At 57.1% G+C, this 55,053-nt stretch carries 59 protein-coding genes (2 of these 59 running past the window's edge); 35 read left to right on the top strand and 24 right to left on the bottom strand.

Translation table 11 applies throughout. The features are described 5' to 3' along the window. From ACR0L9_RS09080 to dapD, 4 genes are all read left to right on the top strand, one after another. A protein-coding gene (locus ACR0L9_RS09080) for a GntR family transcriptional regulator (RefSeq protein ID WP_170425930.1) crosses the window boundary here: on the top strand, positions 1 to 312 show its 3' portion. The gene continues 288 nt to the left of window position 1, outside the view; the window shows 312 of its 600 coding nt (coding positions 289-600); its start codon lies off the left edge, out of view; the stop codon is at positions 310 to 312. A 115-nt stretch (positions 313 to 427) separates the two neighbouring features. Further along, positions 428 to 1,021, top strand: a complete 594-nt coding sequence (locus ACR0L9_RS09075; RefSeq protein WP_480895464.1) for a biotin transporter BioY — start codon at positions 428 to 430, stop codon at positions 1,019 to 1,021. Next, positions 1,014 to 1,979: a biotin synthase BioB gene (gene bioB / locus ACR0L9_RS09070; RefSeq protein ID WP_480895463.1), complete on the top strand. Its 966-nt coding sequence runs from the start codon at positions 1,014 to 1,016 to the stop codon at positions 1,977 to 1,979. The genes ACR0L9_RS09075 and bioB overlap by 8 nt, the downstream gene beginning before the upstream one ends. Positions 1,980 to 2,071: 92 nt before the next feature. Next, entirely contained in the window at positions 2,072 to 2,899 is an 828-nt protein-coding gene (gene dapD, locus ACR0L9_RS09065; protein WP_170399035.1) for a 2,3,4,5-tetrahydropyridine-2,6-dicarboxylate N-succinyltransferase, read from the top strand. A 52-nt stretch (positions 2,900 to 2,951) separates the two neighbouring features. Here dapD and ACR0L9_RS09060 read toward each other — a convergent pair whose 3' ends face one another. Continuing rightward, entirely contained in the window at positions 2,952 to 4,145 is a 1,194-nt protein-coding gene (locus tag ACR0L9_RS09060; protein WP_480895462.1) for an aromatic ring-hydroxylating oxygenase subunit alpha, read from the bottom strand. A gap of 130 nt (positions 4,146 to 4,275) precedes the next feature. On the opposite strand from ACR0L9_RS09060, the gene ACR0L9_RS09055 reads away from it, so the two are divergent. From ACR0L9_RS09055 to ACR0L9_RS09045, 3 genes are read left to right on the top strand one after another with little or no spacing between them, the layout of a single operon-like run. Next, a complete protein-coding gene (locus ACR0L9_RS09055; protein WP_480454429.1) occupies positions 4,276 to 4,518 on the top strand; it encodes a hypothetical protein in 243 nt (80 codons plus the stop codon). Beyond that, positions 4,518 to 5,111 (top strand): TetR/AcrR family transcriptional regulator, encoded by a 594-nt coding sequence (locus ACR0L9_RS09050; protein WP_170514906.1) that lies wholly within the window; start codon positions 4,518 to 4,520, stop codon positions 5,109 to 5,111. The genes ACR0L9_RS09055 and ACR0L9_RS09050 overlap by 1 nt, the downstream gene beginning before the upstream one ends. A 37-nt stretch (positions 5,112 to 5,148) precedes the next feature. Further along, on the top strand, positions 5,149 to 5,493 hold the full coding sequence (locus ACR0L9_RS09045) for a hypothetical protein (RefSeq protein ID WP_170399025.1): 345 nt from the start codon (positions 5,149 to 5,151) through the stop codon (positions 5,491 to 5,493). Here the strand turns inward: ACR0L9_RS09045 and ACR0L9_RS09040 are convergent. Beyond that, entirely contained in the window at positions 5,490 to 6,548 is a 1,059-nt protein-coding gene (locus ACR0L9_RS09040; RefSeq protein WP_480735057.1) for a transporter substrate-binding domain-containing protein, read from the bottom strand. The two genes, ACR0L9_RS09045 and ACR0L9_RS09040, sit on opposite strands and share 4 nt — an antisense overlap. A gap of 207 nt (positions 6,549 to 6,755) precedes the next feature. Here ACR0L9_RS09040 and dapE point away from each other — a divergent pair, with 207 nt between their 5' ends. Genes dapE through rnr form a run of 3 tightly spaced genes read left to right on the top strand, consistent with a single transcriptional unit; the run spans position 6,756 to position 10,790 of the window. Further along, the gene (gene dapE / locus ACR0L9_RS09035) at positions 6,756 to 7,895 is read left to right on the top strand and encodes a succinyl-diaminopimelate desuccinylase (protein ID WP_480895461.1); all 1,140 of its coding nucleotides are present in this window, start codon (positions 6,756 to 6,758) and stop codon (positions 7,893 to 7,895) included. 3 nt (positions 7,896 to 7,898) lie between these two features. After that, complete coding sequence (locus ACR0L9_RS09030) at positions 7,899 to 8,474, top strand: TIGR04282 family arsenosugar biosynthesis glycosyltransferase (protein ID WP_170406802.1); 576 nt, start codon at positions 7,899 to 7,901, stop codon at positions 8,472 to 8,474. 57 nt (positions 8,475 to 8,531) lie between these two features. After that, the gene (rnr, locus tag ACR0L9_RS09025; RefSeq protein ID WP_480895460.1) at positions 8,532 to 10,790 is read left to right on the top strand and encodes a ribonuclease R; all 2,259 of its coding nucleotides are present in this window, start codon (positions 8,532 to 8,534) and stop codon (positions 10,788 to 10,790) included. Here the strand turns inward: rnr and ACR0L9_RS09020 are convergent. Both ACR0L9_RS09020 and ACR0L9_RS09015 read right to left on the bottom strand, forming a co-directional pair. Continuing rightward, positions 10,781 to 11,167 carry a DUF1801 domain-containing protein gene (locus tag ACR0L9_RS09020; RefSeq protein ID WP_170508952.1) on the bottom strand — a complete coding sequence of 129 codons (387 nt, stop codon included), beginning with the start codon at positions 11,165 to 11,167 and terminating at the stop codon, positions 10,781 to 10,783. The two genes, rnr and ACR0L9_RS09020, sit on opposite strands and share 10 nt — an antisense overlap. Continuing rightward, on the bottom strand, positions 11,164 to 11,862 hold the full coding sequence (locus ACR0L9_RS09015) for a glutathione S-transferase family protein (protein ID WP_480562283.1): 699 nt from the start codon (positions 11,860 to 11,862) through the stop codon (positions 11,164 to 11,166). Before ACR0L9_RS09015 ends, ACR0L9_RS09020 begins: the two co-directional genes overlap by 4 nt. A gap of 82 nt (positions 11,863 to 11,944) precedes the next feature. On the opposite strand from ACR0L9_RS09015, the gene ACR0L9_RS09010 reads away from it, so the two are divergent. Continuing rightward, positions 11,945 to 12,652, top strand: a complete 708-nt coding sequence (locus ACR0L9_RS09010; RefSeq protein WP_170818395.1) for a helix-turn-helix transcriptional regulator — start codon at positions 11,945 to 11,947, stop codon at positions 12,650 to 12,652. Positions 12,653 to 12,722: 70 nt separating this feature from the next. Further along, positions 12,723 to 14,039 carry a lytic murein transglycosylase gene (locus ACR0L9_RS09005; RefSeq protein WP_170818396.1) on the top strand — a complete coding sequence of 439 codons (1,317 nt, stop codon included), beginning with the start codon at positions 12,723 to 12,725 and terminating at the stop codon, positions 14,037 to 14,039. A 40-nt stretch (positions 14,040 to 14,079) separates the two neighbouring features. On the opposite strand, the gene ACR0L9_RS09000 is transcribed toward ACR0L9_RS09005, so the two are convergent. After that, positions 14,080 to 15,477 (bottom strand): aspartate aminotransferase family protein, encoded by a 1,398-nt coding sequence (locus tag ACR0L9_RS09000; RefSeq protein WP_480895459.1) that lies wholly within the window; start codon positions 15,475 to 15,477, stop codon positions 14,080 to 14,082. A 75-nt stretch (positions 15,478 to 15,552) separates the two neighbouring features. Next, a complete protein-coding gene (locus tag ACR0L9_RS08995; RefSeq protein ID WP_480895458.1) occupies positions 15,553 to 16,236 on the bottom strand; it encodes a GntR family transcriptional regulator in 684 nt (227 codons plus the stop codon). A 140-nt stretch (positions 16,237 to 16,376) separates the two neighbouring features. Between ACR0L9_RS08995 and ACR0L9_RS08990 the strand changes: the two genes are divergently transcribed. The 5 genes from ACR0L9_RS08990 (at position 16,377) to ACR0L9_RS08970 (ending at position 21,663) form a co-directional block, all read left to right on the top strand. Then, entirely contained in the window at positions 16,377 to 17,462 is a 1,086-nt protein-coding gene (locus tag ACR0L9_RS08990; protein WP_170398992.1) for a polyamine ABC transporter substrate-binding protein, read from the top strand. A gap of 70 nt (positions 17,463 to 17,532) precedes the next feature. Continuing rightward, positions 17,533 to 18,660 carry an ABC transporter ATP-binding protein gene (locus tag ACR0L9_RS08985; protein ID WP_170425908.1) on the top strand — a complete coding sequence of 376 codons (1,128 nt, stop codon included), beginning with the start codon at positions 17,533 to 17,535 and terminating at the stop codon, positions 18,658 to 18,660. Further along, positions 18,660 to 19,550 carry an ABC transporter permease subunit gene (locus ACR0L9_RS08980; protein ID WP_480895457.1) on the top strand — a complete coding sequence of 297 codons (891 nt, stop codon included), beginning with the start codon at positions 18,660 to 18,662 and terminating at the stop codon, positions 19,548 to 19,550. The genes ACR0L9_RS08985 and ACR0L9_RS08980 overlap by 1 nt, the downstream gene beginning before the upstream one ends. Beyond that, a complete protein-coding gene (locus ACR0L9_RS08975; protein ID WP_480895456.1) occupies positions 19,547 to 20,365 on the top strand; it encodes an ABC transporter permease in 819 nt (272 codons plus the stop codon). The genes ACR0L9_RS08980 and ACR0L9_RS08975 overlap by 4 nt, the downstream gene beginning before the upstream one ends. Next, positions 20,362 to 21,663, top strand: a complete 1,302-nt coding sequence (locus tag ACR0L9_RS08970; RefSeq protein ID WP_480895454.1) for an NAD(P)/FAD-dependent oxidoreductase — start codon at positions 20,362 to 20,364, stop codon at positions 21,661 to 21,663. Before ACR0L9_RS08975 ends, ACR0L9_RS08970 begins: the two co-directional genes overlap by 4 nt. On the opposite strand, the gene ACR0L9_RS08965 is transcribed toward ACR0L9_RS08970, so the two are convergent. The 3 genes from ACR0L9_RS08965 to ACR0L9_RS08955 are packed head-to-tail and all read right to left on the bottom strand — an operon-like array spanning position 21,658 to position 24,478. Beyond that, positions 21,658 to 22,587, bottom strand: a complete 930-nt coding sequence (locus ACR0L9_RS08965; protein ID WP_480895453.1) for a phosphotransferase — start codon at positions 22,585 to 22,587, stop codon at positions 21,658 to 21,660. The genes ACR0L9_RS08970 and ACR0L9_RS08965 overlap by 6 nt on opposite strands. Beyond that, positions 22,580 to 23,245, bottom strand: a complete 666-nt coding sequence (locus tag ACR0L9_RS08960; RefSeq protein ID WP_480895452.1) for a flagellar hook capping FlgD N-terminal domain-containing protein — start codon at positions 23,243 to 23,245, stop codon at positions 22,580 to 22,582. Before ACR0L9_RS08960 ends, ACR0L9_RS08965 begins: the two co-directional genes overlap by 8 nt. A 3-nt stretch (positions 23,246 to 23,248) precedes the next feature. After that, positions 23,249 to 24,478 (bottom strand): flagellar hook-length control protein FliK, encoded by a 1,230-nt coding sequence (locus ACR0L9_RS08955; protein WP_480895451.1) that lies wholly within the window; start codon positions 24,476 to 24,478, stop codon positions 23,249 to 23,251. Between the two features lie 115 nt (positions 24,479 to 24,593). Here ACR0L9_RS08955 and ACR0L9_RS08950 point away from each other — a divergent pair, with 115 nt between their 5' ends. The 6 genes from ACR0L9_RS08950 (at position 24,594) to ACR0L9_RS08925 (ending at position 28,281) form a co-directional block, all read left to right on the top strand. Continuing rightward, positions 24,594 to 24,866, top strand: a complete 273-nt coding sequence (locus ACR0L9_RS08950; RefSeq protein ID WP_480895450.1) for a rod-binding protein — start codon at positions 24,594 to 24,596, stop codon at positions 24,864 to 24,866. Continuing rightward, on the top strand, positions 24,859 to 25,206 hold the full coding sequence (locus ACR0L9_RS08945; protein WP_480895449.1) for a flagellar biosynthesis protein FlgN: 348 nt from the start codon (positions 24,859 to 24,861) through the stop codon (positions 25,204 to 25,206). Before ACR0L9_RS08950 ends, ACR0L9_RS08945 begins: the two co-directional genes overlap by 8 nt. A 210-nt stretch (positions 25,207 to 25,416) precedes the next feature. Continuing rightward, positions 25,417 to 26,634 (top strand): flagellin N-terminal helical domain-containing protein, encoded by a 1,218-nt coding sequence (locus ACR0L9_RS08940; protein WP_170406757.1) that lies wholly within the window; start codon positions 25,417 to 25,419, stop codon positions 26,632 to 26,634. 77 nt (positions 26,635 to 26,711) lie between these two features. After that, the gene (flaF, locus tag ACR0L9_RS08935) at positions 26,712 to 27,086 is read left to right on the top strand and encodes a flagellar biosynthesis regulator FlaF (protein WP_480762975.1); all 375 of its coding nucleotides are present in this window, start codon (positions 26,712 to 26,714) and stop codon (positions 27,084 to 27,086) included. Further along, on the top strand, positions 27,086 to 27,487 hold the full coding sequence (gene flbT, locus ACR0L9_RS08930) for a flagellar biosynthesis repressor FlbT (protein ID WP_170398959.1): 402 nt from the start codon (positions 27,086 to 27,088) through the stop codon (positions 27,485 to 27,487). Before flaF ends, flbT begins: the two co-directional genes overlap by 1 nt. Next, positions 27,484 to 28,281 (top strand): DUF1217 domain-containing protein, encoded by a 798-nt coding sequence (locus ACR0L9_RS08925; RefSeq protein WP_480762976.1) that lies wholly within the window; start codon positions 27,484 to 27,486, stop codon positions 28,279 to 28,281. Before flbT ends, ACR0L9_RS08925 begins: the two co-directional genes overlap by 4 nt. 119 nt (positions 28,282 to 28,400) lie before the next feature. Here the strand turns inward: ACR0L9_RS08925 and ACR0L9_RS08920 are convergent, their stop codons facing one another. The 3 genes from ACR0L9_RS08920 to ACR0L9_RS08910 all read right to left on the bottom strand — a co-directional run bounded on the left by ACR0L9_RS08920 (position 28,401) and on the right by ACR0L9_RS08910 (position 31,011). Next, entirely contained in the window at positions 28,401 to 29,960 is a 1,560-nt protein-coding gene (locus ACR0L9_RS08920) for a DUF427 domain-containing protein (protein ID WP_170398954.1), read from the bottom strand. A gap of 90 nt (positions 29,961 to 30,050) precedes the next feature. After that, positions 30,051 to 30,752, bottom strand: a complete 702-nt coding sequence (locus tag ACR0L9_RS08915) for a winged helix-turn-helix domain-containing protein (RefSeq protein ID WP_170398951.1) — start codon at positions 30,750 to 30,752, stop codon at positions 30,051 to 30,053. Further along, on the bottom strand, positions 30,724 to 31,011 hold the full coding sequence (locus ACR0L9_RS08910) for a hypothetical protein (protein ID WP_480895448.1): 288 nt from the start codon (positions 31,009 to 31,011) through the stop codon (positions 30,724 to 30,726). The genes ACR0L9_RS08915 and ACR0L9_RS08910 overlap by 29 nt, the downstream gene beginning before the upstream one ends. Before the next feature lie 175 nt (positions 31,012 to 31,186). Between ACR0L9_RS08910 and ACR0L9_RS08905 the strand changes: the two genes are divergently transcribed. From ACR0L9_RS08905 to ACR0L9_RS08890, 4 genes are all read left to right on the top strand, one after another. Further along, positions 31,187 to 31,675: a hypothetical protein gene (locus ACR0L9_RS08905; protein ID WP_170818403.1), complete on the top strand. Its 489-nt coding sequence runs from the start codon at positions 31,187 to 31,189 to the stop codon at positions 31,673 to 31,675. Between the two features lie 109 nt (positions 31,676 to 31,784). After that, a complete protein-coding gene (locus ACR0L9_RS08900) occupies positions 31,785 to 32,402 on the top strand; it encodes a ribonuclease HII (protein ID WP_170465546.1) in 618 nt (205 codons plus the stop codon). Between the two features lie 105 nt (positions 32,403 to 32,507). Further along, positions 32,508 to 33,611: a site-specific DNA-methyltransferase gene (locus ACR0L9_RS08895; RefSeq protein WP_170398940.1), complete on the top strand. Its 1,104-nt coding sequence runs from the start codon at positions 32,508 to 32,510 to the stop codon at positions 33,609 to 33,611. Between the two features lie 132 nt (positions 33,612 to 33,743). Further along, positions 33,744 to 35,126 carry an adenylate/guanylate cyclase domain-containing protein gene (locus ACR0L9_RS08890; RefSeq protein WP_170398937.1) on the top strand — a complete coding sequence of 461 codons (1,383 nt, stop codon included), beginning with the start codon at positions 33,744 to 33,746 and terminating at the stop codon, positions 35,124 to 35,126. Between the two features lie 74 nt (positions 35,127 to 35,200). Here the strand turns inward: ACR0L9_RS08890 and ACR0L9_RS08885 are convergent, their stop codons facing one another. Both ACR0L9_RS08885 and mutY read right to left on the bottom strand, forming a co-directional pair. Further along, positions 35,201 to 36,337 carry an alkane 1-monooxygenase gene (locus ACR0L9_RS08885; protein WP_480895447.1) on the bottom strand — a complete coding sequence of 379 codons (1,137 nt, stop codon included), beginning with the start codon at positions 36,335 to 36,337 and terminating at the stop codon, positions 35,201 to 35,203. Between the two features lie 59 nt (positions 36,338 to 36,396). Beyond that, a complete protein-coding gene (gene mutY / locus ACR0L9_RS08880) occupies positions 36,397 to 37,452 on the bottom strand; it encodes an A/G-specific adenine glycosylase (protein WP_480895446.1) in 1,056 nt (351 codons plus the stop codon). 81 nt (positions 37,453 to 37,533) lie between these two features. Between mutY and ACR0L9_RS08875 the strand changes: the two genes are divergently transcribed. Further along, a complete protein-coding gene (locus ACR0L9_RS08875) occupies positions 37,534 to 38,040 on the top strand; it encodes a DUF721 domain-containing protein (protein WP_480895445.1) in 507 nt (168 codons plus the stop codon). A 14-nt stretch (positions 38,041 to 38,054) separates the two neighbouring features. Beyond that, complete coding sequence (locus tag ACR0L9_RS08870; RefSeq protein WP_170398926.1) at positions 38,055 to 38,720, top strand: DsbA family protein; 666 nt, start codon at positions 38,055 to 38,057, stop codon at positions 38,718 to 38,720. Between the two features lie 38 nt (positions 38,721 to 38,758). Here the strand turns inward: ACR0L9_RS08870 and lpxK are convergent, their stop codons facing one another. The 5 genes from lpxK to ACR0L9_RS08845 all read right to left on the bottom strand — a co-directional run bounded on the left by lpxK (position 38,759) and on the right by ACR0L9_RS08845 (position 44,758). After that, on the bottom strand, positions 38,759 to 39,757 hold the full coding sequence (gene lpxK / locus ACR0L9_RS08865; protein WP_170818405.1) for a tetraacyldisaccharide 4'-kinase: 999 nt from the start codon (positions 39,755 to 39,757) through the stop codon (positions 38,759 to 38,761). Further along, entirely contained in the window at positions 39,744 to 40,979 is a 1,236-nt protein-coding gene (locus ACR0L9_RS08860) for a glycosyltransferase N-terminal domain-containing protein (RefSeq protein WP_170425876.1), read from the bottom strand. Before ACR0L9_RS08860 ends, lpxK begins: the two co-directional genes overlap by 14 nt. After that, positions 40,976 to 41,776, bottom strand: coding sequence for a 3'(2'),5'-bisphosphate nucleotidase CysQ (locus ACR0L9_RS08855; protein ID WP_480895444.1), 801 nt, complete (start codon positions 41,774 to 41,776; stop codon positions 40,976 to 40,978). Before ACR0L9_RS08855 ends, ACR0L9_RS08860 begins: the two co-directional genes overlap by 4 nt. After that, positions 41,763 to 43,109 (bottom strand): TldD/PmbA family protein, encoded by a 1,347-nt coding sequence (locus ACR0L9_RS08850; RefSeq protein ID WP_170508915.1) that lies wholly within the window; start codon positions 43,107 to 43,109, stop codon positions 41,763 to 41,765. The genes ACR0L9_RS08855 and ACR0L9_RS08850 overlap by 14 nt, the downstream gene beginning before the upstream one ends. Before the next feature lie 125 nt (positions 43,110 to 43,234). Then, a complete protein-coding gene (locus ACR0L9_RS08845; RefSeq protein WP_480562299.1) occupies positions 43,235 to 44,758 on the bottom strand; it encodes a DUF2125 domain-containing protein in 1,524 nt (507 codons plus the stop codon). Between the two features lie 132 nt (positions 44,759 to 44,890). Between ACR0L9_RS08845 and ACR0L9_RS08840 the strand changes: the two genes are divergently transcribed. From ACR0L9_RS08840 to ACR0L9_RS08830, 3 genes are read left to right on the top strand one after another with little or no spacing between them, the layout of a single operon-like run. Further along, positions 44,891 to 45,640, top strand: coding sequence for an SDR family oxidoreductase (locus ACR0L9_RS08840; RefSeq protein ID WP_170398908.1), 750 nt, complete (start codon positions 44,891 to 44,893; stop codon positions 45,638 to 45,640). Further along, entirely contained in the window at positions 45,637 to 46,245 is a 609-nt protein-coding gene (locus ACR0L9_RS08835; RefSeq protein ID WP_170818410.1) for an enoyl-CoA hydratase/isomerase family protein, read from the top strand. The genes ACR0L9_RS08840 and ACR0L9_RS08835 overlap by 4 nt, the downstream gene beginning before the upstream one ends. Further along, positions 46,242 to 46,979, top strand: a complete 738-nt coding sequence (locus ACR0L9_RS08830) for a VOC family protein (RefSeq protein ID WP_170818411.1) — start codon at positions 46,242 to 46,244, stop codon at positions 46,977 to 46,979. The genes ACR0L9_RS08835 and ACR0L9_RS08830 overlap by 4 nt, the downstream gene beginning before the upstream one ends. Here ACR0L9_RS08830 and ACR0L9_RS08825 read toward each other — a convergent pair whose 3' ends face one another. Beyond that, entirely contained in the window at positions 46,980 to 47,276 is a 297-nt protein-coding gene (locus ACR0L9_RS08825; RefSeq protein WP_170406707.1) for an HNH endonuclease, read from the bottom strand. Between the two features lie 44 nt (positions 47,277 to 47,320). On the opposite strand from ACR0L9_RS08825, the gene ACR0L9_RS08820 reads away from it, so the two are divergent. After that, the gene (locus ACR0L9_RS08820) at positions 47,321 to 48,499 is read left to right on the top strand and encodes a TIGR03862 family flavoprotein (RefSeq protein ID WP_480895443.1); all 1,179 of its coding nucleotides are present in this window, start codon (positions 47,321 to 47,323) and stop codon (positions 48,497 to 48,499) included. A 3-nt stretch (positions 48,500 to 48,502) separates the two neighbouring features. Here the strand turns inward: ACR0L9_RS08820 and holA are convergent, their stop codons facing one another. The 4 genes from holA to ACR0L9_RS08800 form a co-directional block, all read right to left on the bottom strand. Beyond that, on the bottom strand, positions 48,503 to 49,531 hold the full coding sequence (holA, locus tag ACR0L9_RS08815; RefSeq protein ID WP_480895442.1) for a DNA polymerase III subunit delta: 1,029 nt from the start codon (positions 49,529 to 49,531) through the stop codon (positions 48,503 to 48,505). Then, entirely contained in the window at positions 49,528 to 50,019 is a 492-nt protein-coding gene (gene lptE / locus ACR0L9_RS08810; protein ID WP_170398890.1) for an LPS assembly lipoprotein LptE, read from the bottom strand. Before lptE ends, holA begins: the two co-directional genes overlap by 4 nt. Beyond that, positions 50,006 to 52,558, bottom strand: a complete 2,553-nt coding sequence (gene leuS / locus ACR0L9_RS08805; protein ID WP_480562303.1) for a leucine--tRNA ligase — start codon at positions 52,556 to 52,558, stop codon at positions 50,006 to 50,008. Before leuS ends, lptE begins: the two co-directional genes overlap by 14 nt. Positions 52,559 to 52,630: 72 nt before the next feature. Beyond that, on the bottom strand, positions 52,631 to 53,113 hold the full coding sequence (locus tag ACR0L9_RS08800) for a DUF3576 domain-containing protein (protein WP_170398884.1): 483 nt from the start codon (positions 53,111 to 53,113) through the stop codon (positions 52,631 to 52,633). A 278-nt stretch (positions 53,114 to 53,391) separates the two neighbouring features. Between ACR0L9_RS08800 and ACR0L9_RS08795 the strand changes: the two genes are divergently transcribed. Beyond that, a complete protein-coding gene (locus ACR0L9_RS08795; protein ID WP_170398881.1) occupies positions 53,392 to 54,399 on the top strand; it encodes a porin in 1,008 nt (335 codons plus the stop codon). A 101-nt stretch (positions 54,400 to 54,500) separates the two neighbouring features. Next, positions 54,501 to 55,053 carry the 5' portion of a YggS family pyridoxal phosphate-dependent enzyme gene (locus tag ACR0L9_RS08790; protein ID WP_480895441.1) on the top strand. Its footprint extends 107 nt past the window's final position, so the window shows 553 of its 660 coding nt (coding positions 1-553); it begins with the start codon at positions 54,501 to 54,503; its stop codon lies beyond the right edge, outside the window.

Genomic DNA, 55,053 nt, shown 5'->3' with positions numbered 1-55,053 from the left:
ATGACGCCCGCTGCTCTGAAAGTGGCTGATGATGCGCGAAAGGCATGTGATCAGGCTGAAAACATGCCTCAATGGGAGGCGCGGAACAGGGTCTTTCATCGTGCCATCCTGACACCTTGCGGGTTGCCCCGTCTTTTGCATGCTGTCGATGATCTGCACATTGCCAGTGCCAGGCACCTATTTGCACATTGGCGGCCCAAATGGGTGCAGCGCGTCGATACGGATCACGCTGCGATCATTCAGGCGCTGAAGAGTAAAGACGTTTCCGCCGCAACCTCGATACTTGTGCGCCATATCCGTCGTGCAAGCTGATACTTTCTGCCTTTGAAACGACGATCTGTGCCTTCTCAGAAGATTTGACTTGATTTTTAATAGATAAAAATGATGATCAATTCCGAATCTATGTAATATTATCTATAAAAAGAGAATGACGATGAAAGCCACTCTGCAATCCACCCTCCCGGCCGCCGGAGTAATAACCCCTGCGGGTCAGATCCTTCGTGTCGCGTTGGGTATTCTTCTTTTGACCGCCAGTGCAAAAGTCCAGGTGCCATTTTGGCCTGTGCCCATGACCCTTCAAGTCGCCGCCGTCATGGCTATCGCCGCGGCATTTGGGCTGCGTCTCGGTTCTGCAACCGTGATCGGTTACATGGTTGCCGGGGCAGTGGGTTTGCCGGTGTTTGCCGGAACGCCCGAAAAAGGCATTGGGCTGGCCTATATGATGGGCGGAACCGGAGGTTATTTGCTGGGTTTCGTGGTCGCCTCGGTCATGGTTGGATGGGCCGCGGACAATCTGCGCAAACTGTTTCTGGTTCCGGCGATGCTGGCTGGGCTTGCGGTGATCTATGCGCTGGGTCTGGGTTGGTTGGCTCAGTTCGTGCCTGCAGACAAGGTTCTGGTTTACGGTTTCAGCCCTTTCATTCTGGGTGATCTCGTGAAGATTGCATTGGCAGCCGTTCTAGTGATTGGCCTGCCGACGGGTCTGATGCAGAAAATCCGTGGGCCGCAGCCTGATGCTTGATACCGGGCAAGATATCCGCAGCGATTGGACCGTGGATGAAGTGGAGGCGCTGATGCGCCTCCCAATGTTGGATCTGGTAGGTCGCGCAAATGTAATTCACCGGACGTATCACGATCCAAACGACATCCAAAAAGCCAGCCTGCTGTCGATAAAAACCGGAAGCTGTCCCGAGGATTGCGCCTATTGCCCGCAATCCGCTCATCATCGCGAGGTCGAGCTGACCAAGGAAAAGCTCATGAACCCTGCGCATGTCATCTCGCTTGCCAAACGGGCGTGCGATGCGGGGGCTGAACGGTTTTGCATGGGTGCTGCATGGCGTCAGGTGCGCGACGGCGAAGAATTCGACAATGTGCTGGACATGGTGCAGGGCGTGCGCGATCTGGGCATGGAGGCTTGCGTGACCCTGGGCATGCTCAAGCCACATCAGGCCAAACGATTGGCTGAGGCGGGACTTACGGCGTACAATCATAACCTGGATACTTCGCCGGAATTCTATGGCGAGATTATTGGAACTCGTACCTATCAGGATCGTTTGGAGACCCTCAGCTATTGCCGGGACGAAGGTATTGATCTGTGCTGCGGCGGCATTATCGGTATGGGTGAAAGCCTGCGGGATCGTGCCTCGTTGTTGCAGGTCCTTGCGAATTTTGACCCGCATCCCGAAAGCGTACCGATAAACGCGCTGATCCCGATCAAAGGCACGCCGCTGGCGCATCTAGAAAAAGTAGGCATTTTTGATCTGGTGCGCATGGTTGCGACCGCGCGGATCGCCATGCCGCAAACACGGGTGCGCCTGTCGGCAGGACGGTCGGACTTTTCAACTGCCGAGCAGGCTTTGTGCTTTCTGGCTGGTGCAAATTCGGTTTTCTACGGCGATGTGTTGCTGACCGCACCCAATGCCGGAACCCAAAATGACCGGGATATGTTTGCCGCACTCAGCGCACTTACCGATGATTGACGCAAACCGAGGTATCCGCGTCGCATTGCGCCATGGGTCTCGCTTGCGTATAGGCCACATCAACGTGAACAGATTCTCTAGGGAGACGCCCCATGTCCAATGCGCAACTGGAAGCCGCCATCGAAGCCGCCTGGGAAGTACGTGACACAATCACCCCTGCGACCACCGGCGAGCAACGAGAAGCAATCGAAGACACGCTGAGCGCGCTGGACAGCGGTTCGCTGCGGGTGGCTGAAAAGCTCGACAGTGGTGATTGGCACGTGAACCAGTGGGCGAAAAAAGCAGTTCTGCTGGGGTTCCGCATCAAGGACATGGAAATCCAGACCGGAGGCCCGCAAGACGGCGGCTGGTGGGATAAGGTCGACAGCAAGTTCGCCGGCTGGGGAGAGAACCAGTGGCGCGCAGCAGGGTTCCGCGCCGTGCCAAACTGTGTGGTCCGCAAGTCGGCCTATGTCGCACCTGGTGTGGTGCTGATGCCCTCGTTCGTGAACCTTGGCGCTTATGTCGATGAAGGCACGATGGTTGATACCTGGGCCACCGTTGGTTCCTGCGCGCAGATCGGCAAGAACGTGCACTTGTCGGGCGGCGTCGGCATTGGAGGCGTACTGGAGCCGATGCAGGCCGGTCCGACCATTATCGAGGACAACTGCTTTATCGGTGCGCGTTCGGAAGTGGTCGAAGGCTGCATCGTCCGCGAGGGTTCGGTTCTGGGCATGGGCGTATTCATCGGTAAATCCACCAAGATCGTGGACCGCGAAACCGGTGAAGTCATGTATGGCGAGGTTCCGCCCTATTCGGTGGTTGTTGCGGGCTCGATGCCGTCCAAGAACAATGTAAGCCTGTATTGCGCGGTCATCGTGAAACGCGTCGATGAAAAGACCCGTTCGAAAACTGGGATCAATGAGCTACTGCGCGACTGATCCCCTCGTTTCAGTTTGAATAGGCCGCAGAGTGCATGCTCTGCGGCCTTTCTTATTTTGGCATGAACTCCAGCACTGTTTGCTGAAAGAAATCAATCGCCGCCTCACCTCCGGCCCCTTTGGCCAGAGGGCCGACTTGATATCGGGGCGATTGAAGGGCGCGCTGCATCTTTTCGCACACCCAGACATCCTCGGTCTGAAAATCCCCCGTCTCCAGTGGGTGCAGGGTCCAGTGAGAGGATTTGATCCGACCGGATTCCGGGTCGTATCCGGGTATGTCCGCCGCGCGATGCGTATAGGTGAACCAGCCTTTAGGCGACCAGTTTCTGACCCGCAGAAGTGTTGTGTTGGCATCCACTGGTTCCATGGTCGATATCGAAAACCCCCAGGGGTTTGGCGTCAGGATCGTGGTCGGAAACAGCATGTAGACCCCGCCATAGCCCGGCGTTTCGGCATTCCGTACCGTTTTCAGGCCGGACCCTTTGGCCGAGCTTTCAACAAACTGAGGGATACGATGTTTGACGCCTTCGCGCTCGGTCGACCACCAGACCATGTTTTGGCCAAAAACCTCCCAAAGATTCTTGTCATGGGTTGGCCCGCCCAACGTGTCTTTGTGCAGATAGGCCAGATGATAGCCGTCTATTGCATTTTCAAAGAAGACCTTCCAATTGCAGTTGATCTCATAGACCACGTCGTCGGGGTTCTCTTGTAGCTCGTTTGATGCCAGATCATGAGGCCAAGGTATTTGAGCCAGATCGCCAAGCCACGCGTCAAAGCTTTGATCCGGTTCTGGGTGAACAAAAACAAGGTTGCGGAAGACACCGACTGAGGCACCGAACAACGCGGTTGCCTTCTTGTCCAGGTCCGGAAAGCACTCGCGCTGGGCTGGTACTCCGCGCAAAGCGCCATCCAGATTGTAGACCCAGTTGTGATAAGGGCAGACAATGGTTTTGCCTGCGTTGCCACAGCCTTCCAGCAACTCGGTTCCGCGATGGCGGCATTGGTTGTGGAAGGCGCGCAAGTCGCCATTTGCGTCCCTTATGACGATCAGAGCGTAGGCTCCGGCCTGAATTGTCCTAAAATCGCCGGGTTCGGTGAAATCCATAGTCACGCCGGCAAAACTCCAGCACTTGCTGAACAGGGTTTTCTGTTCGGCCTCATACCAACTGTCCGAGACATATGCCTCACGCGGCAGTTGTTGCTTGGGTTGATCCGGAAGTGCGTCAGGCGGCATTGTCGAGTCCATTTATTGTCAAAAATGATAATCATCAATATTGACAATAAACCTTCGAATGTCCAGATTTCACCTTAAGATTTTTCTGAACCCGCTTGGAGGCAGGATGACTTTTATTCAAACCCTGAGGAATCAAAGGTGGATGACACTGCTAATTCTGGCGGCGCTTCTTGTCTCGACCTTCGCCGGGTATTACGGCCTTTGGGGTCTGTTGTTCATATTTTGGGGGCTCTTGGCGGTGCGCTCGGGGCAGGCCTTCTTGATCGAACCGATAAACCGCGCGACAGATCCGGCACTGTTCTGGTCGCTGACGGGTTTGTGGACCGGTTTGGGCGTTCTCTACGTTCTGGCGGATGTTTTTCCACCAGTTGCGAACGGATTCTGATGCCCCGTCCCAGTATGAAAGACGCCAGATCCGAGCAAATCCTGAACGCATTTATGCGTTGTGTCGCGCGGTATGGGCTGGATGGCTCGACCCTGGCGCGCATATCAGAAGAGGCAGGCGTCGGGCGGCCATTGCTACGCCACTATCTGGGCAACCGGGATGAGATGGTTCGCAAGCTGCTGGATCACGTCCTGAAAGTCTTCGCGGATCAGGTTGAGGCGCTCTTCGACACTCTGCCGTGCACTGATCGGGTTGCAGCGATGCTGGACGCTTTGTTCGGACGCGGTACCTATTCTTCGGAAAGTGCCGCGGTGTTTGCTGCTTTGGTTGCAGCCTCAGAAAGACACGCGGATTTGCGAGAACCCTTGCTTGGGTTTGTCTATGACTTCGAGGCAAGGATCGCTGCTGAAATCATGAACGAACTGCCTGCTGCCAATGTGCAAGGGGTCCAAGCCGTGGCAGCGGGTATGTCCGCAATTTATTTCAATACGGATGCTGTGATGCCATTGCGACCCCGGGCGGAATGGCGCGACACGCAGCGCGTGGCAGCGCAGATGCTGTTGGACCACCTATACGCCAGCACCTGCGACTGAGTTGACCGTGCCATCGGGCCAGCGTATTGCGGGCACTATGGAAAAGCAGAAAAAACCTTCGCGCCAGCAAGTCTATACGTTGTTGGTTCAGATCGGTCGCAAAGATGGCGACGGCCTGCCCGAAGGCGCGACCGGGGCGGCGTTGATGTGTTTTGCCAGCGGCGTGGACGAGGCCGAAGCCGTGCGCGAGACAGTAGCGATCCTGAAGCAGGCCGATACTGCACCTCTGGATGTCACCGGCTATGGCACCCTGGCCGAGCGTGAGGCGCAAGGGCATGATATCGATCCGGATGAGCGGGCATTGATGCAACGGGCGCTGGATGAAAACGCGGTTATCGTGGCACAGATGACACCATTCTTCGGCGACGAGGAAACTGCTTAGTTTCTCACCCCGAACCACTTGCGATAGATTTCGTCATAGGTGCCGTCTTCGCGCAGGGACAGCAGCGCCTGATTGACGTCTTCGACCAATGGCGATCCGGTTGGAAATGCGATCCCATAGTTTTCACGCAGGAAGATGCCCCCGGTCATTGTCGCCATTCTGCGCCCTTCGTGGCTGGCATAATAGGACAGGATCGGAGCGTCGAAAACGACCGCATCCAAATCCTTATTCTCAAACGCGTTCAGCATGTCCTGCAGATCGCCATAGCCGGTATAGTCGATCTCGCGCCGGTTCAGGAAACTGGCGGCGGTTGAATCGGAAATCGTCCCGACCTGTTTGCCGTAAAGGTCGTTGACCGAATTGACGCTGCCGGTGATTGCGTCCACCGTCATCACCGAGGTGATCCGGGCCGTGAAAACGGAGACGATGAATAGGGATGACACCACGAGTACTACACCCAACAGGCGGCCAAACGGGGTGCGCGGCATCCGCTCTTCAAAGCCACCGTTCACCACCAGGTTGAGGGCCCACCAGAACGAAGGGAACCACGCCTCATTCAATTTGCGATCAAAGTAGGGCTGCGCGCGTTTCTCAAAACTCCACATCAGCATGCCGCCACCAAGCAGGATCGCAAAGGCCAGCCCGATGGCGATGAACAATTCCCGAGACAGCAAAGCGTGCAGCAGCGATGGCTGGCGAGCGGCCTCTGACGGGACCATGATCTGTAATCCGGCCTCAAATATCGGTTGTGTGAAATCCATTCGGGTTTCGCGCAAGGCGGTGATCGATATATTCGCGATCGCCAGATCGGCAGAACCATCCTGAACCGCGCCCAACATTTCTCCAAATGTCTCGACGCGGTTGACCGAGTATTCCCAGCCGAGTGATTCAGACAGTGCCGCCAGAAGATCCATCGAGAAACCGGTCTGGGCACCGTCCTCGACAAATGAGAACGGAGGACGGGTTACCGTTGTAACCGTAAGAGACTGGGCCTGGCTTTGCTGCGCAAGAGTCGCGAAAGTCAGGCAGATCAATGCGAATAAGACACGCTTCATGTGGAATCACCTGTTTCGCGGCCCTCTAACGCACTTAAGGGCAGCGCGGCAAGGCAGCCGCTGGGTCAACGCTCATGTTTTGTTGGGGTGCAAAATCAAGCCGCTTGGGCATTCGGTCTCGGAATTCGACTATTCGGGGTTGGCAATCCGGGCAATTCGTTGAATCTGTGCGCGAACACAGGCACCCCTAAGGACAAGAGGCCCAATATGACCGATCCAGTTGAGCTGACAGCAAATCTGATCCGTTGCCCATCGGTCACACCCGATGAAGGCGGGGCTTTGGTCTTGCTGCAGCAAGTGCTGGAGGAGGCCGGATTTTATTGCACTCGCGTAGATCGTGGTGGAATCTGCAACCTCTTCGCCCGATGGGGGCAGAAGGGTCATGCATGCAGCTTTGGCTTTAACGGGCATACGGATGTAGTTCCGGTAGGGGATGAGGCGGCCTGGACCATGCCCCCTTTCGGCGCTGAGGTCCGGGACGGGGTGATGTACGGCAGGGGCGCGACGGATATGAAATCGGGCGTGGCAGCATTTGCGGCAGCGGCTATCGATTTTGTGCGTGACACGCCCCCGGATGGGGCGGTTATCCTGACGATCACAGGTGATGAAGAAGGCGACGCACTGGATGGCACTGTTGCTTTACTGGATCATATGGCCGCAACGGATGAGCGGATGTCGGTTTGTCTGGTGGGCGAACCCACTTGCCCGAACACGATGGGCGAAATGATGAAGATCGGCCGGCGCGGTTCGATGACTGCGTGGTTCACTGTGAGCGGAGTGCAGGGGCATTCGGCCTATCCGCATCGGGCGAAGAACCCGGTGCCCGCGATGGCACGGCTCATGGATCGGCTGGCCAGCCACGAACTGGATCAGGGTACCGACCACTTTGACGCCTCGACCTTGGCGGTTGTCACGATCGACACCGGTAATCTGGCGACAAATGTGATCCCGGCGCAATGTTCTGGGACAGTTAACATCCGGTTCAATGACCTGCATTCCGGGGCCAGTTTGAGCGATTGGTTGCAATCCGAGGCAGCCGCCGTTGCCGAGGCGTTCGGCGTCGATGTCGAGACCCGGATCAAGATCTCAGGCGAAAGCTTTCTGACCCCTCCCGGGCCGCTGTCTGATCTGGTGGCTCATGCTGTTAAGGCAGAAACCAATATCCGTCCCCAGCTTTCGACCTCGGGTGGGACATCGGATGCCCGCTTCATCAAAGACCACTGCCCAGTGGTTGAGTTTGGTCTTGTCGGGCGCACCATGCATCAGGTCGATGAATGTGTCGAAATGGCGCAAATTCATCAACTCAAGGCGATATACACCCGTATTCTGATGGACTACTTCGCCTGATCCATGCAGAAAACGCTGGTCATCATGGTGAAAGAGCCACGTCCAGGGCGGGTCAAGACCCGTTTGGGGCGCGATATCGGCATGGTTGGGGCTGCTTGGTGGTTTCGGCATCAAACGCGATCTCTGATCCGGCATCTGCGTGATCCACGCTGGCAGATTGTACTGGCGGTCTCTCCAAATAGGGAGGGAATGAACAGTCGGGTCTGGCCTGTTGATTTACCCCGGAAGCCTCAGGGGCGCGGAGATCTGGGCGACCGTATGGGGCGGATGTTGCGCGGTGCTCCCGATGGTCCGGTGTGCCTGATCGGTGCGGATATTCCGGGCATCACAAGGGGTCACATTGCGCGGGCCTTTCGCGCGTTGGGCCGGGCTGAGATGGTGTTCGGGCCATCCCCGGATGGCGGCTATTGGTTGGTTGGTGCTCAGCGTTATGGCGCGTTGCCTTCGGGGTTATTCCGCGATGTGCGCTGGTCAACGGAACACGCGTTGAAAGACACACTGAATTCGGTTCGCGGGTGCCGAGTAACGTTGCTGGATCACCTGAGCGATGTGGATACCGTGGCCGATCTGCACGGCTGACATCATGCACCGCTTTTTGACCATGACGCGGTCGCATGCCCGTGCTAGGCCAAACTCATGACACGCATTCCGACCAAGCAAGAGGTCCTCGACTGGATCTCGGCGAACCCTACCCTGACCTCGAAACGTGATATCGCCAAGGCTTTTGGCATCAAGGGCGCGGATCGGATCGACCTGAAGCGCATCCTGAAAGAGCTTGAGGCCGAAGGCCATCTGGAAAAGCGCAAGCGCAGCTATCGTGATCCGGATCGTCTGCCGCCGGTCAGCGTGTTGCAGGTAAAGGCTCCCAACGTAGATGGCGACCTGTTTGCGCGCCCGTTGGAATGGCACGGCGAGGGGGTTGAGCCCATCGTTCTGCTCGTCACGCGTGCCAGCGATCCGGCGCTGGGTGAGGGTGATCGCATTCTGGCCCGCCTGACCGTGGTGCATGAGGAAGATCACAATTACGAAGCCCGCTTGATCCGCCGCATCGGCACCAACCCGCGCAAGATCGTCGGCATTTTTCGCAAAGGGGCCGAGGGCGGACGGATCGTGCCCATCGACAAGGCTGGTCAGACAGAATGGCTGGTCGCGGACGGGGCCGTTCTGGGCGCCAAGGACGGTGAGCTGGTCGAGGCCGAGCAGGCCGGACCCAAGAACCGCATGGGCCTGCCGCGTGCGCGTATTGTTGAACGGCTCGGCGATCCGACCGCGCCCAAGGCTGTCTCATTGATCGCCATCCACCAACACGGTATTCCCGACGATTTCCCGGACAAGGTGATCGAAGAAGCCGACAAAGCCAAACCCGTCGGACTGAAAGGGCGTGAAGACCTGCGGGATATGCCGTTGCTGACCATCGATCCTGCGGATGCACGGGACCACGACGACGCCTGCTATGCCCATGCTGATGACGATCCCAAGAACCCGGGTGGCCATGTGATCTGGGTCGCCATCGCTGACGTCGCTGCCTATGTGAAACCCGGTACGGCTCTGGATCGCGAGGCGCGCAAGCGGGGCAACTCCAGTTACTTTCCGGACCGCGTAGTGCCGATGCTGCCGGATCGCCTGTCCGGCGATCTGTGTTCCCTGCACGAAGGCGTGCCGCGCGCTTGTATTGCCGTGCGGATGCAGATTGATGCCGAAGGCAACAAGATAGGCCACCGGTTCGTGCGCGGCCTGATGCGCTCTGCCGCCTCGCTGAATTATAACGAGGTGCAGGAGGCGATCGACGGCAACCCGAACGACCGCACCGGGCCGCTGTTGGATACGGTGCTGAATCCGCTTTATACCGCGTATGCTGCGCTGAAAAAGGCGCGTTCCGTGCGGCAGCCGCTGGAGCTGGACCTGCCTGAACGCAAAATCGTACTCAGCGATGCGGGTGAGGTGACCAGCGTCGCGTTCCGTGACCGGCTGGATGCGCATAAGCTGATCGAGGAATTCATGATCCTCGCCAATGTCGCCGCTGCCGAGACCCTGATCACCAAACGCCGCCCGCTGCTGTTCCGCGTCCACGAAGAGCCCGCGCCCGAAAAGCTGGAAAGCCTGAGAGAGACGGCGCAGGCGGCGGGATTAAACCTCGCCAAAGGACAGGTATTGCAGACCCGACATTTGAACGCGCTGCTAAACGCTGCTGCTGGTACCGAGGATGCGGAACTGATCAACCTGACGACCCTGCGGTCGATGGCGCAGGCCTATTACAACCCCGAAAATTTCGGCCATTTTGGGCTGGCTCTGCGGAACTATGCGCATTTCACTTCTCCCATCCGGCGCTATGCTGATCTGATCGTGCATCGCGCGCTGATCTCAGCCCATGGCTGGGGCAAGGACGGTTTGACCGAGGATGAGGTTGCACGGTTGGAAGAAACGGCGACCCATATCTCGGATACCGAGCGCCGCTCGATGATGGCCGAGCGCGATACGACTGATCGCTATCTGGCGGCCTATCTCAGCGAGCGGGTCGGCAATGAGTTTTCTGGCCGGATCAGCGGTATTGCCCGGTTCGGTGCCTTCGTGAAGATGGACGAGACCGGAGCGGACGGTCTGGTTCCAGTGCGTTCGCTGGGGCGAGAGTTTTTCCATTTCGACCGAGAGGCCGGGACGCTGATGGGCTCGGACACCGGGCTGATCATCGCCATTGGCCAGCGTGTCACGGTGCGGTTGACCGAGGCGACGCCGGTGACGGGCGGATTGGAATTGGAGTTGTTGTCCATCGATGATCAGGCGCTGCCGCGCGGCCGTGGCCCCGCCAAGCGCGGAACGCGGCGCAAGGCCGCCAGCACCAAGCGCAAGAAGGACAAGATCAAGCGCAAGGTCGAACGCAAACGCCGTCAGAGGTGATAAGTAAGCGCGCGCGCAATCAGCCAGCCATGGCGCGTAGGATCAATCTGATCGGGCCGGTCGAACAGAATCGCGCGATTGCCGTCGATCCGATCCTCTCCAGGAAAGGCGGAGGTAAAATCCCCCATCAGTCGGCTTTGGCAGTGTACGAACAACGCAAAGCAAGCCGCCTTGTGTCCGCCCAAACGAATCGTCGAGCCTTTGGGCGCCAGATAGGCGGGCTGGCCCCACCGCAACGCTTCTTCCAGAGGCTGAGCGCGTGGCAGCGAGGCCGCAGTTTCGAAGATCAACTCGCGCAGCGCTAGTGCCCCATTGCGCGTCTCTTCCGGTAGCGCCTCATAGGCTGCAGCGACTTTTTTGTTCTCAAAGGCTGTCATGATAGCGGGATCGCCTGCTCCATTCGGTCGATATAGCTGTTGAGCAGCTTATCTTGTTTAATCCGACGGGTCAGGGGGGTGTCTGATGGTGTCGCGCGCATCGCCGCCAGCATTGGACCGACGCTCATGTCCGCCGAGGTTGGTTTCTCTCCCATAAGGTAGGGCGATTGCCAAAGATAGGCCGAGATCGCCTCAAAGTCGCGCTCCAGCCGGTCTTGTCGTTCGACGGGCGAAAAGCGGGATACACCTTGAAACGCGAGCCCCTTGAGAACGGATTTCCGGATCGAATTCGAAACCGGCTTGCGGATCAGTGCGGGAATGACGGTAAAGAATGTATCGCGCAGGATTGGCCAAACCTCATCATTGGCCCAACGGTCCTGCACGACATGAAAGTAAAGGTGTTCCTCGGCCATGCGGACCAGTGCGCGGGACTGGGCTTTTTGCAGGTCGGTCAGGCCAGCATCGAAATCGGCCCCCTGAGCCTCAAGCCAGTCGCGGATCAGGTCGCTGTCCGGAATCAGACGTTCAGGCGTGCGAAGAACCGGCAGCTTCTGGTGTGGCATCTTGCGTGGGTCCAGCAGATCGGACCGTTGCCAGCGCAGGCCCGCGTTTTGAAGCATCAGGGCCGTTTTCACACAGAATGGGCTGGCGCTGAACAGGCCAAAGGCGGAGGGGAAGGTGAGAAGGGTCAGCATCATCAGCTCCATAGTTGGGACGCCTGATGGATACGCCGGACTGATGACAGATTCTGACATTAGACTTAGAGTAGAATATACTATGTCCCGCACCGCCCGTCTTTTTCAGTTGATGCAGGCCCTACGATCTGGCCCCTCGCCCAGAACGTCGGTTCAATTGGCGCAGGATCTAGGCGTTTCGCCGCGCACAGTGCACCGGGATATCGATGCATTGCGTGGCCTCGGGGCGATAATCGACGGAGAGGCCGGGTTCGGGTTCACCCTAATCGAGGATGCGACCCTACCGCCGTTGGGTTTCACCAATGACGAGCTCGAAGCGCTGGTGTTGGGCTTGCGTGAGGTGCAATTGATCGGAGACCCGGCGCTGTCGGATGCTGCAAGCGCGGCCCTACGCAAGCTGCAGGGCCGGTTGCCGCAGCGCCAGTCGCATCGGCTGAGCCATGCTGTTCTGACCGCCACGCGATTTGACAGGCCAGCCGTGCCAACAATTGACGTTGCCATTTTACGCCAAGCCGCGTGGGATGAACGCGTGATCGAGTTCGCCTATACCGATGTCAAAGGCGCAGACACCCGTCGTCGGGTCAATCCGCTGAGCATCGTCTATATGGACCGTGCCAGCGTATTGCTGAGTTGGTGCCACCTGCGACAGGATTTCCGAGTGTTTCGGCTGGATCGTATGCAGGGCATGGATGTGACCGAGGATAGCTTCCGACCCAATCGCGTATCGCTGTTGCGTGATGCCATTGCGCGTATTCGCGCGGAACGTGAGGAACAGGATCAGGAAACCTGACGTTCTGCGTTTTGAGAAATCCCGATTGTGCGCTATCATCGGCTCCGAGCAGTAATCAGGATAAAACGGAATGCGTAAGTGTGTAGGTGGCGTTATGACCGCCGCATTATGGGCATCCATCGTGCAGGCGGATACAACAGAAAATTCGATACGGCCTCTGGCCCGACCTATGGTCGACAATGTGCAACTGGCCTCGGCGGATGTGACGGTCTCGGTACGGCCCGTGCTGCGGCCTAAGGTCGAGGTGCAACGTGTATCGGCAGACGGGAATGCCCGATTTCAGGCTTGGCTGGGGGCATTTCGCAAGCGGGCGCAAGAGCAGGGCATCTCGGTCAATACGCTGGATCGGGCGTTGGCTGGGGTGACCTATGACAGTGACATCATCAAACGCGATCGCAATCAGGCGGAGTTTTCCAAACCGATCTGGGAATATCTGGACGGAGCGGTTTCAAAAACGCGGATTTCCAACGGTCGCGTTGGACTAGACAAGCACCGCGAGACTTTGACCCGGATCGAAGCCCAGTACGGCGTCGAAAAAGAGGTCGTGACCGCGATCTGGGGTCTTGAGACTTCGTTCGGCACCTACCGAGGAAGCAAGCAAACCATTCGGTCGCTGGCGACTTTGGCCTTTGATGCTCGACGAGCAAGCTTTTTTGAGGAACAGCTGATCGCCGCGTTGCAGATACTGCAGGCAGGGGATGTCGACCCTAAGAATATGGTTGGCAGTTGGGCTGGGGCGATGGGGCATACACAGTTCATGCCGACCTCGTTTCTTGATTACGCGGTTGATTTCGATGGAGATGGGCGTCGCGAGATCTGGTCGGATAATCCAACTGATGCCTTAGCATCAGCCGCTTCTTATTTGGCAAAACATGGATGGACCAAAGGCCAACCTTGGGGGGTCGAAGTGCAACTACCATCCGACTTTGACTACGCCAATGCGCGGCGAGATTTCACTCTGATGCCGTCGGAATGGGCGGCCCGTGGGGTTCTTGCTTACTCGGGCAAGGCAGTGCCCGATCACGGGCAAGCAGCAATCTTGTTACCGGCGGGTGGTCGGGGTGTCGCCCTGATGATCTTCAATAATTTCAAAGTGATCGAGGCCTACAACGGCGCCGATGCCTATGTGATCGGCATCGGGCATCTGTCCGACCGGCTTGCAGGAGGCTCTCCGTTTGAGGCCGATTGGCCGCGTGGCGATCGCGTATTGAGCTTTACTGAAAAGAAAGAACTACAGCGTCGGCTGACTCAGGCGGGCTTCGATACACAAGGGATCGATGGGCGCACCGGGCCAAATACGATTAACGCGGTGCGCGCGTTTCAGGTTGCTCAGGGGTTGATCCCGGATGGATACCCGTCGCTCGGCCTGCTGGAAAGGATGCGCTGATAATTAGGGCGGCCCACTTGGGTCGCCCATGATCTAATGATCAGGACGCAGGCTTCATCAGACCTTTTTCGTTGATTTCAACCAACGCATCATCCAACGATTTTTGAATGCGCACGAACATCTCGTCGATTTCGGCCGGGGTAATGACCAACGGCGGAGAGATGACCAAGCGGTCGTCCACATGACGCATAATCAGATTGTTTTTGAAGCAATGTTCGCGGCAGATATATCCGATCGTGCCGGGATCTGATGCGAACTTGGCTCGGCTTGCCTTTTCAGGCGTCAATGCGATGGACCCCATCAAGCCTGCGATCTTTGCCTCTCCGACCAGCGGATGCTCGACCAATGCGTCCCATTTCTTTTTCATATAGGGCGCGGCCACGTTGCGCACATGATCGACGACGTTTTCTTCTTCGAGGATGCGCAGATTTTCGAGCGCAACTGCTGCGGCAACCGGGTGGCCGGAATAGGTGTAGCCATGGTTGAACTCGGTGGCGCTGATGACACGGGCGACTTCGTCGCAGACGATCGATCCGCCAATAGGTGCATAGCCTGAGCTAAGGCCCTTGGCGATTGTCATGATATGCGGTTTGATCCCGACGGTTTGCGAGCCGAACCAGTTGCCGGTTCGGCCAAACCCGCAGATCACCTCATCCGCGATCAGCAGTATATCGTACTTGTCGCAGATGCGCTGAATTTCGGGCCAATATGTGTCGGGTGCGATGATCACGCCGCCTGCGCCCTGCACAGGTTCGGCGATAAAGGCAGCGACGCGATCTTCGCCCAGTTCCTGAATGGCTTCTTCCAGCTCGCGCGCGCGGGCAAGGCCGAATTCCTCGGGGCTCATATCGCCGCCTTCCGCCCACCAGTTCGGCTGGTTGATATGGTGGATATTCGGGATTGGAATGCCGCCCTGCGCATGCATTCCTGCCATGCCACCCAACGACGCCGATCCAACAGAGGAACCGTGATAGGCATTCTTGCGGCTGATGATGATGTTCTTGTCCGGCTGACCTTTTTCGGCCCAATAGGTGCGCACTAGACGGATGTTGGTGTCGTTGGCCTCGGACCCGCTTCCGGCAAAGAAGACATGGTTCAGATCACCTGGCGCAAGCTCAGCCAGTTTTGCAGCCAGCGCAATGGCGGGCGTATGGGTCGTCTTGAAGAAAGTATTATAGTACGGCAGCTCGCGCATTTGACGTGCGGCTGCATCGGCCAGCTCGTCGCGGCCATATCCGATATTCACGCACCACAATCCGGCCATACCATCCAGAATTTCATGACCTTCGCTATCGGTCAGATAGACGCCCTTGGCACGGGTGATGACCCTGACACCTTCGTCTGCCAGCGACTCATTGGTTGAAAAAGGATGCAGATGGTGTGCTGCGTCCAGCGCCTGCAATTCGGCAGTGGGCATGTGATTGGTGATGGTGGACATCTCGGATTCTCCAGCAAGCGTCGTTGCCAGATAGAATATGATCAAATTTTATGCTGTCAATCGAATCGCTGGTTTCTAGGTGCTTGGCAAAGCATCGCCCATCATTCCCATACCCTGCTCAATGTCCTGCGCTGTTGCTAACGCGGCCTTTTCTGCATCTCGCTCACGTAGCGCGGCAATAATGTCTTTGTGTCTGTCGGGCAGGCTTTGAGTGCCGAAGCGACCGCAAACGATGCGCAACGAAGGGCCGAATCGCAGCCATAGCCGTTCGGCTAGATCAACAAGTATCGGAGCGTCCGCATGGGAATACAAAGATTGGTGAAAGGCGTGGTTCAAACGCAGGTAACCCCCTACGTCCCCATCCGCGATCATATTGTCCAATCGTTGATCCAGCTGCTCAAGATAGTCGATCTCGGTTATAGATATGTTCTTTGTGGATCGCCTGGAAAGCTCTGTTTCTATTGAAATTCTTGCAAAAATCATCTGCTCGATGTCGTTGGCTGAAAGCAGCGGGACGCTCACGCGACGATTGCCCTGAAAAATGAGCGCGCCGTCGGAAATCAGACGGCGTATTGCCTCGCGCACCGGAGTCATGCCGACACCAAGCGAATCAGTCAGGCCCTGGATCGTGACCGGCTGCCCGGGCACGAGATCGCCAAACAGAATCTGGGATTTCAGTGTCCGATAGACCTGTTCGTGCGCTGGGCGTTTTTCTTCATCTACCGGAGGTGTACCTGCTTTATTTTTGATCAAATCCAAAAGGTTTGCCCCAATCCAAGTGTTTCTGTCTTGCCAGAATCTTCACCTATTCCGACCATAGGTGAAACCGCCATGAAACGCAAAACTTGATCAAATCCAAAAAAAGGTCAAAATGGCCGCACAGTTGCAGGGAGAAAAATATGAAACTGAAAACGCTGGGGATGACAGCGATCGTCGCATTGGGGACTTCGGCCGCGTTTGCTGAAGAAGTGCGCGTCTATAACTGGTCCGACTACATCGACGAAGATCTGCTGAGCAAATTCGAAGAAGAAACAGGGCTAACCCTGATCTACGATGTGTTCGACAGCAACGAGGTTCTGGAAACAAAAATGCTGGCCGGTGGGTCAGGCTATGATGTGGTTGTGCCTTCAGGTACGTTCCTACAACGCCAGATCCAGGCCGGCGCATTCCAGGAACTGGATGCCGCCAAGCTGTCGAATGCAGGCAACCTATGGGATGTGATCCAGGAACGAACCGCAGGGTATGACCCCAACAACGCCTACTCGATCAACTATATGTGGGGCACGACAGGTATCGGGTTGAATGTCGGCAAGGTCAAAGAAGTGCTGGGCGACGATGTTGCGCTTAACAGCATGGATCTGGTGCTCAAGCCCGAGAACATGGAAAAGCTGGCCTCGTGTGGGGTGCATTTCCTCGACGCACCGTCTGAGATCATTCCGATGGTGCTGCAGTATATCGGCGAAGACCCTGACAGCCACGACACAGACGTAATTGGGAAAACCGAAGAGATTCTGACCAGTGTGCGCCCGTATGTTCAGAAATTCCATAGTTCGGAATACATCAATGCGCTCGCCAATGGTGATATCTGCGTTGCTGTCGGCTGGTCGGGCGACATCTTGCAGGCACGCGACCGTGCGGCGGAAGCGGATAACGGCGTGGAAATTGAATACCATCCCTTTGCGGAAGGCTCGCTGATGTGGTTTGACCAGATGGCTATTCCGGTCGACGCACCAAACCCCGAAGGCGCGCACCAGTTCCTGAACTTTATCCTGGATGCCAACAACATGGCTGCGGCGTCGAACTATGTGTACTACGCCAACGGCAACAAGGCCTCGCAGGAGTTTCTTGAAGAGGACGTGATCGGTGATCCGGCGATCTATCCGGATGATGCGACCATGCAGAACCTCTACATCACCACACCTTATCCGGCAAAGACCCAGCGGGTGGTGACACGTCTCTGGACCAAAGTGAAATCAGGCACCTGATCTGATCATAGCGCAAGGCGGGCCCACTGCCTTGCGCCATTTTTATCCTGACCGATAAACGGGGGCCGCCTTGAATTCTGAAGTCTTTGCGCCGTGGGATGACCCGCAGGCGAAACCCTTGATCCAGTTCCAGAACGTCACCAAGCGTTTTGGCGCATTCACCGCAATCGACAATCTTTCATTGGATATCTACGAGCGTGAGTTCTTTGCGCTGCTCGGCCCGTCGGGCTGCGGCAAGACCACGATGATGCGGATGCTGGCCGGATTCGAAACCCCCACCGATGGTCACATCCTTCTGGGTGGACAGGATATCGACCCGATCCCGCCCAACAAACGGGCGGTAAACATGATGTTTCAGTCGTATGCGCTGTTTCCTCATCTCAGCATCTGGGACAACATCGCCTTTGGCCTGCGCCGGGACAACATGCCCAAGCGCGATCTGGAAGAGCGGGTCGATGAGATGCTGCGCCTAACCCGGCTGGAACAGTTCGCACGCCGCAAGCCGCACCAGATCTCGGGTGGTCAACGCCAACGCGTTGCGCTGGCCCGGTCATTGGCCAAAGCACCAAAACTGCTATTGCTCGACGAACCTTTGGGCGCTTTGGATAAGAAACTCCGTCAGGATACTCAGTTCGAGTTGATGGACATTCAGGAAAAAACCGGCACGACCTTTGTCATCGTGACGCACGATCAGGAAGAGGCGATGACCGTTGCCAGCCGAGTGGCCGTGATGGATCAGGGCAAACTGATGCAAGTGGCAACCCCAGATCGCATCTATGAGACGCCAAACTCGGTTTATGTTGCTGATTTCATTGGGGATGTGAATATCATTGAGGGACGCGCTACCGCAGCAGGCGACGAAAGCTATCAGATTGAGTGGGCAGAAGGGCAGCCCCCGTTAGCGGCGTCTTCTGCGACCCAACTGTCCAATGGTCAGAGCTGTCATCTGGCGATCCGGCCTGAAAAGGTCGCGATCTCTGCCGAGCGCCCGGTCGATGCAATTAACGCCATTCAGGGCAAGGTGCATGACATCGCCTATCTGGGCAACTTGTCGACCTATCATGTCGAACTGCCAAACGGCACGATTATAAAAGCGCAAACAGCGAATACCCGCCGCATCTCGCGCCGCTCATTCACCTGGGAAGACCCGGTTTGGCTGTCCTGGACAGCGACTGCCGCAGTTCTGCTGGAAAACTGATGCGCCGCGCTGTTCTTATCGTTGTCCCGTATGTCTGGTTGCTGGCACTGTTCTTGGTGCCGTTCTTTATCGTCCTAAAGATATCGCTTTCAGACACCGCACTTGCCATTCCGCCCTACACTCCGACGCTGGACCTGTCCGCAGGTTGGGCGGGTATCAGGGATTTCTTCAGCCAGCTTGATCTGGAAAACTTTGTCTGGCTGACTGAAGATGATCTTTATTGGAAGGCCTATCTGTCCAGCGTAAAGATCGCGCTGATCTCAACGGTGTTGACGCTGATTGTCGGGTATCCAATCGCATATGCGATGGCGCGCGCACCTGAAGAGTGGCGACCTACATTCATGATGCTGGTCATCCTGCCGTTCTGGACTTCGTTTCTGATCCGGGTCTACGCATGGATGGGTATCCTCAGCAACGAAGGCTATCTGAACCAATTGTTGCTGTGGACGGGCATCATCTCGACCCCGTTGACCATTCTGAACACGAATACCGCAGTTTATATCGGTATCGTTTATACCTACCTACCTTTTATGATCCTGCCGATTTATTCGTCGCTTGAACGGATGGACGGGTCGCTGATCGAAGCCGCCGAAGACCTTGGGTGTTCGCGACTGCAGGCATTCTGGTTGATCACAATCCCCTTGTCGCGCCCCGGTATTATCGCGGGCTGCTTCCTCGTGATGATTCCGGTGATTGGGGAATTCGTAATCCCCTCGCTACTGGGCGGATCGGGGACCTTGATGATCGGTAAGGTGCTGTGGGAAGAGTTCTTCTCGAACCGCGATTGGCCCGTCGCCAGCGCGGTGGCCGTGGTTCTGTTGCTCATCCTCGTGATCCCGATTGTGCTGTTCCAGCGCAACCAGCAAAAGCAGACGGAGGCAGAACAATGAACAGGCTGAGCTGGTTCAACACTGTCTCACTGACGCTGGGATTTGCCTTTCTGTATATCCCGATGATCATCCTGATCATCTTCAGCTTCAACGAAAGCAAGCTTGTCACTGTTTGGGCCGGTTTTTCGACCAAATGGTACGGCGAGTTGATGCAGAACGAAGCCTTTCTTGATGCAGCCTGGGTCACGCTGCGCGTTGCCGTATTCTCATCAACGCTGGCCACGATTCTGGGCACCGCAGCGGCCTATGTTCTGGTACGCGGTGGGCGGTTCTTTGGGCGAACACTGTTTTCCGGGATGATCTATGCCCCGCTCGTGATGCCCGAAGTGATCACGGGTCTGTCGCTGCTGTTGTTGTTCATTGGCATCGGATTGGACCGGGGGATCTTGACCATCGTTCTGGCGCACACGACGTTTTCGATGTGTTTTGTCTCGGTCGTCGTATCCTCGCGTCTTGTGACCTTTGATCGGTCGTTGGAAGAGGCGGCGCTGGATCTGGGCTGCTCTCCGGCGCAGGCGTTTCGCTTGGTCACCCTGCCAATCATCGCTCCGGCGGTGATTTCAGGATGGCTGCTGGCTTTCACCCTGTCGCTGGATGACCTAGTGATTGCTTCGTTTACATCTGGGCCTTCTGCCACCACCTTGCCGATCAAGATTTTCTCGGCTGTGCGTTTGGGCGTCAGTCCCGAGATCAATGCGCTGTCAACATTAATGATCACGGTTGTCACGGTGGGCGTTATTACCGCGTCCCTGGTGACCAAGCGGGCGATGGTTAGGCAGAAACAGGATGAGTTGGCCGCGGCAAGCACTGAATGAGGCGTATATTTCCTGATTATGCCTACGGCCCCGCGCCACGCGCGGGGTGTTGGTGGGATGAGACGATCGCGACCCCTGCTTGGCCAAAGCTCGAAGACGATATCAGCGTTGATGTCGCCGTCATTGGGGGCGGGTTTACCGGCTTGTCCGCCGCATTGCATCTGTCCGAGGCAGGGGTTTCGGTCGCTGTGTTCGAGGCGGAAACACCGGGCTGGGGGGCGTCCGGTCGAAACGGGGGCTTTTGTTGTCTGGGCGGGTCAAAGCTCAGCAAGGCTGGCCTGACCCGTCGCTATGGTCAGGTGGCAACGCAGGCCTATTACCAAGCGGAAGAAGACGCCGTTTCACTGGTTGCTGACCTTCTGCGTGATAACCAAATCGACGCCGAAACGCATTCCAAGGGTGAAACTCAACTGGCCCATTCACGGCGCGCGATGGAACGATTGCGCCGGTCGGCCGATCCGGCCGGACAATTACATGAGATTGACGATCTGCAGGGCCTCGGGCTGGGTGGGGCGTTTTTCGGCGGCTATACAACGCCAATTGGCTTTGCCCTGAACCCCCGAAAGTATCTGTTCGGTTTGGCTGGCGCCGCCCAGGCAAAGGGCTCAACTCTGTTCCAGAACAGCCCGATCACGCAGATCAAACAGACCGCCTCGGGATTCGTGCTGACCTCGCCTGCGGGTCGCGTTCGTGCTTCGAAGGTTCTGGTGTGCACAAATGGCTACTCAAGCGAGGATCTGCCGCCCTGGTTGGCCGCGCGTTATTTGCCTGCACAGTCAACGGTTATTGTGACGCGGCCTCTGACTGATGTCGAGCTGCAGGCGCAAGGCTGGACGTCGGATCAGATGGCCTATGACACGCGTAATTTATTGCACTATTTCCGATTGATGCCTGATCGACGATTTCTGTTCGGGACACGAGGGGGGCTGCTATCATCTCCTGGGGCTGAGGCGCGCATTCGGCAAAAAGCTTTCAGGGATTTCAAGGGGCTATTCCCCGCCTGGAACAGTGTCGATGTCACACATACGTGGTCCGGCTTGGTTTGCCTTGCCCGCAACCTCGTGCCCTTTGTTGGCCCGGTTGCTGAGCATCCGGGGATGTTTGCAGGATTTGCTTACCACGGCAATGGCGTGGCGATGGGAACATATTGCGGTCGTGCTTTGGCGCGACTGGTGCTGGGGCAATCCGCAGACATCCCGTCCCCTATTGCGGGTACGCCGGGGCGGTTTCCTTTTGGCCGTTGGCGTCGCGCTGTCATGCCGCCAGCCTATGCGTATCTGGGTCTGGCGGACCTATAAGGCCTCAACTTCCAACTCATACCCAATGGCATAATCAGCCGCACCGTTTTCGGCCCGCCAAAGACAATAAGCGGCCATGCGCCAGGCAAACCAAGGCCTCAATGACAGATAGCGTTCGGAGATATCGGGTTGGTCGTAGGCCTTAAGAAACAGCGTCTCTTCGGCCTCGGACAAGGGCGCGCCTCGATAGAGTTTCTGCATCGCAGGTGAAAGGAATATCGCCAAGTCTTCACATGGGTCACCGAAGGCCGGGCATTGCCAATCGATCAGCGTCAGCCCATTCTCCGACTGTAGGATGTTTCCTGCGACAGGATCGCCATGGATCAGGCGCCGATCGGATAACGGTGGGACATGGGCCAGAGGTTTTTTTGCAAACAATGATCGCCGCTCTTCCGCGTGGCAATCAGCCAGAATTTGACACGCGTGCTGTTCCAGATCTTCGCTGCCATTGCAGCCGTTAGGGAGGTCCAGATTGACCGGAATTTGGTGCAACCTTCCAAGCAGATGGGCCACGCCCGAAACATCGTCCTGCCAAGGGACGCCCGGTGCGTGGTCATAGTAGACCCAGCTGTCGTCTCCAAAGGAACCCGTGGCACGTAAATTGGGCACGAAGCCAAAGCTGTTGAGCGTGCGCAGACATTCTGACTCAAGCCGGGCATCGTTGCGAAACAAGGGGTTCTGAAACCCGGTGCTGTATAACTTCAGAACGGCATCACTATTGCCGGACAAAACCTTCCAGACATGATTGGTCCGCCCACCGTACAACACCTCGAAGGTCACGTCGTGGCGGATCAAACCTTGGGTGCTGAGCTGGGCAACAAGACCCGGGGGAGGTTGGTGATGATCAGACAGGAGAGATACCGGTTTAGGGGGCGAGTCGCGATGCACCAAGCTTTGGCCCGCCTTGCCTTCTAGATCAAGCACCCGTGCGGATTTGCGTGACCATTTCGGCGAACACCTCTGCACCGCTCTCCAGTTTCAGGATGATGCCACCTTCGCTGACCTGTGCCTCTACCACCCGACCGAAGGCAGATGCGGGCGTGCTGGTTAGTAACTCACCTCTTTCGAAGCTCTCCAATGTGGCTGAGTAACTGCCAGCGGGAAAGGGATCACCGGCACTGCTGACCCCGGCCCACTCGAATTCGGCCTTATCAGTAGGCACAGGGATGCGATCGACAATGGTGCCCTGGTCGTTGCGGATGACCAACTCGGCCCGGTCGGCAGTAGGTTCGGCCTGAGCAAAAATCGGAACAGGCTGATCTACAAAGCGAAACGGTGCATCGGTTTTGACATTCATCCCAACCCACCCGGTGAGCTGATTAAGATCGACTGCCCCCATTGTCAGCGCGAGACCAGACAGAAGCTCATTGGCTTTGACTTGTTGTTCGACCATCGAGAATTGCGCCAGCTGAGAGGCATATTCGGAGGAATCCAGAGGTTCAAGCGGATCCTGATTGCGCGCCTGCACGGTCAGCATGCGCAGAAAGGTCTCGAAATCTGACGTCAGTGCCGAGCGTTCCGAATTGTTGTTTGCGCCGGGATTTGCACCCGTTGCGGTCACTGAATTGGTCGCTGAAATCATCAATTAAAGCCTCATATCAAGGCCCCTTTCAGGGCCAGCCGAAAGTGTGGGTGCCTTATGGTCCGCGTCGCGAACCATTTCGACCGTTTCTGAGGAAGGGTCAGGCTCTGATGGGTCGCCATGCTGGGACGAGTCCCCGGACATGCTAAGATCAAGCGACAGATCCCCATAACCCAGCTTTTCGAACTCAGCCGACAGGATCGCAATGTGTCGCCGCATCAGGTCCAGTGTTTCGGGCCGTTCGGCCGCGATCGATAGATGAAACCCGTCTTCTCGACCGTTGAGCGTGATTGATACGCGCCCAAGCTCTTCGGGGTTCAGGGCTATTTCAACGCCACCGGTATTTGGTCGGGTCGAAATCGAAGCGGCCAGTTGCCCCGCAATCGTGCGTGCCGATTCCGCGCGGGTTGCGGCGACGGGCATCGCTTGCGTCGTGTCGCGTATCGTGTGGCCCACCGCTGTGTCTTTGACAGCAAAAAGGTCATCAACTTCCGCGCTGATCGCCGTTTCAGCAATAGCATCGCCCGGAGCCCGGTCGAGATTCCAAGCTGTTGCCTGCGGTTTCAAGGCGGCAGAAATGCCAGTTTGCTGGGTTATTCGAGCCTCTACAGGCTCAACTCCGCGTGCGACGAGTGGCACCTCTGGTTCGGGACTTGGCGGTTCGAGTTTCGAAAACGTATCCCCCACAAAGCTAGCATTTAGCGCGTATGAGGCCGGCCTTTGGTGTAGATATCCATTTCCCCTAACATCAGGGATCGGAACTTGGGTTGGCGCTCGAAGCACGTTTGCGTCAGGCCTTGGGGCAGCCGCTTCGGGCGAGCCTGCATTTTGTCTTAGCGTTGAGTTTTCAGAGGCCAACTGCGAAATTTGCTGTACCGGGCTGGGCGGAGCGGCAACATGGTTCGTCTCACCGACGGCAAAATCCGCTTGGTGTTTCGGCGCATTTGCGACCTCTTGCGCAGCCACCTGCAGTTGGGCGCGCTCTAGTTCGTCGGGTTTGATTGTCGCAGTTGAATCTGCCGTAGAAACAGATGGAATTTCTGATTGTTCGGGTGGCATGTTTGAATCAGCCACAAACGGATCAACATCCTTCAACTCGATTTGTTCGACATCCTCATTAAGCACTTCCTCAAAGGCAAACCCACCTTTGGTATCACGCTCTTTACCCTGAGATGCCCCCGGTTTGTCACCCGTGGCAGATGCAGGCGACATGATCGTCAGCGGGTTGGTCATTTTTCGCTCCGGGGTTTCTTTGATCTGGCCGGCACTGTGCCCACAGGAAGTTACGTTTATTTTAACCGCTTTCCCCTTTGATCGAGAAAGTTCATAGCAATTTTCGGAGAATCCGATGACGATTACATCTATCAGTGCGACCATGCATTCCGCCCAGATTCCACAGAAAATGAAAGCCGCCTCTGTTGAGCTGGAAGCCGCTTTTCTGGCTGAAATGCTCAAGTCTGCAGGCCTCGGCCAAACACGAAGTTCCTTTGGCGGTGGCGCAGGCGAAGATCAGTTTGCTTCGTTTCTGGTGCAACAGCAGGCACAGCAAATGGCAAAGGCAGGTGGAATCGGCCTTTCCGAAATTTTGTTCAATGCAATGATGGAGAAGTCCGATGGATAAAGATCCGATTCAGGCACTGGAAGACCTTTTGGATCTGGAGCGCACAGCCCTGGTCCAGGGGGATTTGACCGATCTGGATCGATTGGTGCCTGAAAAAGAGAATCTGATCGATGCAATAAATGATCTGCAGGTGTTGGAAAGCGATGATCTGATCCTGATCCAGAAGAAGGTCGTGCGCAATCAAGCCCTTTTGAACAGTGCGGCCGAGGGTATTCGGGCTGTGGCGGACCGAATGGCGGAACTGAAACAGGTCCGGCAGGAGTTCAGTACTTATGACGCCTCGGGGCAGCGTAGTGGGTTTGCCTTGCGATCGCGGGCAAAGCTGGAAAAACGGGCATAGCATCAGGTTTGATTCAAATTCGAGATTTCGGATTTGCCCGTCTTAGCACTCCGTTAGGAGATCGGGGGCAAATGTGGCGATGCACCTGAAACAACGGGTGGCGCGAAGGCCACAAGGCAAGACGCACAGGTCAGAACGACAGAATGCCTGCCGGTTTGGTGGGTCCAACATGGGCGTCAAACGCGCCCGAACGCTAAGAGGATGACAAATATGTCCAGCATTCTGACGAACAATGGCGCAATGGTTGCGCTGCAAACTCTCAAATCGGTCAACAAGAACCTCGCACAGACGCAAAACGCGATCTCGACCGGCAAGGATGTGGCTACAGCCAAGGATAACTCGGCTGTCTGGGCCATCTCAAAGGTGATGGAATCAGACGTCAACGGCTTCAATGCGATCAAGGACAGCCTGGCCTTGGGTGAATCCACTGTCGCAGTTGCTCGAAACGCCTCAGAAACTGTGACGGATCTGCTGAACCAGATGAAAGGCAAGATCGTTGCGGCGCAAGAAGACAACGTTGATCGTGCTAAGATCAACACCGATGTGGCCGCGCTTAGGGATCAGATCGAATCGGTTGTCGGCGCTGCCCAGTTCAATGGCCTCAATCTGGTGAACGGTGGGGCTGGCGCAAGCATTCTGTCCTCTTTGGATCGAGACAATGCAGGCAACGTGACAGCGTCTTCCATTAGCGTATCGGCGCAAAACCTGTCGACAGGTGGTTACACTGCTGCCGACGTGTTCACTGGAACTGACGGGGTCACTGCGGATACGGCCGACGCATTCGGATTTTCGTTGGATGGAAACGGCGGAAGCGATGATGATGGAAGCATCGTGATCGCTGATCCGGGCACATTGTCCGCTGGTGATACTTTCACGGTCCGACTGGGCGACGATGTCGCGTCTTATACAGTCCGGGCTGAGGATATCGCCGCAGGCAACGCGCCCGAAGAGATCATCGCTGCGGGGCTGAAAGCTGCCATCGAAGCTTCGGATGCCAATGTTTCGGTCGTCTATGATCCGGGCACGAACGCTGCACAGCTCGATATCACCAACGAAGGTTCAGATTCGCTGCAGATCAGCGGTCAATATGCCAACGCCAACTCTGGCGGTCTAGGCGCTCTGGCCTCGATTGATGTGTCGACTTCTGCCGGCGCATCCGCAGCGCTTGGCGCGATCGAAGGCCTAATCGATACTGCGATTGATGCCTCGGCGGCTTTTGGTTCGGCGCAGGGTCGGATCGAGACCCAGAAAGAGTTCATCTCGAACCTGTCTGACTCGTTCAAATCCGGTATCGGCTCGTTGGTTGACGCTGACATGGAAGAAACCTCGGCCAGACTGCAAGCGCTGCAGGTCCAGCAACAGCTGGCGACACAATCGCTATCGATCGCGAACCAGGCGCCACAGTCCATCCTGTCACTGTTCCGTTAAACATGAAACTTCTCCGGGGCGCGCGCGCCGTGCCCCGGGCTTAACTGCCCGCTGACGGACAATTGGAAGGATTTCAAGTGACACCCCAAACGCTCGCCCAACGCGCTTATGCGCAATCTGCCGCACCGACGCGAACACCTCGGGATACAGAGTATGAGGCGATTTCCAGGATTACACATCGGTTGAAGGCTGCTTCCACACGGAAAGCGGCTGATTTCGGAGGGTTCGTTCAAGCCTTGCACGAAAATCGCCGCCTGTGGACTGTGCTGGCAACCGATGTGGCGGATGCGGATAACGGGCTGCCGAGCAACCTGCGGGCGCGGATTTTCTATTTGGCTGAGTTTACCGAACAACACAGCAGCCAGGTGCTGGCGAACAAGGCGACCGTTGAGCCGCTGCTTGAGATCAACATGGCCGTGTTGCGCGGGCTACGTCATATGAGGGGCAACTGATGGGGGGTCTGGTCCTGAAACTTGCCCCAAAGGAACGGGTTCTGATCAATGGTGTTGTAATCGAAAACGGGGATCGACGCAGTCGGTTTTCGATCATGACACCTCAGGCAAATGTCCTGCGCCTGCGCGATGCCATTCACCCGGAAGAGGTCAACACGCCGGTACGCCGTGTCTGCTATGCCGCGCAGTTGGTTCTGTCAGGCGATACCGAACCTGAGCAGGCGCGCCAGCAACTTCTGCGGCGCGTGGAAGAGCTGAGCCAGGTTTTCACGGATGCCGACAGTCGCCGGGTCCTGGCCAACGCAACTGAAGCGTTAGTGGCAGAGCAATATTATAAGTGTTTGAAGGCTTTGCGTTCACTGTTGCCGCGCGAAGAACGTCTGATGGCATATCAGCAGTGACCTTTCAGCCGGTCATACCATCAGGTGGGCTGGTTGGCTGGCGCTTTTTGCAGCGTACTTATGATGCGCAGCTTCAAAGCTATTCCACCTCGGGGATCAACGAACGGGACTCAAGGTATTTTCTAGACAATATCGGCAAGGTCCAGACGGCCGAGGATCTGGTTTCGGACCGACGGTTGTTGCAGGTGGCATTGGGTGCGTTTGGCTTGGAAGGTGATCTCGACAATCGGTATTTTATCCAAAAAATCTTGTCGGATGGAACGCAGGCCGACGATGCACTTGCGAACAGGCTGGCCGACGGCAGGTACCGAGATTTTGCCAACGCCTTTGGACTTGGTCCCGGCGATGTGCGCAAGATAGGTTCGGTCCGTGCCATGGAAAAGATCGCCAACGACAACTTGATTGCTCGGTTTGAAATCTCGATTGGTGAAGCAGATGAATCGATGCGTATCGCGTTATATACCCAGCATGCATTACGCGATCTTGCCGCGCAAAGTGGCAGTGAGGACAGACGGTGGTTTGATCTGATGGGGCTGCCCCCCTTGCGCAGTATGATGGAAACTGCATTGGGCCTGCCATCAGCATTTGCGCAACTGGATATCGACAAGCAGCTTGAGGTTTTTAAAGATCGATTGCAGCGCATTACGGGTTCATCCGATCTGGCGCAGTTCACTGAAAGTGAGGCAATCGAAAAGCTGACCGACACGTATCTGGCCCGCAATCAGATCAATCAAATCCAACAGACGATCTCACCTGCGCAGACGGCTCTGATCCTGCTGGGCGGTGGTTTTTGAACCATTGATGTCAACCAGACACGGTGTGTACGGTTTCTCGCGCAAGGCCATAGGTTGACCGATCCGAGATAGTGAGTGGCACAATTTGAGGTTCAACTCTTGCGAAGTAAACTGTCAAATCAGGCATCGGCTGAGGTTTGCAGGGCAAATGATTTGATCGGTTGCGAGACGTTGTGCAGCTTGATCGCCCCTAAAGGGATCGCCTGTTTGCAAACAGGTTCGATATCTTGCGAGACAACAATTCTATGTCCGACGGTTTTGCCATATTCGCCCAATCTGGCAGCGACATTGGCGGCCTGACCGATCACGGTAAAGTCCAACCGTTCGCGTGAGCCCACATTGCCATAGGTGACGCGGCCATAGGCGACACCAATCGAGCAGTCGAAATCATGATCACTTCCGTCACTGCGCAATTCACCCAGTTTTTCGACGATCTCAGTTGCCGAAAGCTGCGCGCTGGATCGGGCTTTGGCGGCATCGTCACCCGCCGGGAAGACGGCAAGAACAGCGTCGCCGATGAATTTCAGAACTTCTCCGTCATGGTCGTGCACGATCCCTGAAACTGTCTCAAAAAACGCATTCAGTAGCTCAATATAGTCATCACGCCCCAGTTTTTCTTCCAATGCGGTTGAATTTCGAAGATCGCAAAACATGATCGCCGCATCTATGTCATCGCCATCACCGCGGCGAATCTCGCCCCCCAGAACGCGCGCACCGCTGCGCTTGCCTACATAGGTTTCCAGCAGAACCTGCGCGTTTTCGCGCTGCATGAAGACCTCGTAGAACCGCGCGATGACAGTAGAGCATTCAAAAACCAGACCCAGGTTCTCGGTCGTGAACCCATCGGGATGATCGCAAGTCAGGGTCAGGACATTCGTCCGCCCATCCGAGAAAGGCAGTGGCATGGCAACGTAATCGGTGGCCCCTTTTGCGCGCAGGTCTTCGATGATCGGAAAGCTGTTATGCGGATTGTCGTTGTTCAGGCGCTGGCGGACTCCACCCAACCCGTTTGAAACGTGACGCAGAGGGCTATTGGTAAAGGCAGGGTGATCATGAATTTCATAGGTCGGAGTGTGGGTCGAAATCTCAGCCGAGTCTTTCTCCCAGATATAGTGTTTGCCTGCGATCAGCGGATGCAGCGACCAGACCAGAATGCTTAGGCGTTGAATAGCGATGCCATGTTCCAGCATTTTCTCGGCCAGCGTTTTTGTAAAGGCATCAGGAGTGTTAATTTCGGACGCACCGCGCATCAGCCAATCGATCAGGGGGCCGCTGATATTGCCATCGTCGGGTTGACGCAGTTGGTTGTCGCCGAGGTCGATCCGCGTCGCGGTATCCGGCATGAATCCAATATGGCCCTGAATGGCCGCGCTTTCAGGGAAGGCGTCTTCATAAGCCCAAATCGAGTTCGTAAGGCGCTCTTCCGGTAGGCTAATGTCGTGATAGGTTGCGGTACCCTTGAAGGGGCAGAACGTCTGCAATTCGGTCTCAGGGCTGAGTTCGACGCACAGGTCTTCGCGCGGAACATAGATCGCGGGAGGTAGCCGCGTTTCGTACATCACTTTGGCGTTGTGGCTTTCGGCCAGCAGTATATCACCACGGTAGATCGCGATCCGTCCCTGCAGCGGCTCAACTGATATCCCATAGCCTTTGACATTCGGTGTGGCATGGACGTTCATCTGCAACCTCCCTTGGCCAAGCCCTTATATCATGGGTCTTGAGGGCGAGAATTCCAAGATGCGCACGTAGATTTTACCGCAATGGCATCCTCAGACCATTTGAATAACGTCTTTCTCAATCGATAGCATATAGCCCTTCTTGGCGATGTTCTTCACCAGCAGCTCACTGACCATCTGATTTCCCAAGGCGTCGCGCAGGCGTTTGATCCGGGTTGCCCCGGCGGCCTCATCGCAATCTGCAGCGTTTCTGCCCGAGATCATCGCTTCGATCTGGGCACCCGACAGGACCTCGTCATCCAGCCGGGATTCAGCCAGAACCGAAAGCGTTTCCATCGCGGCGGGGGTCAACTTAAAATCCATGTTGTTGAGATAAACGGTATTCTCTTCACGGCTGATCAGCAGGGATGTTACCTGGATCCCCGTCCGCTCAATCTGGGCCATGCGGCGGTTCAGCAGAACCAGCATGACCAGAAAAACAAGCGCGGTGATCAGCATGGCGCTGGCAAAGACCAACAGCACGAAGATGACCATTCGATAGCTGGATAGCGTATCGGCAAAGGCGGTGCCCGATTGCGCCAGAATCTCGAGCAGACGGATTTCCGATTGCGAGGTCAGGTCAGCCTCGACAAATAGCCGTTCAACCCGCGCGTTGAAGGCATTTGCGTCCGGTAGCGTCCAGAACAGGAAAACCGCTGCAGTCACCAGGATCGCGACGATTGCCGCAATCCCCAGACCAACCAGCCGAACCCCCGAACGACGCGCCTCAGTAACGGAGATAGTATTTTCCGGCATTGGCCTTCCTTTGATCCAATCCACCCGCCTCGAAAACGGTCATCACGTTCAGCAGGGTCCAGCCGTTTGATTTCAGCCGCTTGGCGACTTCTTTCTGGGCCGAGCCTTTATCGCAGCTTGAGACCTGCATGACGCCATAGTGCAGGCGTAAGGGATTGTCCTGCTTGGCCTTGTAGTCGGCATAGCAATCTGCCGCGATGGCTTGCGACCCAACCGATATCAGGGCCGTCAGAGCCAGAGAAGAGAGGATCTGTTTCATGGGCTGCATCCTGCGCATGGGTTGGGTGGATATTCAATAACCTCAGGGGGTTTGTGGTGCTGATATTGAATAACAGTATGCCGTTATTGCTTGTCTGAACGGGGTGGTCGCAGTGTCAGGTTATCAATTCCGCGGTCGGTAACCGGCCTGCCCATTATCCGAAAGGACACGCATCATGCACCGGAAATTTATCGCTCTGATCATAGCAACCGCCGTCGCCATTACGGGGATCTCAGCGTCGCAGGCACGGGCGGCAGATACCCGAGATATTCTCGGCGGATTGGCTGCGATCGCGCTCATTGGTGCTGCGGTCAACCACTATCATCAGGAGAAAAAGCGCGACGAAGAGACAGAGCGCCGCAAGCGTCACAAGCAGGCTGAAGCCAAGGCGAAGAAGGCGAAGAAGGCCAAGAAAAAACATGCTGTACGCCCATTGCCAAAGCGGGTGGCGCGGTATGACCTACCGCAGCGTTGCCTGCGCACGTTCAATGCCTATTCGAACAAGCGTCCGCTGCTTGGGCCGAATTGCCTGAAGAAGTACTATAAACATGCCGATAGCCTGCCACACCAATGCAAGGTTGGTTTCTGGAATGGTAAAAAGGTAAAACGGGCATACGAACCCGCCTGCCTGCGCCAGAAAGGATACCGCGTCGTTTACCAGTAACAGGTTTCGAGCAGGAGTGGCGCCATAGAAGCGCCGCGCGGGAGAGGGTGGCGCAAGCTGCCCTCTCTTTTTTCTTGCGAAGCGCTACGAAACGCGATTTGCCAAGGGTATGACGACACCTGATTATGAACTCGAACGGGCTTTGCTGGCACGCGGATATGTCCGAATTGCCGGGGTGGATGAGGTTGGGCGCGGTCCGCTGGCTGGCCCGGTTGTAGCCGCAGCGGTTATTTTGAACCCGGATGACATTCCCGCTGGGTTGAACGATTCAAAAAAACTGACGGCCAAGCGTCGCGGCGGTTTGGATGAGATATTGCGCGACCGGGCAGAGGTCGCGGTGGCCGAAGCCACGGTTGCAGAGATCGATCAGCACAACATCCTGCGCGCCTCGCATCTGGCGATGGTACGCGCGGTAGCTGCGCTGGACCCGGCTCCGGATTTCTTGCTGATTGATGGCAACATGATCCCGCGCGGTATGAAATTGCCTTCGCAGGCGGTGGTGAAGGGCGACGCACGGTCGGTGTCGATTTCGGCAGCGTCGATCATTGCAAAAATCTGGCGTGATCAGCTGATGGTGGATTTGGCGCAACAGCATCCCGGCTATGGGTGGGAGGCGAATGCCGGATATCCGACAAAACAGCACCGCGAGGCGTTGCAAAATCTTGGCGTGACCCCACACCATAGACGTTCGTTCAAACCGGTCCACAATATCTTGTATCAAGAGTAAATCGTAAGTCGCTGATTCAAAAAAGAAATTGACGGCGAATCATCTTTGACTCATCCTTGTCTCAACCAAATGAGCGCAAAAGCGCCGTGGAACTGAGGCAGTGATATGACCACAATCAAGACAAAGGGCGCAGCCGCGCTCCCTTTAAACACGATTCTATCCGGTGACTGCATCGAGGCGATGAACAGTCTGCCCGAGGCGTCGGTTGACCTGATTTTTGCGGACCCCCCGTATAATTTGCAGTTGAAAGGTCAATTGCACCGGCCCGATAATTCTCAGGTCGATGCGGTCGATGATCACTGGGATCAGTTCAGCAGCTTTGGGGCTTATGACCAGTTCACGCGGGAATGGTTGAAGGCTGCGCATCGTCTGCTGAAGCCCAATGGTGCGATCTGGGTGATTGGGTCTTATCACAACATTTTCCGCGTGGGTTCCGCCCTGCAGGATGCGGGCTATTGGATTCTGAACGACGTTGTGTGGCGTAAGTCCAACCCGATGCCAAACTTCCGTGGCAAGCGATTTACCAACGCACATGAGACAATGATCTGGGCGTCCAAGCGTGAGGGGGCCAAGTACACTTTCAACTACGAAGCACTGAAAGCGCTGAACGAAGGCGTGCAGATGCGCAGCGATTGGGTACTGCCGATCTGCACCGGGCATGAACGGCTCAAGGACGAAAACGGCGACAAAGCGCATCCGACACAGAAACCGGAATCACTGCTGCATCGTGTCCTGATTGGCTCGACCAATCCCGGTGACGTGGTGCTGGATCCGTTCTTTGGCACGGGCACCACAGGTGCTGTAGCGAAAATGCTGGGGCGTGAGTTCATTGGGATCGAGCGCGAAGAAAGTTATCGCAAGGTGGCTGAAAAGCGTATCTCAAAGGTCCGTAAGTTTGACCGCGAAGCGTTGGAAGTCAGCGCCAGCAAGCGCGCTGAGCCGCGCGTGCCCTTCGGCCAATTGGTCGAACGCGGCATGCTGCGCCCGGGTGAGGAACTGTATTCGATGAACCAACGCCATAAAGCCAAGGTCCGCGCCGACGGGACTCTGGTAGGGCAGAACGTCAAAGGTTCAATCCATCAGGTTGGCGCGCATCTGGAAAATGCACCGTCTTGTAACGGCTGGACCTATTGGTGCTTCAAACGCGATGGCAAAACCGTGCCCATCGACGTGTTGCGTCAGCAGATCAGGGCCGAATTGCATAACTGAATACCGCCGGTGCCTGTGGCCTGACACAAGGCACTACGCCTTGCCCCGCCGTTACCGGCGGGGTCTTTTGTTTTTGCCTGTGAGATGATTGCATAGGGCAGCCCCTGACAGCCCTTTTGGGAGATAAAGGCAATGACCGAGACCACCGCCAGTCAATCCCGCCTTAGCCGGTTCTTTGTTACGCAACCGGACAACTTCGATCTGGACAACAAATATACCGAGGCAGCACTGGAACGACACAAGCGAGAGGGGCTTGAACTGGCTGTTCGTGCACGCTGGATCGCGATGGCGTTGACCGGGCTGTTGCTAATCTATCTGAATCCCCAGTGGGAGGTCCTATGGTACCATTTCATCCTGCTTCTGATCTGCGCCAATGGTTGGCTGATCCAACGCGCGGGTCGTGTGGGGCAATCCCGGACCGAGTTGCTTTTGATCTTCGTTGATCTGCTGATCATGACGCTGGGGATGATTGTGCCCAACCCGTTCAGCGACGATGTGCGACCACTGGCGATGCAGTATCGGTTCGACAATTTTCAGTATTTCTTCATTATCCTGGCAGCAGGGACGCTTGCCTATTCCTGGCGCACTGTCATTGCGATCGGTTCGTGGACGGCGATGATGTGGACGGCTGGATGGGTGATCGCTTGGTGGGTCGCCACCCCGATCCCCGGGATTAGCGAGCGTGTGGCCGAGGCTTTGTCAGGCTACCCGGATGTGGCCGAGTTCATGGATCCCAACAGTTTCATGCCAACCTTACGTATCCAGCAGGTGATCGTTTTTGTCATGGTCGCAGTGACGCTTGGGGTGTCGATGCGCCGCCTCAATCGCTTGCTGATGTCCAATGCTGGGCTTGAACGTGAACGTGCTAATCTGTCTCGATACTTTTCGCCGAATGTGGTGGATGAGCTGAGCCAGAACGACGAACCTCTGAAGCAGGTCCGCAAAGAGGATATCGCGGTTCTATTTATCGACATCGTTGGCTTCACCAAGTTTTCGGCTGGCCGTGATCCATATGAGGTTATTGAAGTTTTGCGTGGTTTCCACGCCCGAATGGAGACCGAGGTGTTTCGCCATCACGGAACACTCGACAAATACTTGGGCGATGGGCTGATGGCCACGTTTGGAACCCCCGTACCCGGAGAACTGGATGCAAGCAATGCGCTGGCATGCGCGCGGTCCATGGTCGAGATGATCGACCGTTGGAATTTGGAGCGCAAGCGCGCGGGTGAGCCAGAGATTCGGATCGGGGTCGGGGTTCATTATGGCTCGGTCGTACTGGGGGATATCGGTGCAAACCGGCTGGAATTTGCAGTGATCGGCGATGCGGTGAATGTTGCCGCGAAGCTAGAGGCCCTGACGCGCGATTTTCAAGCGCGCATCATTGTCAGTGATGCATTGCGGTCTCAGGCCCTAAGCGAGACGCCAAATGCGCAAGACATGATGACCGGGTTTGCACAGCACTCGGACCAGCCTGTTCGCGGTGTTACAGCCCCGATGGATGTCTGGGTGCTGTAGCAACCAGGGCTCCCGCCTGTCAGCAGCGCATCAAAGATGCGATCCTTCCCGTTGGGCCGGGCAGCGCGCTGCAGTCAGGTGCGAGGGGCAGGGTTGTGCGCTTTGTTGTAAGGCTTCCAGTTGGTGATTTCGGGATAGTATTGACGCCGCCATGCGCGGACCCTCGGATTCATGATACGCCGCCACAAGGGCGGAATCATCGCGGCAAGGGTCATGACCGGATATCCATGAGGCAGTTGCGGCGCTGCATCCTGCGAATGGTGTTGCAGCAGTGGAAAGCGGCGGTTTGGCTTGTAGTGGTGGTCCGAGTGGCGTTGCAGGTTGATCAACAGCCAGTTTGAAGCCTTTTGTGACGCGTTCCAGGAATGGCGCGGGTGCACATGCTCGTACTTGCCATCGCCCAGATATTTGCGCGTCAGCCCGTAATGTTCGACATAGTTGACGAGTTCAAGCTGCCAGATCGCGGTGCCGGCCTGTACCAAAAACAGGCCTAGCCCTGCCCATCCGCCGATCAGAAATGCTAGCAGCAGTATGGCTCCTTGCAGGCTCCAATAGCGCCAGAACGGGTTTGCCGGGTCGGTCCACGGGCGGTCTTTGCGGGCCAGTTTTTCCCGCTCGGCGCGAAAGGCTGAGATGAGGCTTTGGCGCAGAACGCGCGGATAGAACCGGTGGAAACCTTCGTTGTAGCGAGCGGTTACCGGATCACGCGGAGTTCCGACGTAGCGGTGGTGAACCAGCAGGTGCTCGGACCGGAAATGGGAATAAAGGACCATCGACAACAGGAAATCGCCCAGCCAGCGTTCCAGTTTGCCTTTCTGATGCATCAGCTCGTGGCTGTAGTTGATCCCGATCGTTCCGGAAAGGACGCCCATGCCGAAGAACACGCCGATTTTTTCGACCGAGCTCATATCTACGGCTCGGGTAGTGTACCAGATCAGCCCATAGAGCGTGAGGAATTGCACAGGCGCCCAGGCTTTGGTCAGCCAGATATACCATTGCAGCCCCGTATCTGGCGTATCCGGGTCGGCGTTTTCAAGGTTTAGGCCGGTCAGCCGGTCAAGCACCGCAAAGACCCACCATGTCGAAAGCGGTACCAGCAGGACCCACCATCCGCCTGCCGTGGTGGTCATCCAGATCAGTGGGATCAGGAGATATGAGACCCAAAAGGGAAGGGCGGATTGCCAGCGGGACAGGGTGTCAGATGCGATCATGTTGAGGCTCCGAAACGTTGGCGGCACCGTAGACCGCGCACTGGGCTTTGCCCAGCAGTCTATTGGCCGCGCCAGAGGTCAAAAGCCTTGCGCATAACCGTGGGCAGGTCGCTGGGCCTGAATTGGTGTTTGTCCATGACAGTCAGACCGTTCGGATCGCAACCGTCTGGCAATTCGGTTGTCCAAATACGCAGGATCAGGTGAAAGTGGGTGAAGGTGTGTCTCACTTCACCGGGGATTTCGTGCCATCGCGCCGGGAACGGAGGGCTTTCCAGCGGTGTTTCGGACCAGTCCGAGCCGGGCCAGCCCAACATTCCGCCCAGCAGACCCTTATCGGGGCGGCGTTCCAACAGCAGGGCACCATCTCCGCGTTGGGCGATGTAGATGTGGCCCAGCCGGGTGGGTTTGGGCTTCTTGGGCGTTTTTTGCGGCAGTTCCACCTGCGTCCTCGCCTTCCGCGCCAGACAAGCCGCATGCAGGGGGCAAATACCGCAGGTCGGAGATTTTGGAGTACAGATCGTTGCACCCAAATCCATGACAGCCTGCGCGTAATCTCCGGGCCGGTGCTGCGGGGTCAATGCCGCGGCTTTTTTCTTTAACAGGGGTTTTGAGGCGGGCAGGGGTTCGTGAATATCATAGAGCCTTGCCATGACCCGTTCGACATTGCCGTCCAGGACAGTTTCTGGTCGATCAAATGCGATGGCTGCGATGGCCGCCGCCGTGTAGGGGCCAACGCCCGGCAGTTCCAGTAGTGCATCGTAATTGTTGGGAAACTGCCCGTCATGCGCGGACGCAACCACCCGCGCGCATTTCAGAAGGTTGCGGGCGCGGGCGTAATAGCCCAGGCCAGCCCATTCCCCCATGACCTGATCATCTTGCGCATTGGCAAGGGCTTCGACGGTTGGCCAGCGCGTGGTGAAACGAACAAAATAGTCGCGAACAGCGGCAACGGTCGTTTGTTGCAGCATCACTTCGGATAGCCAGACGCGGTAGGGGTCTGGTGCTACGCCTGCGGCACGCGCTGCCGGGCCGATACGCCACGGCATTTCACGTGCGTAGCGGTCGTACCAATCCAGCAGCGTATTGCTCAGGTCAGATTTGGTGCAGTCACGCAAGTTTTATGTAACTCTCTGTCGGGTTTCACTGGCGTCCGGTTATCAGCCTATTACAATAGCGGCGCAGGAGTTGGAAACCAGATGCAACGCAGACGTTCCTCGACCCGCGGGTTCAAGCGCACCGCCACTTTGCTGAACGACCGGATCAGGCAGGCCGGGGAAAGCCGGGGATTTGCCGTCTCGCGCCTTTTGATCCATTGGGCCGAGATTGTGGGCCAGGACATCGCGTCGATCGCCCGGCCGGTGAATGTGGGATACGCCAAGGGTGGCTTTGGCGCGACACTGACGGTGCTGACCACCGGGCCGCAGGCGCCAATGCTGGAGATGCAGAAAGAACAGCTGCGCGACAAAGTGAATGCGGTCTATGGTTACAACGCGATCAATCGGGTGCGTATCACCCAGACCGCGCCTACCGGATTTGCTGAGGGGCAGGCGAGTTTCGATCACAAACCGAAACAGACGAAACCGGTTGTTTCACCAGAAATCGCAGCTGAGGCCGACAATGTGTCGCGCGCGATTGATGATGAAGATTTGCGCGCGGCCCTTGAACGTTTGGGCCGCAACGTTTTATCCAGACAGAAACGCTAAGAAAGGGCTGATGAATGAGCCGGATTGCAACCGTAATATGTGCGGCTGTCGCCGTGGCCGCTGGCGGCTATTGGCTGACAACGTCGAGTAACACGATCCCTTCGAACCCGCTTGTTGGTGCTGCTGAGGCGCAAGAGGCGGATTTGGACACCTCGACCATCGTCGAGATGGTGCAGGGGGCCGAAGACGCGCCAGTCGAGATCATCGAATATGCATCGTACACCTGCCCGCATTGCGCGAATTTCCATCAGGGCGCGTACAAGCAGCTCAAAAAGGACTTCATCGATACCGGCAAGGTAAAGTTCACTTACCGTGAGGTGTATTTCGACCGCTATGGCCTGTGGGCCTCGATGGTCGCGCGCTGTGCAGGACCTGAAAAGTTCTTTGGCATCACCGACCTGCTGTATGAAGGCCAGTCGGAATGGACTCGGGCCGGAGGTCCTGCCGAGATCGTTGATGAACTGCGCAAGATCGGGCGTCTCGCTGGCATAGACAATGATCAGCTTGAGGCTTGCCTGCAGGACGGTACCCGCGCGCAGACACTGGTGGCCTGGTATCAGGAAAATGCCGAACGCGATGGAATTCAGGCGACGCCTACTTTCGTCGTGAATGGGAAGAAGGTTGAAAATCAGCCGTATGACGACTTCAAGACGCTGATCGAAGCCGAGCTTGGCAGCTAAATCCTGAATGGTCAGCCTGTTTTGGGCTGGCCATCTGCCTAAGGTGAAGGCGCGGCCTTCGCCAACAACTCTTTGACTTTGTCATCCTGATTGATTTGCAACCGAACCGGTAGGGTCAGAACTTTGCTGCGGAAAGTGGCGGGCAGGCGCACGGCGTCTTTCTCGGTTGTCACCAGTTGCGCGCCCAGTGCTTTGGCCTCGTTCTCAAGCCGCGTCATCAGCGCTGAAGTCAGCGGTTGGTGATCATCCAGTGCCTCGGCCCGCAGCAGTTTAGCGCCTTGCTGTCGCAGAGTTCCAAAGAACTTGTCCGGATAGCCTATGCCCGCAAAGGCCAGAACGGGTGTATTGTTCCAGTCCATTCCGGTTTGGAGCGGACACACCTCGCCGGTGGCGTGTGGGACCGTCAGGGCAGGTTCCCATCTTTCTGAAAATGTTGACTGCGCTGCGGCGTCCCCAAGCGACAACACGAGATCGGCACGTTTCAATCCAACGGCCACAGGCTCTCGCAGTGGACCAGCAGGAAGGCAAAGGCCATTGCCAAATCCGCGCTGCGCATCCACCACGATGATGGAAAAATCCTTGGCAACTGCGGGGTTCTGAAAACCGTCGTCCAGCACGATCGCGGTCGCCCCTGCCGCTGCGGCTGCCTGCGCGCCTGCTGCACGATCTTTGGCGACCCAGACCTCGGCAAACGCGGCGAGCAACAAGGGTTCGTCCCCGACCTGAGCCGCTGTGTGTTTGCGCGGGTCGACCTGCACCGGGCCTTCCAGCGAGCCACCATGGCCTTTGGTCACAACATGAGGTTGATGCCAGGTATCCCTCAAATATTCTAAAACCCAGATCACCGTCGGTGTCTTCCCTGTGCCACCGGCATTCAGGTTGCCAACGCAGATAACCGGTACGCCCGGCGAGATGCCTTGCCTGCTCGCCAGGCGACGGGCGGTTGCAGCGGCATAGAGGCGACCAAGCGGCGCCAACAGCCTGGCGCGCAGATCCAACTGATCAGGGGCTGAGTTCCAGAAGTCAGGTGCCCGCATCGTCACGCCCTCGCCGGTCCAGTGTATCCTGTACCATATCGATCAGTTGATCCGCCTGTGGAGCCCCTTCGGTGACAATCCGCCATCCAGCCAATGCCATGTCTGCTGTGCGGTCAGGTGCCAACAATTCGACAACGCCATCGCCCAACTCTGTTGCGGTTCGTATCTTCAACGCGGCTTTTGCCTGCCCCAATCTGTCATAGAGACTGCGATGCTTGCTGACATGAGGCCCATGGATTACCGCAGATCCCAAGGCGACTGCGGTCAGAGGGTCGTGCCCCCGCGCCCCGCGTTCCAGTGAACTTCCCATGAAGGTAACTGCGGATACACGATGCCAAAGGCCCAGATCCTCGGGCTCGGCTGTTAGAATCACTTGTGTGGTGTCTTCGATTGGATGGCCTTCATCCCAGTTGGCGCATCGAAGGTCCATCGCTTCGAGGCGTTTAAACAAGGGCGATGCCTCGGACATATCCGCCACATGCAGGACCAAAGCCAGACGTGGCAGCATCCGCAAGGCCTGACGATGGGCCGTCAGAACCGAGATGAATTCCTTGTCCTGAACCCATGCGGCCAGCCAAACTGGGCGCCCGGCCATTGTGTGAGTGGTCTCGATCAATTCATCTTCGGGCCAGGGCTCTGGGTTGGGGCTGATATGAAGTGGTGGCGCGACCGAGATTTTTGCCGAGTTCACTCCCAGGCGTCGGATTTGGCGTGCGCTGTCATCATTGGGCGCAAGTATCGCTGTAAAGCAATCCAGCGTGTATCGCGTGATATCAGGTAGCCAACGTCCACCCCTTGCGGTTTTCACGTCCACCACAGCCTCAAGCAAAATTAGCGGAATGCCCCGCTCCTGTGCGCGTGTTATGACATTGGGCATCAGCCCACCGCCAAACCACAGCCCCATATCAGGGCGCCAGTGATCCAAGAACGTGCGCGCCGCGCCGGTATGCTCGGCGGGCAGCATTGTGATCGGGGTATCGCAATCTTCCCAGTCCTTCAGATCAACATCGGGTGGGGCGGTCAGCAACAGCGAAAGTTCTGGTCGCACAGACAGCAGCCGACGGCAAATATTGTCGACGGCCCGCAACCGATCGGGTGTACTGACATGGACCCACAGAAGTTCACCTTCCGGGCGCGCAATCTCGGGGTGACCCGTGCTTTGCGGGACGCCCCAGGACAGGACTCGATAGGCCGCAAGGCTCAGAGATCGCGGCTTGCTCATGCCGGAATTCCGGCCCCATTCGGGTTAAGTCGGGTCTGAAGGTCCGAATGCACCGCTGAACCTGCCGCCACCACGCCGTTCAGGCGCGGGTGGGTATTGTTGAAGCGCAGAGGTTGCCCCAAACGATCAGTACAGAGCCCGCCTGCCTCGCGCAGGATCAGATCTCCGGCGGCGATATCCCATTCCCAACTGGGTCGCAACGTCAGCATCCCGTCAAACCGTCCCTGCGCAACCAGCGCCATCCGATAGGCCAGAGACGGGCGGTATACACGGCGAAAGTCAGGTGCAGCACCGGATTGCCAGTGGCGCGGATCTAGATTGGGTTTTGCCGCCAAAATCTCGGCTTCGGGCAGGTGCGCTTGCCCTGACACTTGGATGGCAGTGCCATTCAACGTTGCACCTTGCCTTTTTGCAGCCGCATACAGCAGATCACGTAAGGGCAGGTAGATGACGGCTGCCGTGACCTCACCGTTCTCGGTTACGGCCAGCGAATGGGCCCATGTGCGTGACCCCTCGGCAAAACTGCGGGTGCCGTCGATGGGATCGATGACGAAGACCCGATCACACGTCAGACGGTCGGGGGAATCCTCGGTCTCTTCACTCAGCCAGCCATAATCCGGTCGGGCCGCCTGCAGATCACGTTCGAGCATCGCGTTGACGGCCAGATCGGCCTCGGTCACCGGGCCTGCGCCTTCGGGTTTATCCCAGCGCTGGGCATCAGGACCCGAATAGCGCGTGGCGATCTTTCCGGCCTCAAGCGCAGCGTCGATCAGCAGGGGCAGGTCAGTTGCCGGCAAGTGTCATCCCTTCGATCAACAGCGAGGGTACAACGCGCGATAGGTAAGGCCGCGCATCGTTTGCCGGAATGATTCGCATCAGCATGTCGCGAAGATTGCCAGCGATGGTACACTCGTTGACGGGATGGGTGATCTCGCCGTTCTCAACCCAAAATCCCGAAGCGCCGCGTGAATAGTCGCCGGTATTCGGATTGATGGTCGATCCGATCATCGAAGTGACCAAAAGCCCGGTACCCATGTCGCGCAACAACTCGGCGCGGGTCTTCTCGCCTTGCGTCAGGCTCAGGTTCCAGTTGCTAGGCGACGGCGGCCCGGATACGCCGCGCGCTGCGTTGCCGGTCGAGGTCATTCCCAATTTGCGGGCGCTGGACAGGTCTAACGTCCAACCGGTCAGAACGCCATCTTCAACGATCGCCCTGCGCCGTGTTGCCAGCCCTTCGGCATCGAACGGGCGCGAGCCCGAAATGCGCGGGCGATACGGGTCTTCAATCAAAGACAAATGTGCCGGTAGAACCTGTTGCCCAAGGCTTTCCTTCAGCCATGAGGCCCCGCGGGCTATCGCCGCGCCATTGCTGGCGGCCAGCAGATGGCCGATCAGGGATGATGAAATCCGTTCGTCGAACACCACCGGAAAACTGCCGGTCTGGGGCTTGCGTGCTCCCACGATCTGAACCGCACGTTCACCAGCCGTGCGACCAATCTCGGCGGGGCTGCGCAGGTCAGACTGAAAAGTCCGGCTGTCACCGTCATAGTCACGCTCCATTCCCGTCCCTTCGCCGGAAATGGCGACGCATGAGGTTGAACGGCTGCTGCGCATGTAGCCACCCGAAAAGCCGTTTGTCGCGGCAAGATGGACCCGGTGGGTACCATAGGCGGCCGCAGCGTCTGACACCTGTGAGACTCCCGTAACGTCCAGCGCTGCTGCCTCTGCCGCCAGCGCATCCTGCATCAGAGCTTCAGCGCTGGGTTCAGGGGCTGGGTCAAACAGCTCCAGCGCGTCGATATTACAGTTGGCGACCAATTGGTCAGGCGCGGCCAAGCCGGTGAACGGATCTTCCGGCGCTTCCCGTGCCATGGCCACGGCGCGCTCGGCCATCGCGGTAAGCGTATCGGGGCGACTATCCGAACTGGATACGATTGCCTGCTGTTTACCAAGGAAGACCCGCAGCCCTAGATCGGTCGCCTCCGAGCGTTCGGCATGTTCCAATGCGCCACTACGTACTTCCACAGAAACGGATGAGCCATCAATTACTATGGCATCCGCTGCCTCGGCGCCTGCCTTGCGGGCTGCATTCAGCAGCTCTTCACTGATTGTTTGAGGTGTTCGCGTCATGAGGCCTCCGGTCTTGTTGTTCTGGACCTAGCCTCGGATAGCCTGTCCCGCAAGGCCTGCAGCCCACTGGCTTTATGTGCCTCGGGCGGGAAAGGCCAGCGCCGCGGCCTTTCCCGATTTGTTTGTCACTTGATACGCTGACCGTTGGCCAGAATCTGTCCATCCTCGGTAAACTCGATTTTCGAGTTCAACGTGTCCGGTTCTTCGCCCGGAACAGCCATCAGACCCATCATCATACGCGCGCCCAGCGCGTCGTTTTCCGACACAAAGCCCATGCCGATCAGCTTGTCCAGCAGAGCGTTGGCCCCAACAAGTTTCAAGTTGGCGACACCCGACGGGGCAGGCAGGCCATCAAACTCTTCCGTGTTGGAGTTGTCGAACGCAAAGTCGCCATCACCGCTCAATTGGGCTCCGACCAATGATACGAGAAGCTTGTTGATCTTCAGCGAATGCAGTTCGCCCGGAACGATATCAGATGTCTCAAGCTCTTCGACGGCTTCCGGGTCCATGAAATCGACCAAAACTTTGGCGGTGCCGGTTGCATCCATCGCGATGGTCGCCGGATCGCGCGGCAGCGCACTAGCAGGGTCGAACATGCTCCACAACACGTCGGACATGGTGAAATCCGTCAGGTTCATGCCAAATCCAAATGGCTGGATTTCTTCCGAGGCCTGCACCGGAAGCTCGAATTTCAGCCCTGCATTTGCCATCGCGATTTCGATTGGAAAAGGCAGATCCGACGTAGTGACGGCTAGTTTGGTGCTGTTCTGCGCAAGATCGTAGACAAGGCGCTGTGCATCGATGCTGCCGGTAAAGCTGCCTCCTTCGGAACTGCTGCTGAGCGAGAATGGCTCACCCTCGGCAGTGCCTGCCATTTCGGTGCTGCCCGAGGCGTATGTGAATGTACCTGAAGCGGCGAACCCGGCCTTGTAGATGTCTTCAATGTTGGCGACATCCATACCGGGTGGAATGATTGTATCGCCATCAAATTTCAAACCATCTAATTTACCGCTGATCCGGCCCGTGTCTTCACTTTCGGGCTCGTTGAAGGCCACATCATAGGACAGGCTGCTGGCCGTGAACTGCTGCGCGATATCGCGCATCTCGCCGATCTGCATCTGCGATGTGCCTGCGATTTCGTTCATCTGAACGTTCAAGGCAAACATGTCGCTGGATACGGTTTCGCCATCAAACTCCATCGAGTCCATCGACAGAGTCAGGCTGTTCGCCGTATAGTCATATGTCATGTTTTCGGGGGTACCCGAAACGACCATTTCCAAGGCGTCGTGAGCGTACATCAGATCAGCCGAAAATGTCTCGCCCTCGGCTTCACCCGAAATTGTCATCGGGAAGCTGGCAGGAAAGCCGATATTGACTGTACCGTCGCCATTTTCGGTCAACGTCATCTCGGGGATGACCATGTCGAAGGTGCCTTCGGTGTCCGGAATGGCCATGGCCATCGTCATGTTCGCGATGGTGGTGACGTTGCCGGAAACGCTCTGATCGCCAGTGACGTCATAGCCCATGCCGCCCAGATAAGCCTGCCAATCGGCCCAGACATCATTGGCGGTAACATCTGCAAACGCGCCGTTGGTTGCAACAGCATAGGCCAAAGCTGCACCGCAGCTACGGCGAAGGAAAACAGTCATAAGAGAACCCTTCTTGATCAATTTGCCGGCATGGTCGTGCCTGTAGCGGCCAGCGTCAAGGGGGAAGGGGTGGACCAATTCCCCATTTGCAGGGTACGAGTTAAGACAATTTCAAATGCAGGGATTTAAACGATGCATATGCAAGGGAAAACGGTACTGATCACAGGGGCAAGCCGAGGCATCGGAGCGGAAGCCGGGCGCGTTTTTGCCGCAGCTGGGGCCAATGTGGCCTTGGTCGCACGCAGCCGCGATCAGATTGACGCTCTGGCTGCGGCATTGGGTGAAAATGCCATGGCGCTGGCCTGCGACGTCAGCGATTTTTCCCAGGTCGAACAGACAGTTGCCGATTGCATCGACCGGTTCGGCAAGCTGGATGTGCTAATCGGGAACGCGGGCGTCATTGATCCGATCTTTCATCTTTCGAATGCCGACACCCGGGCCTGGAGCCAAGCTATCGACATCAACCTGAAAGGTGTCTTTTACGGAATGCGTGCCGTCCTGCCCATTATGCGGGCAGCAGGCGGCGGGACCGTTCTGACGGTCTCGTCCGGTGCCGCGTCGAACCCGGTCGAAGCCTGGAGCCACTATTGCGCATCAAAAGCCGGGGCCAAGATGCTGACCGAATGCCTGCATCTGGAAGAGGCGCATCACGGTATTCGCGCAATGGGTCTGTCCCCGGGCACCGTGGCCACCGACATGCAGCGGGTCATCAAGGCCAGCGGCATCAATCCTGTTAGCCAACTGGATTGGGACGATCACATCCCCGCAGACTGGCCCGCGCGGGCGTTGATGTGGATGTGCTCGGCAGATGCGGATGAGTTCTTGGGGACCGAGATATCGCTGCGCAACGAAGACATCCGCAAAAGGGTCGGGCTGACGTGATCGAACTGACACAAGATGATGGGCTGTGGACCGTCACGTTGAACAATCCGGACAAGGCCAATGCGCTGACCTCGGCGATGCTAGGCGAACTGGTTCGCATCGCAGAGGCGGCAACCGAGGCACGTGCGTTGATCCTGACGGGGGCGGGCCGGGTCTTCAGTGCGGGCGCCGATCTTGAAGAAGCGCGGGCGGGCCTTGCGACCTCCGATCTTTGGGAGAGGTTGTCGGGTGCCATTGCCGCCTTGCCCTGTCTGACGGTGGCCGCGCTCAACGGCACTTTGGCCGGTGGAGCCAACGGTATGGTGCTGGCCTGTGACCTGCGTATCGCAGTGCCCTCGGCCAAGTTCTTTTACCCGGTCATGAAGCTGGGATTCTTGCCGCAGCCCTCGGATCCCAAGCGGATGGCAGAGTTGATCGGTCCGGCCAGAACCCGACTCATACTGATGGCGGGACAGAAGATTTCTGCAGAAGAAGCTTATAGCTTTGGGCTGGTTGATCGGGTGGTTGAGCCCGAACATTTGATACCAACTGCACAAGAACTTGCAGCCGACAGCCTGTCCGCAGATCCGTCGGTTGCTGCGGGCATAGCCGGATTGTGCCCATGAGGTTGGCCGCGCTCCGATTGCGGGTGGCGGACCCGGATGCGTTGGCGGCGTTTTATCGTGATGCGCTTGGCATGTCTGTCAGGGTTGAAGGCGCCAATCGTCGTCTTGGATATTCCGGTCAGGATGCCGATCTGTTGCTGATGCCGGGCGGCGGGGGCTACCGCCATGATCCGGGGCAGCGGTATTGGAAGATCGGGATCACGTTGCCGGATGTTGATCTTGCCGCAGAACACCTGCGCCAGAAGGGTATCCCGGTCAGCGCGCCGCGGCAGTTTCTGGATATCGGCTATATGTGCCATCTGAACGACCCCGAAGGGTTTGCCATTGAACTGCTGCAGCAGGATTTCGAGGGCAACCGGCCCGAAAATGCCGCCAGCGCGAACGCCCCCTTCGCGAAGGCCCGTATCGGCCAGATCACTTTGCGAACCGGCGATATTGCCGCCGAAGATGCGTTTTGCCGATCCATGGGACTGTCATTGCTGTCTCTGCAGGATGTCGAACCTCACGGGTTCGATCTGCATTTCTATGCGTTCACCGCAGAGGAGCCTCCCAACCCCGATCTCTGGGCGGTTGAGAATCGCGAATGGCTGTGGAAGCGTACTTATACCACGTTGGAATACCAACACATCCCAAATGCCCGGTTTGCTCCGGTGCCGGATTATCTTGGGATCGAGGTTGAAGGGCTGACCGACCCGAAAAAGGATGCATTCGGTGATCCCTGGCTTCCTGCCTGATCATCGCCCGCGTCGTTTGCCCGGCACTTTTGAGCGAAACCCCGGAGGGCGTTTGCGCACCCAATTCAGGAACTTCTCAAGCCTCGGATGTTTGCGCAGTGCATCGACAGTGTGAAAGTCACGCGCCAGTTCGGCCTCGGTCAGTGTCGCGTGGATCTCTTTGTGGCATATCTGATGCAATAAAACGGTGGGCCCGCCCTTGCCTCCCTTAAGCTTTGGGATCAGATGGTGCAGGCTTCCACCACCTTCGGGGATCGGACGGTTGCAGAGCGGGCAGATCGGATCGGAATTTGCCATGACCTAACTTCGCGCTGATGCGTGTACAGGGCAAGAGGGACACAATGGCGCAATCCATGGTTATCGGGGCAGGACCAGCGGGGCTAATGGCCGCCGAACAGCTTGCCGCCGCCGGGCACGAGGTTGTAGTGGCCGAAGCCAAGCCGTCTGTCGCGCGTAAATTCCTGATGGCGGGGAAGTCCGGCCTGAACCTGACCAAGGATGAGCCTTTTGACATGCTTATGGGCGCATACGGGGATGCAAAGGATTGGTTGCATCCGATGATACAAGCATTTGACGCACAGGCGGTGAAGGCTTGGGCCGGTGATCTTGGGCAAGAGATGTTCACGGGCTCTACCGGGCGCGTGTTTCCGAAAGTCATGAAGGCCTCACCCTTGCTGCGGGCTTGGCTGGCCAGATTGGATCAGGCCGGTGTTCAGACCAGGACGCGCTGGCGCTGGCAGGGATGGCAAGGTGGCGCGTTGGCTTTTGAGACGCCAGATGGCATGCAGTTTTGCTCGCCCGACGCGACGGTTTTGGCATTAGGGGGTGCCAGCTGGGCGCGGTTGGGTTCGGATGGGGCTTGGGCCCAATGGCTTGCAGACAGCGGAGTTGATCTAACACCGTTTGCACCGGCTAACGCCGCTCTGTCAGTCGATTGGAGCCCCTATATGCAGCCACATTTTGGCGCGGCGCTCAAGTCGGTGCGGTGGATGGCGGGCGATCTGGATAGCCGTGGTGAGGCCACTATTTCCGCAAAAGGCTTGGAAGGTGGTGGTATGTATGCCCTGACCCCTGCGCTGCGGGCGGGGACGCCACTGTTTGTGGATCTCGTCCCGGATGTGACGGCTGAAGGGATGCAGGCGCGATTGGACGCGAAGAAATCAAAGGCAACGCTTTCGCATTGGTTGAAGAATGGTCTGCGTCTGTCTCCGCAAAAGATCGCTTTGTTCCACGAAATGACTAAGGGCCGCGCATTGAAGCAAACGCAATGGATCGGTGCGCTGAAAAACCTGCCCATCAGGTATGCTGGGCTACGCCCGATGGATGAGGCGATCTCAACCGCTGGCGGGGTAGCATCGGGTGCCGTGGACAGCGGTTTGATGCTGACAGCGTGTCCGGGCGTTTTTTGCGCGGGCGAGATGCTGGATTGGGAAGCCCCGACCGGTGGTTATCTTCTGACCGCCTGTCTGGCGACGGGACGTTGGGCCGGTCAGTCGGCGGCAAAGTGGTTGGCGCGCTAGGCCTTAACCCGATCGGGCCAGCATCGCTAGACGGATCATGGCACGCTCTACCAGTGCCATCGCAGGTGCGGTTTGACCTGCCGAGCGCAAGGATAGGTCCGTATCTGTAAGGACGGTTAAAGCGGTCTGCAGCTTGGGCGCCCCCCATCCCTGAGCCTGCCTCAGGATCCGGTCACGTCGTTTGCCATAGACCGGAGGGCGCAGCTTGCCGATTCCCTGCGCCGCGCCTCCAGGGTCGGATGCGCAGGCATAGAGCGTTCGGAAATGCCGCGTCGCCCCAATACACAAGGTGACCCCGTTGGTGCCCTGCGCCTGAAGGCGTCGGATAAGGGGGCCGATTTCCTGTGCCCGGCCCTCGGCAACGACGTTCAATACATCATCCAGCGCCGCCTCGGTCGACCGCGGCGCACAGGCTTCAATATCTTCAATCGTCAGTTCACCGGCGTCACCGCGTTTGTAAAGCGACAGTTTCTCAACTGTTTGAGTGAAATCACCAGGGCTGAGCGTCATTGCAAGTTCGCTAAGCGCCGACATCGAATCGCGCGGAATATTCTTCAATCCGGCTTGCGCCAGAATGCGCTCCACCTCGGCGCGCGAGGGCGGGTCATCGTAGATGCCAACAGCGTATGCGGCAGGGTTCGCTTCGAATGCTTTGCGGATTTTCGAGCTGGGTTTGAGCTGCCCGGCCGTCACGATGATCTGTGCATCGCCATGATCCCAGTCTTCAAGGGCTGTGAGAATCGCAGGCGCTGCGACATCGGTGGCGTCTTCAACAAACACCGCGCGGGGACCGGGGAAAAATCCGACAGCCTTGACCGCGTCCAGCAACAGGGCCGGATCGCTGCGTAGATCGCTTCCGGGAATGCGGGTCAGGCGCATTTCCTCTTCGGCGCCAGGTCCCAGCAAAGCCGCCAGCACCTGTTGACGCTTCAACGCAACGCGCATCGCGTCCGCCCCGTAGATCAGCAATCCGGCTTTGTCCGCGTCCGGCTTGGCAAAATAGCCTTCAGCCTCGCGCGGGCTCAACTTCATGTGGACAGGCCCGGTGTGGCGTAAAGGCGATTTACGATCTGATCGGCCAGAATCACCATCAAGCGCTCGGTCGCGTCGCGTTCATCTGCCAGTGTAGACACGGTCGAGCCTGCAGCAGAATAACCGACAAACTCGGTAACGTTGCCCGAGGCGATGATTTGCCCGGTCGCATTGGATTTCAGCGCGTAAGTCGCATTCCCGTCGATCGTATAGCGATTGGTTTCATTCGCTGTGGTAATCGAGGCCCTGCGGGTGACCGTCGATACCCCTACATCCAGCTTGTATTCGTTGCCCGAGGTCGCGCTTCGACCTAATTTACGTTCCAGGTTTTGGACCAGCAGAAAGCTTTCGACCGTATTTGGTGCAGACACCTCAACCTTGCCATCCAAGGCCGAGCCTGATCCTCCGGGCGCATAAACCGGCTCGAACCCGCAAGCGGCGAGCGCCAGCGGCATCAATAACAGGGTTCTACGATCAAACGACGACATTAACGATCCGGCCCGGAACAACGATCACTTTCTTCGGTGCAGCGCCATCCAGCGCCTTTTGCACAGCTTCGGTGCTGAGGGCGATTTTTTCAACCTCTGCTTTATCCAGATCTTTGGCTACGCTGATTTCGGCCCGACGCTTGCCGTTGATCTGAATCGGCAGGGTTATGGTGTCATCGATCAGCATGGTCTCATCCGCGATGGGCCAAGGCGCGGTTGCAACCAGGCCTTCGCCGCCCAGCATCTGCCAAAGTTCTTCGGACAAGTGTGGCGTCATCGGCGACATCAGCTGCGCTAGTGTCTTGGCTGCCTCGCGCTTGACTGCAGAGCCCGCTTTGGATTTGGCAAGCGTGTTGGTGAATGCATAAAGCTTTGCGATAGATGCGTTAAAGCCAAAGGATTCGACCCCGCCCGATACGTCATGAATGGCTTTGTGCATCTCACGTAGCAGCGTTTCGTCATCTGCTGTGGCCGGCAAGTCCGATTCTGCGATTTCTGCGGCGATGCGGTGCACGCGGCTGAGATGTTTGAACGCGGCTTCGGCGCCCGACGCGGTCCATTCCACGTCGCGCTCAGGTGGGGAGTCGGATAGAACAAACCAGCGCGCAGTATCCGCACCAAAGGCCGAGATGATGCTGACCGGATCGACGACGTTCTTTTTCGACTTGGACATTTTGGCTGAGGGGATGATTTCAACCTCGGTGCCGTCGGTCAGCTTGCCGTCGGTCACGTCTTCGGGCAGGTGATAGACCGGGCGACCGTTGGCGTCGCGTGTCTGATAAATTTCATGAGTCACCATGCCTTGAGTGAACAGCGCGTTGAACGGCTCAATCGCTTTCTTTGGCAAATGACCAGTGATGTTCATCGCCCGCGCGAAGAAGCGCGAATAGAGCAGGTGCAGAATCGCATGCTCGATCCCACCGATATATTGGTCGACATTCATCCAATACTCGGCTTCGGCAAGATCGGTGGGTGTTTCAGCGCGCGGGGCGGTGAAACGGGCGAAGTACCACGACGAATCGACAAACGTGTCCATCGTGTCAGTTTCCCGCTTGGCTGGAGCGCCGCAGGAAGGGCAAGGGGTGTCGCGCCAGCTGGGGTGGCGGTCCAGCGGGTTGCCGGGGATCGAAAAATCTATGGGTTTGCCGTTGCCATCATCATAAGGCAGCTCGATCGGCAGATTATCTTTCTTCTCGGAGACCGTGCCGCATTGATCACAATGCACAACAGGAATCGGGCAGCCCCAATAGCGTTGGCGGCTGAGCCCCCAATCGCGCAGGCGGTATTTGGTAACACCTTCACCCCAACCGGCCTTTTCGGCGAAATCAACGGTGGCATTGATGGCCTCGTCACCCGTTGCCTCGGTGAGACCCGCAAAATGATTCACCCAGCGGACTTTTTCGGTTTTCGGTGGAACAAACGCGATTTTGTCGACTGGAGTGTCATCATCCAGTGCAAAGAATGTATCGACCACAGGCAGGCCGTATTTGCGACAGAAATCGAGGTCGCGTTGATCATGAGCTGGGCAGGCAAAGATGGCGCCGGTGCCATAGTCCATCAGGATAAAGTTGGCGATCCAGACCGGCAGCTCCCAGCTGGGGTCGAGTGGATGTTTAACACGTATGCCGGTGTCATAACCCAGCTTTTCGGCGGTTTCGATCGCCTCTTCGGTGGTGCCGCCCTTGCGGCATTCGGCAACGAATTCAGCGACTTTCGGGTTTTCTGCCTCAAGCTGCTTGGCAATCGGATGATCGGGCGAGATGCCAACAAACGACGCGCCCATCAGCGTATCGGGCCGCGTCGTGTAGACGGTGATCGGCTCACCTCCATCGGTGCGTTCGAACCCGAATTGCAGGCCACGGGACTTGCCGATCCAGTTCTCTTGCATCAGGCGTACCTTGGCGGGCCAGTTATCCAGCGTATCCAGCGCGTCGAGCAGTTCCTCGGAATAATCGGAAATCTTGAAAAACCACTGAGTCAACTCGCGACGCTCAACCAAGGCGCCTGAACGCCAGCCACGGCCGTTTTCTACCTGTTCATTGGCCAAAACGGTCATATCGACCGGGTCCCAGTTCACCACGGCGTTCTTGCGATAGACCAGACCGGCCTCGAGCATATCCAGGAACAAAGCCTGCTGCTGGCCGTAGTATTCCGGATCACAGGTGGCGAATTCACGAGACCAGTCGATCGACAGGCCCAGCGGCTTCATCTGTCCGCGCATGTCGGCGATATTTCCGTAGGTCCAATCTTTGGGGTGGCCACCACTGGCCATTGCGGCGTTTTCCGCAGGCATCCCGAACGCGTCCCAGCCCATCGGGTGCAGCACGTTATGACCGGTTGCGAGCTTGTGGCGGGCGATCACGTCACCCATCGTGTAGTTGCGTACATGCCCCATGTGGATACGGCCAGACGGGTAGGGGAACATCTCAAGCACATAGTATTTCGGCTTGTCCGCCTTATGATTGGCGGTGAAGATTCCGGCCTTGTCCCAGGCCTCCTGCCATTTTGCTTCGATTTCGTTGGCCGAGTAGCGCGACATCATGCGGTCCTTCGTGAATGAAAACGCCGGGTAGGAACCCGGCGTGGTAATAGTGTGATTTTTGTCGGGTTTCTAGAACTTGTTGTCCGCAATGCGTAGCTGACGCGCGCGAGACAGGATCGCATCTTCGACGGCGCGCGACGTTGCAGCGCTGACCGGAGAACCGCCACTGGTCTGAAGAGCTACGGACAAAGAACGCGCTTCCAAAGCGGGATCACTGATGTGAACTGTCGCGCGATAGGAACGCCCGCCGCCGGGCGGTGTGCCATAACCCGTTACGATCACTCCGGTAAACGGATCGACCTCTTGGATCGGCAAGAAATTCAGTACATCCAGCGATGCGGCCCATAGATAGCGATTTACCTGAGTGACCTGCTCTGAGGTGTTCGGGCCAAATACGTCCCAGATCGTCGAACGATTCGGGTCATTCAGTTCGCGTTCCTCTGTCGAGCTGCCATCAGCGGTCAACACACTTGCATCGCCAGGCGGTGGCCCTCCGCAGGCTGATAAGGCAGCCGTTACCATGATCAAACCTGGAATCGTAATACGGCGCATCGTTGGAAGGTCCCGTGTCACTTGTTTTGCTCTGTCGAGTGATACTCCTAGACAAGGACCCGTACAGCAACAACCCTATTCTTTTATGATCGACTCGCGCGAACCGCACGATCCGTTGAATTCGACTGTGGCATCCTTGCACCAATTTGGGCCGAATGACGTCTTTGCGTTTATGCCAAGCTTGCGCAACGGGGGCAAAAAAAGCGAAACGGTGTCCGTGCTGAGACGCGTGCTTTGCATGTGTCGAGTAGAAAATCTTTGAAACCGAGGGAAACAAGATGAAAAAAGTTCTCTTCGCAACGACCGCACTGATTGCAACCGCAAGTGTTGCAGCGGCCGAAGTAAAGTTCAGCGGTTACGGCCGCTTTGGTCTGGGATACCTGGAAGACCGTACAGGTACCGTTGACGCAATTGGTGGTGGTGAAGCGACCGGCGTAGAAACCGACGAAACCATCCTGGTCTCGCGCTTCCGTCTGAACATCGACGGAATCGTTGAAACTGACGGTGGCGTTCGCTTTGAAGGCCGTGTTCGACTGCAGGCAGACGAAGATGCCGGCAACGGCGAAGCAAACTCCGCTGGCCTGAACGGCGCACGCTTCTCGGTCATCTTCGGTGGTCTGCGTGTTGACGCCGGTAACGTAGCCGGTTCGTTCGACAACTTGGCAAACTACTACGGTAACGAGCCTGGCCTGGAAAGCTTCATTGGTCAGTACTCGGGCGTCGACTATGACTTCCTGGCGTACTCGTCGACCGGTTCGGGCGCAAACGCTGTGTTCTTCCAGTACGCAGTTGGCGACTTCGCCTTCGGCGCGTCGTATGACCAGCGCACATTTGCTGACGAAGCTGTTGCGGGTGCGGACACTGATGATGCAGACCGCTGGGACATCAGCGCGACCTACACCTTCGGTAACGTGACTGCCGCTCTGGCCTACGGTCAGACCAGCGGTCTGGGCGATGCCGACAAGCAGAGCCTGACCGTTCTGACCCTGGGTGCAGAATTCGGTGACTTCTCCGGTACTCTGTTCGTCGCAGACGATGACGTTGCAAACGATGACCGCAACGGCACCGCATACGGTCTGTCGGCAGCCTACAACCTGGGCGCGGCAACCACTCTGACCTTCGCTTACGGTGACGGTTCGGCAGACGACGATCTGCAGCAGTACGGCATCGGTGCCATCTACGACCTGGGTGGCGGTGCATCGCTGCGCGGTGGTATCGGCAACCAGAAGCGTGGCGACGGCGACAGCCAGCTGCGTGCCGACTTTGGTGCTCAGTTCAACTTCTAAGTTGATCTGAACCACAAGGTTCAAGGGCAGGTCTTCGGACCTGCCCTTTTCTTTTGCCGCCACATGGTGTTTTGCTGCTGCAAACGCAGAATGAGGGACCCATGTCGCTGCAAGAAATCACCGATCGAATAGCCAAAGCTGAATCTGCGGCAGGACGCGCCGAAGGCTCGGTGCAATTAATCGCGGTTTCCAAGGTGCAACCTAACGACCGGGTCGAAGCCGTGTTGAAGCAGGGCCAGCGGTGTTTCGGAGAAAACCGTGTGCAGGAGGCTGCTGGCAAATGGCCTGCATTTCGCGAGAGTTTTCCGGACATTGATCTGCATCTGATCGGTCCTTTGCAAACAAACAAGGCACGTCAGGCGATCGAGCTTTGCAATGCCATCCATTCAGTTGATCGACCAAAGCTCGCCAAAACATTGGCGCGATTGGCACAAGAAATGGGTAAGTGCCCCGATCTTTTTATACAGATCAACACAGGCGAAGAGGATCAGAAGGCCGGTACTCTCCCACAAGATGCTGATGCGTTCATTGCAGAATGCCGCGGCATGGACCTGCCCGTCCGAGGATTGATGTGCATTCCACCGGTTGAAGAAGAACCCGCGCTGCACTTCGCGCTCTTGGCAAAAATTGCAGAGCGGAATGGGCTGGAGGGTT

This window comes from Ruegeria sp. I3 (assembly GCF_056532525.1).
Note: the sequence above shows the minus strand (reverse complement) of the source record. Positions and strands in the feature narration are given on the sequence as shown.

Coding starts and splice junctions, on each gene's coding strand:
- ACR0L9_RS09000 (WP_480895459.1), bottom strand. CDS start 15,477: ATGTCCACCATCACCAATCACATGCCCACTGCCGAATTGCAGGCGCTG.
- ACR0L9_RS08830 (WP_170818411.1), top strand. CDS start 46,242: ATGAGGTTGGCCGCGCTCCGATTGCGGGTGGCGGACCCGGATGCGTTG.
- ACR0L9_RS08955 (WP_480895451.1), bottom strand. CDS start 24,478: ATGACCAACCCGCTGACGATCATGTCGCCTGCATCTGCCACGGGTGAC.
- ACR0L9_RS08905 (WP_170818403.1), top strand. CDS start 31,187: ATGCACCGGAAATTTATCGCTCTGATCATAGCAACCGCCGTCGCCATT.
- ACR0L9_RS08920 (WP_170398954.1), bottom strand. CDS start 29,960: ATGAACGTCCATGCCACACCGAATGTCAAAGGCTATGGGATATCAGTT.
- ACR0L9_RS08850 (WP_170508915.1), bottom strand. CDS start 43,109: ATGACGCGAACACCTCAAACAATCAGTGAAGAGCTGCTGAATGCAGCC.
- ACR0L9_RS08840 (WP_170398908.1), top strand. CDS start 44,891: ATGCATATGCAAGGGAAAACGGTACTGATCACAGGGGCAAGCCGAGGC.
- ACR0L9_RS09050 (WP_170514906.1), top strand. CDS start 4,518: ATGCCCCGTCCCAGTATGAAAGACGCCAGATCCGAGCAAATCCTGAAC.
- ACR0L9_RS08940 (WP_170406757.1), top strand. CDS start 25,417: ATGTCCAGCATTCTGACGAACAATGGCGCAATGGTTGCGCTGCAAACT.
- ACR0L9_RS08970 (WP_480895454.1), top strand. CDS start 20,362: ATGAGGCGTATATTTCCTGATTATGCCTACGGCCCCGCGCCACGCGCG.
- ACR0L9_RS08825 (WP_170406707.1), bottom strand. CDS start 47,276: ATGGCAAATTCCGATCCGATCTGCCCGCTCTGCAACCGTCCGATCCCC.
- ACR0L9_RS08860 (WP_170425876.1), bottom strand. CDS start 40,979: ATGAGCAAGCCGCGATCTCTGAGCCTTGCGGCCTATCGAGTCCTGTCC.
- ACR0L9_RS09075 (WP_480895464.1), top strand. CDS start 428: ATGACGATGAAAGCCACTCTGCAATCCACCCTCCCGGCCGCCGGAGTA.
- ACR0L9_RS08910 (WP_480895448.1), bottom strand. CDS start 31,011: ATGAAACAGATCCTCTCTTCTCTGGCTCTGACGGCCCTGATATCGGTT.
- leuS (WP_480562303.1), bottom strand. CDS start 52,558: ATGTCGCGCTACTCGGCCAACGAAATCGAAGCAAAATGGCAGGAGGCC.
- ACR0L9_RS09010 (WP_170818395.1), top strand. CDS start 11,945: ATGTCCCGCACCGCCCGTCTTTTTCAGTTGATGCAGGCCCTACGATCT.
- lpxK (WP_170818405.1), bottom strand. CDS start 39,757: ATGCGGGCACCTGACTTCTGGAACTCAGCCCCTGATCAGTTGGATCTG.
- ACR0L9_RS08875 (WP_480895445.1), top strand. CDS start 37,534: ATGCAACGCAGACGTTCCTCGACCCGCGGGTTCAAGCGCACCGCCACT.
- ACR0L9_RS08960 (WP_480895452.1), bottom strand. CDS start 23,245: ATGATTTCAGCGACCAATTCAGTGACCGCAACGGGTGCAAATCCCGGC.
- lptE (WP_170398890.1), bottom strand. CDS start 50,019: ATGTCGTCGTTTGATCGTAGAACCCTGTTATTGATGCCGCTGGCGCTC.
- ACR0L9_RS09020 (WP_170508952.1), bottom strand. CDS start 11,167: ATGACAGCCTTTGAGAACAAAAAAGTCGCTGCAGCCTATGAGGCGCTA.
- ACR0L9_RS08890 (WP_170398937.1), top strand. CDS start 33,744: ATGACCGAGACCACCGCCAGTCAATCCCGCCTTAGCCGGTTCTTTGTT.
- dapE (WP_480895461.1), top strand. CDS start 6,756: ATGACCGATCCAGTTGAGCTGACAGCAAATCTGATCCGTTGCCCATCG.
- bioB (WP_480895463.1), top strand. CDS start 1,014: ATGCTTGATACCGGGCAAGATATCCGCAGCGATTGGACCGTGGATGAA.
- ACR0L9_RS08895 (WP_170398940.1), top strand. CDS start 32,508: ATGACCACAATCAAGACAAAGGGCGCAGCCGCGCTCCCTTTAAACACG.
- rnr (WP_480895460.1), top strand. CDS start 8,532: ATGACACGCATTCCGACCAAGCAAGAGGTCCTCGACTGGATCTCGGCG.
- ACR0L9_RS09045 (WP_170399025.1), top strand. CDS start 5,149: ATGGAAAAGCAGAAAAAACCTTCGCGCCAGCAAGTCTATACGTTGTTG.
- ACR0L9_RS08885 (WP_480895447.1), bottom strand. CDS start 36,337: ATGATCGCATCTGACACCCTGTCCCGCTGGCAATCCGCCCTTCCCTTT.
- ACR0L9_RS08915 (WP_170398951.1), bottom strand. CDS start 30,752: ATGCCGGAAAATACTATCTCCGTTACTGAGGCGCGTCGTTCGGGGGTT.
- ACR0L9_RS08795 (WP_170398881.1), top strand. CDS start 53,392: ATGAAAAAAGTTCTCTTCGCAACGACCGCACTGATTGCAACCGCAAGT.
- ACR0L9_RS08900 (WP_170465546.1), top strand. CDS start 31,785: ATGACGACACCTGATTATGAACTCGAACGGGCTTTGCTGGCACGCGGA.
- ACR0L9_RS08950 (WP_480895450.1), top strand. CDS start 24,594: ATGACGATTACATCTATCAGTGCGACCATGCATTCCGCCCAGATTCCA.
- ACR0L9_RS09015 (WP_480562283.1), bottom strand. CDS start 11,862: ATGCTGACCCTTCTCACCTTCCCCTCCGCCTTTGGCCTGTTCAGCGCC.
- dapD (WP_170399035.1), top strand. CDS start 2,072: ATGTCCAATGCGCAACTGGAAGCCGCCATCGAAGCCGCCTGGGAAGTA.
- ACR0L9_RS08945 (WP_480895449.1), top strand. CDS start 24,859: ATGGATAAAGATCCGATTCAGGCACTGGAAGACCTTTTGGATCTGGAG.
- ACR0L9_RS09030 (WP_170406802.1), top strand. CDS start 7,899: ATGCAGAAAACGCTGGTCATCATGGTGAAAGAGCCACGTCCAGGGCGG.
- ACR0L9_RS09005 (WP_170818396.1), top strand. CDS start 12,723: ATGCGTAAGTGTGTAGGTGGCGTTATGACCGCCGCATTATGGGCATCC.
- ACR0L9_RS08975 (WP_480895456.1), top strand. CDS start 19,547: ATGAACAGGCTGAGCTGGTTCAACACTGTCTCACTGACGCTGGGATTT.
- ACR0L9_RS08845 (WP_480562299.1), bottom strand. CDS start 44,758: ATGACTGTTTTCCTTCGCCGTAGCTGCGGTGCAGCTTTGGCCTATGCT.
- ACR0L9_RS08980 (WP_480895457.1), top strand. CDS start 18,660: ATGCGCCGCGCTGTTCTTATCGTTGTCCCGTATGTCTGGTTGCTGGCA.
- ACR0L9_RS08990 (WP_170398992.1), top strand. CDS start 16,377: ATGAAACTGAAAACGCTGGGGATGACAGCGATCGTCGCATTGGGGACT.
- ACR0L9_RS09055 (WP_480454429.1), top strand. CDS start 4,276: ATGACACTGCTAATTCTGGCGGCGCTTCTTGTCTCGACCTTCGCCGGG.
- ACR0L9_RS08820 (WP_480895443.1), top strand. CDS start 47,321: ATGGCGCAATCCATGGTTATCGGGGCAGGACCAGCGGGGCTAATGGCC.
- ACR0L9_RS09040 (WP_480735057.1), bottom strand. CDS start 6,548: ATGAAGCGTGTCTTATTCGCATTGATCTGCCTGACTTTCGCGACTCTT.
- holA (WP_480895442.1), bottom strand. CDS start 49,531: ATGAAGTTGAGCCCGCGCGAGGCTGAAGGCTATTTTGCCAAGCCGGAC.
- flbT (WP_170398959.1), top strand. CDS start 27,086: ATGGGGGGTCTGGTCCTGAAACTTGCCCCAAAGGAACGGGTTCTGATC.
- ACR0L9_RS09060 (WP_480895462.1), bottom strand. CDS start 4,145: ATGGACTCGACAATGCCGCCTGACGCACTTCCGGATCAACCCAAGCAA.
- ACR0L9_RS08870 (WP_170398926.1), top strand. CDS start 38,055: ATGAGCCGGATTGCAACCGTAATATGTGCGGCTGTCGCCGTGGCCGCT.
- ACR0L9_RS08800 (WP_170398884.1), bottom strand. CDS start 53,113: ATGCGCCGTATTACGATTCCAGGTTTGATCATGGTAACGGCTGCCTTA.